The organism is Nonomuraea sp. NPDC049655, assembly GCF_044465465.1.
Classification (GTDB): Bacteria; Actinomycetota; Actinomycetes; order Streptosporangiales; family Streptosporangiaceae; genus Nonomuraea.
The window spans coordinates 107,776-165,446 of record NZ_JBITLS010000012.1 but is presented as its reverse complement, the minus strand read 5'-3'; the positions used below and the strand labels follow the sequence as shown (position 1 = coordinate 165,446).

Annotated in this window: 48 protein-coding genes and 1 CRISPR repeat array (2 of these 49 only partly in view); of the genes, 28 read left to right on the top strand and 20 right to left on the bottom strand. The window is 62.7% G+C overall.

Annotated elements, in window-relative coordinates; genetic code table 11:
• The 6 genes in view from cas5c to cas2 are tightly spaced (at most 25 nt apart) and all read left to right on the top strand, a layout consistent with a single transcriptional unit that may run on beyond the window.
• Positions 1–456, top strand: the 3' portion of a protein-coding gene (gene cas5c / locus ACIBQ6_RS34640; RefSeq protein ID WP_397217073.1) for a type I-C CRISPR-associated protein Cas5c. Its footprint begins 240 nt before the window's first position; only the last 456 of its 696 coding nucleotides appear in the window; its start codon lies beyond the left edge, outside the window; it ends in the stop codon at positions 454–456.
• 4 nt (positions 457–460) lie between these two features.
• Positions 461–2,194, top strand: coding sequence for a type I-C CRISPR-associated protein Cas8c/Csd1 (cas8c, locus tag ACIBQ6_RS34635; protein WP_397217071.1), 1,734 nt, complete (start codon positions 461–463; stop codon positions 2,192–2,194).
• A 25-nt stretch (positions 2,195–2,219) separates the two neighbouring features.
• On the top strand, positions 2,220–3,086 hold the full coding sequence (gene cas7c / locus ACIBQ6_RS34630) for a type I-C CRISPR-associated protein Cas7/Csd2 (RefSeq protein ID WP_397217069.1): 867 nt from the start codon (positions 2,220–2,222) through the stop codon (positions 3,084–3,086).
• Entirely contained in the window at positions 3,083–3,754 is a 672-nt protein-coding gene (gene cas4 / locus ACIBQ6_RS34625; RefSeq protein ID WP_397217067.1) for a CRISPR-associated protein Cas4, read from the top strand. The genes cas7c and cas4 overlap by 4 nt, the downstream gene beginning before the upstream one ends.
• The gene (cas1c, locus tag ACIBQ6_RS34620) at positions 3,747–4,775 is read left to right on the top strand and encodes a type I-C CRISPR-associated endonuclease Cas1c (protein ID WP_397217065.1); all 1,029 of its coding nucleotides are present in this window, start codon (positions 3,747–3,749) and stop codon (positions 4,773–4,775) included. Before cas4 ends, cas1c begins: the two co-directional genes overlap by 8 nt.
• Positions 4,775–5,065 carry a CRISPR-associated endonuclease Cas2 gene (gene cas2, locus ACIBQ6_RS34615; RefSeq protein WP_397217063.1) on the top strand — a complete coding sequence of 97 codons (291 nt, stop codon included), beginning with the start codon at positions 4,775–4,777 and terminating at the stop codon, positions 5,063–5,065. The genes cas1c and cas2 overlap by 1 nt, the downstream gene beginning before the upstream one ends.
• A 140-nt stretch (positions 5,066–5,205) precedes the next feature.
• Positions 5,206–6,186: direct repeats of the CRISPR family, unit length 37 nt; unit sequence GTGGCGGTCGCCCCCACGGGTGGCCGAGCATCGAAAC.
• A 733-nt stretch (positions 6,187–6,919) separates the two neighbouring features.
• Here the strand turns inward: cas2 and ACIBQ6_RS34610 are convergent.
• Both ACIBQ6_RS34610 and ACIBQ6_RS34605 read right to left on the bottom strand, forming a co-directional pair.
• The gene (locus tag ACIBQ6_RS34610; RefSeq protein ID WP_397217061.1) at positions 6,920–7,666 is read right to left on the bottom strand and encodes an NgoMIV family type II restriction endonuclease; all 747 of its coding nucleotides are present in this window, start codon (positions 7,664–7,666) and stop codon (positions 6,920–6,922) included.
• A gap of 93 nt (positions 7,667–7,759) precedes the next feature.
• A complete protein-coding gene (locus ACIBQ6_RS34605) occupies positions 7,760–9,202 on the bottom strand; it encodes a DNA cytosine methyltransferase (protein WP_397217342.1) in 1,443 nt (480 codons plus the stop codon).
• Positions 9,203–9,306: 104 nt separating this feature from the next.
• On the opposite strand from ACIBQ6_RS34605, the gene ACIBQ6_RS34600 reads away from it, so the two are divergent.
• Positions 9,307–9,825, top strand: a complete 519-nt coding sequence (locus ACIBQ6_RS34600) for a very short patch repair endonuclease (RefSeq protein ID WP_397217059.1) — start codon at positions 9,307–9,309, stop codon at positions 9,823–9,825.
• A 568-nt stretch (positions 9,826–10,393) separates the two neighbouring features.
• Here ACIBQ6_RS34600 and ACIBQ6_RS34595 read toward each other — a convergent pair.
• Positions 10,394–11,125, bottom strand: coding sequence for a helix-turn-helix domain-containing protein (locus tag ACIBQ6_RS34595; RefSeq protein ID WP_397217057.1), 732 nt, complete (start codon positions 11,123–11,125; stop codon positions 10,394–10,396).
• Between the two features lie 243 nt (positions 11,126–11,368).
• On the opposite strand from ACIBQ6_RS34595, the gene ACIBQ6_RS34590 reads away from it, so the two are divergent.
• The 3 genes from ACIBQ6_RS34590 to ACIBQ6_RS34580 all read left to right on the top strand — a co-directional run bounded on the left by ACIBQ6_RS34590 (position 11,369) and on the right by ACIBQ6_RS34580 (position 15,385).
• Complete coding sequence (locus ACIBQ6_RS34590) at positions 11,369–12,052, top strand: hypothetical protein (protein ID WP_397217055.1); 684 nt, start codon at positions 11,369–11,371, stop codon at positions 12,050–12,052.
• 76 nt (positions 12,053–12,128) lie between these two features.
• Positions 12,129–13,550 carry a transcriptional regulator gene (locus tag ACIBQ6_RS34585; RefSeq protein WP_397217053.1) on the top strand — a complete coding sequence of 474 codons (1,422 nt, stop codon included), beginning with the start codon at positions 12,129–12,131 and terminating at the stop codon, positions 13,548–13,550.
• Positions 13,547–15,385: a DEAD/DEAH box helicase gene (locus tag ACIBQ6_RS34580; protein WP_397217051.1), complete on the top strand. Its 1,839-nt coding sequence runs from the start codon at positions 13,547–13,549 to the stop codon at positions 15,383–15,385. The genes ACIBQ6_RS34585 and ACIBQ6_RS34580 overlap by 4 nt, the downstream gene beginning before the upstream one ends.
• A 300-nt stretch (positions 15,386–15,685) precedes the next feature.
• Here the strand turns inward: ACIBQ6_RS34580 and ACIBQ6_RS34575 are convergent, their stop codons facing one another.
• The 4 genes from ACIBQ6_RS34575 to ACIBQ6_RS34560 are packed head-to-tail and all read right to left on the bottom strand — an operon-like array spanning position 15,686 to position 23,441.
• Positions 15,686–16,795 carry an AAA family ATPase gene (locus tag ACIBQ6_RS34575; protein WP_397217049.1) on the bottom strand — a complete coding sequence of 370 codons (1,110 nt, stop codon included), beginning with the start codon at positions 16,793–16,795 and terminating at the stop codon, positions 15,686–15,688.
• Positions 16,792–18,675: a DrmB family protein gene (gene drmB, locus ACIBQ6_RS34570; protein ID WP_397217047.1), complete on the bottom strand. Its 1,884-nt coding sequence runs from the start codon at positions 18,673–18,675 to the stop codon at positions 16,792–16,794. The genes ACIBQ6_RS34575 and drmB overlap by 4 nt, the downstream gene beginning before the upstream one ends.
• Positions 18,675–21,812 (bottom strand): helicase-related protein, encoded by a 3,138-nt coding sequence (locus tag ACIBQ6_RS34565; protein WP_397217045.1) that lies wholly within the window; start codon positions 21,810–21,812, stop codon positions 18,675–18,677. The genes drmB and ACIBQ6_RS34565 overlap by 1 nt, the downstream gene beginning before the upstream one ends.
• Positions 21,813–21,842: 30 nt before the next feature.
• Positions 21,843–23,441, bottom strand: a complete 1,599-nt coding sequence (locus ACIBQ6_RS34560) for an NERD domain-containing protein (RefSeq protein WP_397217043.1) — start codon at positions 23,439–23,441, stop codon at positions 21,843–21,845.
• A gap of 291 nt (positions 23,442–23,732) precedes the next feature.
• On the opposite strand from ACIBQ6_RS34560, the gene ACIBQ6_RS34555 reads away from it, so the two are divergent.
• The 3 genes from ACIBQ6_RS34555 to ACIBQ6_RS34545 all read left to right on the top strand — a co-directional run bounded on the left by ACIBQ6_RS34555 (position 23,733) and on the right by ACIBQ6_RS34545 (position 30,070).
• Positions 23,733–26,123, top strand: coding sequence for a sigma-70 family RNA polymerase sigma factor (locus ACIBQ6_RS34555; RefSeq protein WP_397217041.1), 2,391 nt, complete (start codon positions 23,733–23,735; stop codon positions 26,121–26,123).
• Between the two features lie 96 nt (positions 26,124–26,219).
• Entirely contained in the window at positions 26,220–27,953 is a 1,734-nt protein-coding gene (locus ACIBQ6_RS34550; protein WP_397217039.1) for an AIPR family protein, read from the top strand.
• Between the two features lie 236 nt (positions 27,954–28,189).
• Positions 28,190–30,070, top strand: coding sequence for a DNA cytosine methyltransferase (locus ACIBQ6_RS34545; protein WP_397217037.1), 1,881 nt, complete (start codon positions 28,190–28,192; stop codon positions 30,068–30,070).
• Here ACIBQ6_RS34545 and ACIBQ6_RS34540 read toward each other — a convergent pair.
• From ACIBQ6_RS34540 to ACIBQ6_RS34530, 3 genes are all read right to left on the bottom strand, one after another.
• Positions 30,055–30,534: a very short patch repair endonuclease gene (locus ACIBQ6_RS34540; protein ID WP_397217340.1), complete on the bottom strand. Its 480-nt coding sequence runs from the start codon at positions 30,532–30,534 to the stop codon at positions 30,055–30,057. The genes ACIBQ6_RS34545 and ACIBQ6_RS34540 overlap by 16 nt on opposite strands.
• Positions 30,535–30,841: 307 nt before the next feature.
• The gene (locus tag ACIBQ6_RS34535; RefSeq protein ID WP_397217036.1) at positions 30,842–31,399 is read right to left on the bottom strand and encodes an IS5 family transposase; all 558 of its coding nucleotides are present in this window, start codon (positions 31,397–31,399) and stop codon (positions 30,842–30,844) included.
• A 148-nt stretch (positions 31,400–31,547) separates the two neighbouring features.
• Positions 31,548–31,709, bottom strand: coding sequence for a transposase (locus tag ACIBQ6_RS34530; protein ID WP_397217034.1), 162 nt, complete (start codon positions 31,707–31,709; stop codon positions 31,548–31,550).
• Positions 31,710–31,880: 171 nt separating this feature from the next.
• On the opposite strand from ACIBQ6_RS34530, the gene ACIBQ6_RS34525 reads away from it, so the two are divergent.
• The 4 genes from ACIBQ6_RS34525 (at position 31,881) to ACIBQ6_RS34510 (ending at position 35,112) form a co-directional block, all read left to right on the top strand.
• Positions 31,881–32,783: an IS5 family transposase gene (locus ACIBQ6_RS34525; protein WP_397217032.1), complete on the top strand. Its 903-nt coding sequence runs from the start codon at positions 31,881–31,883 to the stop codon at positions 32,781–32,783.
• Between the two features lie 342 nt (positions 32,784–33,125).
• Positions 33,126–33,305, top strand: a complete 180-nt coding sequence (locus ACIBQ6_RS34520; RefSeq protein ID WP_397217030.1) for a hypothetical protein — start codon at positions 33,126–33,128, stop codon at positions 33,303–33,305.
• 108 nt (positions 33,306–33,413) lie between these two features.
• Positions 33,414–34,013, top strand: coding sequence for a hypothetical protein (locus ACIBQ6_RS34515; protein ID WP_397217028.1), 600 nt, complete (start codon positions 33,414–33,416; stop codon positions 34,011–34,013).
• Positions 34,006–35,112 carry a DUF262 domain-containing protein gene (locus tag ACIBQ6_RS34510; RefSeq protein ID WP_397217026.1) on the top strand — a complete coding sequence of 369 codons (1,107 nt, stop codon included), beginning with the start codon at positions 34,006–34,008 and terminating at the stop codon, positions 35,110–35,112. Before ACIBQ6_RS34515 ends, ACIBQ6_RS34510 begins: the two co-directional genes overlap by 8 nt.
• Before the next feature lie 986 nt (positions 35,113–36,098).
• Here the strand turns inward: ACIBQ6_RS34510 and ACIBQ6_RS34505 are convergent.
• The 3 genes from ACIBQ6_RS34505 to ACIBQ6_RS34495 form a co-directional block, all read right to left on the bottom strand.
• A complete protein-coding gene (locus ACIBQ6_RS34505; protein WP_397217024.1) occupies positions 36,099–36,977 on the bottom strand; it encodes a hypothetical protein in 879 nt (292 codons plus the stop codon).
• Between the two features lie 974 nt (positions 36,978–37,951).
• Positions 37,952–38,491: a hypothetical protein gene (locus ACIBQ6_RS34500; RefSeq protein ID WP_397217022.1), complete on the bottom strand. Its 540-nt coding sequence runs from the start codon at positions 38,489–38,491 to the stop codon at positions 37,952–37,954.
• 495 nt (positions 38,492–38,986) lie between these two features.
• Positions 38,987–40,015, bottom strand: a complete 1,029-nt coding sequence (locus ACIBQ6_RS34495; protein WP_397217020.1) for an AAA family ATPase — start codon at positions 40,013–40,015, stop codon at positions 38,987–38,989.
• 887 nt (positions 40,016–40,902) lie between these two features.
• Here ACIBQ6_RS34495 and ACIBQ6_RS34490 point away from each other — a divergent pair.
• Positions 40,903–41,259, top strand: a complete 357-nt coding sequence (locus tag ACIBQ6_RS34490; protein ID WP_397217018.1) for a helix-turn-helix domain-containing protein — start codon at positions 40,903–40,905, stop codon at positions 41,257–41,259.
• 270 nt (positions 41,260–41,529) lie between these two features.
• Here the strand turns inward: ACIBQ6_RS34490 and ACIBQ6_RS34485 are convergent, their stop codons facing one another.
• The 3 genes from ACIBQ6_RS34485 to ACIBQ6_RS34475 are packed head-to-tail and all read right to left on the bottom strand — an operon-like array spanning position 41,530 to position 43,167.
• Entirely contained in the window at positions 41,530–42,357 is an 828-nt protein-coding gene (locus ACIBQ6_RS34485) for an AAA family ATPase (RefSeq protein WP_397217016.1), read from the bottom strand.
• 14 nt (positions 42,358–42,371) lie between these two features.
• A complete protein-coding gene (locus ACIBQ6_RS34480) occupies positions 42,372–42,845 on the bottom strand; it encodes an NUDIX hydrolase (RefSeq protein ID WP_397217014.1) in 474 nt (157 codons plus the stop codon).
• 55 nt (positions 42,846–42,900) lie between these two features.
• Positions 42,901–43,167, bottom strand: coding sequence for a winged helix-turn-helix domain-containing protein (locus tag ACIBQ6_RS34475; protein WP_397217012.1), 267 nt, complete (start codon positions 43,165–43,167; stop codon positions 42,901–42,903).
• A 707-nt stretch (positions 43,168–43,874) separates the two neighbouring features.
• Here ACIBQ6_RS34475 and ACIBQ6_RS34470 point away from each other — a divergent pair.
• On the top strand, positions 43,875–45,149 hold the full coding sequence (locus ACIBQ6_RS34470) for a helix-turn-helix domain-containing protein (RefSeq protein WP_397217010.1): 1,275 nt from the start codon (positions 43,875–43,877) through the stop codon (positions 45,147–45,149).
• Positions 45,150–45,335: 186 nt separating this feature from the next.
• Here ACIBQ6_RS34470 and ACIBQ6_RS34465 read toward each other — a convergent pair whose 3' ends face one another.
• The gene (locus ACIBQ6_RS34465) at positions 45,336–45,716 is read right to left on the bottom strand and encodes a GntR family transcriptional regulator (protein WP_397217008.1); all 381 of its coding nucleotides are present in this window, start codon (positions 45,714–45,716) and stop codon (positions 45,336–45,338) included.
• A gap of 146 nt (positions 45,717–45,862) precedes the next feature.
• On the opposite strand from ACIBQ6_RS34465, the gene ACIBQ6_RS34460 reads away from it, so the two are divergent.
• From ACIBQ6_RS34460 to ACIBQ6_RS34420, 9 genes are all read left to right on the top strand, one after another.
• Positions 45,863–46,195, top strand: coding sequence for a hypothetical protein (locus tag ACIBQ6_RS34460; protein WP_397217006.1), 333 nt, complete (start codon positions 45,863–45,865; stop codon positions 46,193–46,195).
• A gap of 13 nt (positions 46,196–46,208) precedes the next feature.
• Positions 46,209–47,558 carry an FtsK/SpoIIIE domain-containing protein gene (locus ACIBQ6_RS34455; protein ID WP_397217004.1) on the top strand — a complete coding sequence of 450 codons (1,350 nt, stop codon included), beginning with the start codon at positions 46,209–46,211 and terminating at the stop codon, positions 47,556–47,558.
• A gap of 4 nt (positions 47,559–47,562) precedes the next feature.
• Positions 47,563–48,255, top strand: coding sequence for a DUF2637 domain-containing protein (locus ACIBQ6_RS34450; RefSeq protein ID WP_364420064.1), 693 nt, complete (start codon positions 47,563–47,565; stop codon positions 48,253–48,255).
• 13 nt (positions 48,256–48,268) lie between these two features.
• Complete coding sequence (locus tag ACIBQ6_RS34445) at positions 48,269–48,601, top strand: hypothetical protein (protein WP_397217002.1); 333 nt, start codon at positions 48,269–48,271, stop codon at positions 48,599–48,601.
• A 9-nt stretch (positions 48,602–48,610) separates the two neighbouring features.
• A complete protein-coding gene (locus ACIBQ6_RS34440) occupies positions 48,611–48,772 on the top strand; it encodes a hypothetical protein (RefSeq protein WP_364420068.1) in 162 nt (53 codons plus the stop codon).
• 2 nt (positions 48,773–48,774) lie between these two features.
• The gene (locus ACIBQ6_RS34435) at positions 48,775–48,933 is read left to right on the top strand and encodes a hypothetical protein (RefSeq protein ID WP_364420070.1); all 159 of its coding nucleotides are present in this window, start codon (positions 48,775–48,777) and stop codon (positions 48,931–48,933) included.
• A gap of 121 nt (positions 48,934–49,054) precedes the next feature.
• Positions 49,055–50,386, top strand: a complete 1,332-nt coding sequence (locus ACIBQ6_RS34430; RefSeq protein WP_397216999.1) for a replication initiator — start codon at positions 49,055–49,057, stop codon at positions 50,384–50,386.
• A complete protein-coding gene (locus ACIBQ6_RS34425) occupies positions 50,383–50,574 on the top strand; it encodes a helix-turn-helix domain-containing protein (protein WP_364420074.1) in 192 nt (63 codons plus the stop codon). Before ACIBQ6_RS34430 ends, ACIBQ6_RS34425 begins: the two co-directional genes overlap by 4 nt.
• A complete protein-coding gene (locus ACIBQ6_RS34420) occupies positions 50,571–51,935 on the top strand; it encodes a tyrosine-type recombinase/integrase (protein ID WP_397216997.1) in 1,365 nt (454 codons plus the stop codon). The genes ACIBQ6_RS34425 and ACIBQ6_RS34420 overlap by 4 nt, the downstream gene beginning before the upstream one ends.
• A 129-nt stretch (positions 51,936–52,064) precedes the next feature.
• Here ACIBQ6_RS34420 and ACIBQ6_RS34415 read toward each other — a convergent pair whose 3' ends face one another.
• The 3 genes in view from ACIBQ6_RS34415 to ACIBQ6_RS34405 are tightly spaced (at most 51 nt apart) and all read right to left on the bottom strand, a layout consistent with a single transcriptional unit that may run on beyond the window.
• Complete coding sequence (locus ACIBQ6_RS34415) at positions 52,065–52,880, bottom strand: carbohydrate kinase family protein (RefSeq protein ID WP_397216995.1); 816 nt, start codon at positions 52,878–52,880, stop codon at positions 52,065–52,067.
• On the bottom strand, positions 52,873–56,508 hold the full coding sequence (locus ACIBQ6_RS34410; protein ID WP_397216993.1) for an ADP-ribosylglycohydrolase family protein: 3,636 nt from the start codon (positions 56,506–56,508) through the stop codon (positions 52,873–52,875). Before ACIBQ6_RS34410 ends, ACIBQ6_RS34415 begins: the two co-directional genes overlap by 8 nt.
• A gap of 51 nt (positions 56,509–56,559) precedes the next feature.
• Positions 56,560–57,671 carry the 3' portion of a DUF2075 domain-containing protein gene (locus tag ACIBQ6_RS34405; protein ID WP_397216991.1) on the bottom strand. The gene runs 49 nt beyond the window's last position, so only the last 1,112 of its 1,161 coding nucleotides appear in the window; its start codon lies beyond the right edge, outside the window; it ends in the stop codon at positions 56,560–56,562.

Below are 57,671 nucleotides of genomic sequence, written 5' to 3'. Positions count from 1 at the left end.
TCTTCGATGTTGTCGATGAGCTGGATTCGCGAAGCCCTGAGTGACACGTCAGTCCGGTTCGACGCCGAGGCCGATCGTGACCAGCGCAACATGGTGTGCCTACGAGATGTCGCCTACCGCATTCACGCGCAGGTACAGCTACGCAAGCATGCCGATGCGCCGGCGGCGAAGTACCGCGAGCAGCTCCGGCGCCGTGTGGACCGGGGCGCTTGCTTCTCACAGCCGTTTCTCGGAGTGCGTGAATTCTCTGCGTCGTTCCGGCCCCCTACAGATCGACGGCCGATCGACCACGAGGAAGAGCTGGGAGTGATGCTGCACACCATCGTCTATCACGAGGACGGGGAGAGCTATCGCTGGTTCGCCGCGGAGCTGAACGACGGGGTGATGGACGTGCCGGAGACGGGTGTGGAGCTGCCGAGCGGCAAGAGCGCTGGTCGTAGTGGGGGAAGGCGGTGACGTCATGCTGATCAAGCAACTTGCCGCACATGCTGACGCCCGTGACGACTTGCCTCCCCCGTACTACCGGGTCCGCAGCGTCCGCTGGGTCATCGACCTTGAGGGCGCGTCCGTGCGCCTGATCGACCTGAGCACACCGGAGGCCAAAGCAGGACAACTGCTGGCCACGCCGTACGTGCAGCGGTCGGGGACCGGCTCGCTGCCGTTCCTGCTCACCGACACCCTGCAATACGCGCTCGGCATCCCGAAGGATGACAGTTACAAGCAGGTAACCGAGGCGGAGCGGCGCAACGGCGACTTCGTCCGGCTCATCAATGAGTGGGCTCAGGACGAGCCATTGGCGGCGCCCTTGGTGCGGTTCTTCACCGAAGTGAAGCACCGGCAGATCTCGGCCCCGGAGCAGGCTTCGCCCTCCGACGTCGTGGCCTTCCGCACCAGCGGGGGATGGCTGCACGACTTGCCCTCTGCGATCACCGCCTGGGGCCGTGTCGTACGTGGCCGCAAGAGTTCTTCCAGCGGAACAGGCGTCTGCCTGTCCTGCGGGCTGGAGGGAACACTGCTGGACACCATCCCCGAGCCGGTCAAACCCGGGGCCATTCCGGTCGCCGACGGTCGGGGCAGGGACGCGCAGTTGGTGTCCATCAACAAGAGCGCCCAGGGACGCGGCGGCCGCATCCAGCTCGCCAACACGCCGATTTGCGACACCTGTGGGAGCCGTTCCATGGCGGCGCTCAATGCCCTGCTGGCCGACCCGCATCACCGCCATCGTGATCCCGACAGCGTCACCACCTGGTGGCTGCGCAAGGCGGCGCCCATCGAGCCGTTCGCCTCGGTACGTGATGCCAGGCCCGAGCAGGTGAAGGAGATCATCAACCAAGTACAGCTGCCGCCCGCTCGCCGCGCCTCCTGGCTGGAGGGCAATCAGTTCCACGCCATCACCCTGTCGGCGAACCAGAGCCGGGTGGTGATCCGGGACTGGATCGACATTCCGCTCCTGAAGGTGTGCCAGAACATCAACGCCTGGTTCGACGAACATGCCATGTCCGATCTTTGGAGCGACGGGCCACAGCACGTGCCCGCCTGGCGCATGGCTGCCAGCCTCGGCCGTCACAACGGTCAGAGCTACGTGAAAGACAGCGGTCCTAAGGGAGCTGACCGCGATCTCATGACGGCGGCGCTACGCCGTACCCGGCTCCCCGAGCATCTACTGCCACGCATCATTCAGCGTGTCCGCGCCGACGGCCGCGTCGACCTGCCTCGTGCCGCACTGCTGCGGATCATCCTCCGCCGCGCCCATCCCGCTCTGAAGGAGGTCCTTGTGGACGACCTCAACCTCGAAAACCGGCATCCCGGCTACCTCAGCGGACGGCTGTTCGCCATCTTGGAAGACGTTCAGCGCGCCGCCCTCATCGAGATCAACACCACCATCGCCGACAAGTTCTTCGGCGCCGCCATGGGCAGGCCGCTCTCGGTGCTGACGATGCTGCGCAAGAACGCTACCGGCCACCTGCGGCGGCTTCGCCGAACCAACCGTCCCGCCGGCGTCGCGCTCGATCAGCGCATGGACGAGGTGCTGACCCTGTTCCCGGCCGGGGGTATCCCCGCTCTGCTCGACCTGCCCGGACAGGGGATGTTCGTGCTCGGTTACCACCAGCAACGGGCTGCCGATCGAGCGGCTGCACGCAAAGCCGCTGCCAGCAAGGCCGCCGCCAAGGCCACTGCGGCCGAATCCGCCTGATAGCCCCCTGGAAAGGACTCTTCGAATGTCGGCACACCTCGACCCCGCACGCAAGCACGACTTCGCGTACCTCTTCGACGTCCGCGACGGCAACCCCAACGGCGACCCCGACGCGGGAGGCATGCCACGCACGGACCCAGAAACCGGGCAGGGCCTTGTCACCGACGTGGCCATCAAGCGCAAGATCCGCAACATGGTGGGTCTCATGCAGCAGGGCACCGCCGGCTATGACATCTACGTCGAGTCCGGTGTGGCGCTCAACGCCCAGCACGAACGCGCCTACGCCGCCCTCAACCTCGATCCCAAGCAACGGCGCAAGTCCGAGGCTGAGGCTCAGCAGTGGATGTGTCAGACCTTTTTCGACGTGCGTATGTTCGGCGCCGTCATGAGCACCGGCACCAAGCCGTGCGGCCGCGTTCAGGGCCCACTGCAGCTGACCTTCTCGCGTTCTGTGGACCCAGTGCTGCCACAGGAACACGGCATCACCCGCATCACCCAGACGCGCGTGGACGACATCGACAAGGGCGAGTCCACCGAGATGGGTAACAAGCACGCCATCCCCTACGGCCTCTATCTCGGCTACGGCCACTTCAGCGCCCCGCTTGCCCGCCAGACCGGCGTTCAGGGCCAGGACCTGGAGATCTTCTGGCGGGCCATGATGCTGATGTTCGACCACGACCGCGCAGCCAGTCGCGGTGAGATGTCCCTACGGGGCCTGTACGTCTTCACGCACGACGACGCCTTCGGCCGGGCGCCGGCCTACCAACTCCTGGAACGCATCCAGCCCGCAACCAAGGACGGTGTGGTCGCCCCCCGCTCCTTCAACGACTACACCGTCTCCATCGAAGAGGATCTGCCAGATGGAGTCGCCCTCACCCGCTTGGTCGGATGAGCGCCGCCCCGTTACCGGCCGCCGCCCCTGGCGGCCCCCTCATCCAAGTCACTCTGTCGACGCTCGAACACCATGCGTACTGTCCTCGCCAGGCGGGCCTCATCCTGCTCGAAGATGGCTATGCCGACGACGCTGCGACCACCCGTGGCACTCTCATGCACCAACGCGTTCATGAACCGGGCCACGAGACGCGTGGTGCTGTTCGTACTCTTCGCGCCCTGCCCGTCTGGCATGACCAACTAGCTCTGACGGGCGTGTGCGATGTGGTCGAGTTGCACCATGACGGCCGCATCATTCCGGTCGAGCACAAGTCCGGCAGCTACGTTCCTGAAGGGCCAGCTGACATCCAAGTAGGCGGTCAAGCGATGTGCCTGGAGGCGATGTTCGGCAGACCCGTACCGATCGCAGCTGTCTATTCAGGTGCCGACCGCCGACGGCATACCGTGGCGGTCGATGACGCTCTGCGCCGGCGCATCGCTGATCTGGCTACCGCCGTCAGACGCACCCTCTCAGAGATGGCGTTACCGGCTGCGCCGGCTGACCAGCGATGTCGACGCTGCTCCATGCGGGACATGTGCATGCCCCGCCTGCTCGCTCGGGCCCAAGCCTTCAGCCAGGCGACCTCGACGCTGTTCCGCCCCTCACCAGAAGCGGCCTGGGATGACTGAACTCCTCAACACCCTCTACGTCCAGACCCAAGGAGCCAGCCTCCATCTGGATCACGACAGCCTCAAAATCGTCATCCCGGAAGCGGCCAAACGCACTCTGCCTCTGCGCCGCCTGGATGGCATCGTGATCTACGGCCACGTGACAGTGTCTGCGGAACTTCTCACCCGCTGCGCTGACGACGGCCGCGCCGTGGTCTGGATGAGCCTGTCAGGACGCTTCCTCGGCCGCGTCGACGGGCCTGTGCGCGGCAACGTCCTGCTCCGTCACGCACAGCACCTCGCACACGCTGATCTCGCGAAACGCCTCCCGGTCGCTCGCAATTGCGTCGCCGGCAAGTTGCACAACTCCCGCCAGGTCCTGCTACGAGCCGCGCGTGACGCCACCACCAGCACCCAGGCGTCTCTCAGAACGCTGGCCGAAGAGCTCGATGATCTGCTCGGCCGTCTTCCCGACACCACCGATATCGATGAGCTCCTGGGCTATGAAGGGCATGCAGCCAGGCTGTATTTCCAAGGCTTGGCCGCCATACTTCGCACAACTCCTGACTTCGCCTCCTTCACTTCCAGGACGCGTCGCCCACCAACGGATCCCGTCAACGCCCTGCTGTCTTTCCTTTACGGGCTGACTCGGACGCTGGTCCATGGCGCTACTGAGCAGGTTGGCCTCGACCCATATCTGGGTTTCCTGCACGGGCTGCGACCCGGAAAGCCTGCCCTGGCCCTGGACCTCATGGAGGAATTTCGCCCCATTCACGCTGACAGGCTCGCCCTCAACCTGCTCAACCGGAAGCAGCTACGCGCCGAGCACTTCGAAAGCCTGCCCGGCGGAGCTGTCCAGCTCACGGATGACGGCCGACGTACAGTGCTCACCGAATGGCAGGCGTGGAAGACCCGGGAATGGCCTCACAAGCTCCTCGGCAGAAAGGTATCCGCCTCTCTGCTGCCAGTAATTCAGGCCCGCGTGCTGGCCCGCCATCTCCGCGGCGAACTACCTTCCTACCTGCCCTGGACGCTCACCTGATGCAACTTCTGCTCGCCTACGACGTCAGCACGATCACTCCTGCCGGCCAGCGCCGTCTCCGTCAGATGGCCAAGCTCTGTGAAGGGTACGGACATCGGGTCCAGAAATCGGTCTTCGAAATCACCTGCAGCGATGCCGAACTCCTGACCCTTCTGGACGGCGCCAACCGCCTCATCGACCCTGCCGAAGACTCAGTTCGGATCTATCGCCTTCCTGCGAACGGCTTCACTGCTGTCCACCGCTTAGGCATCGCCGAACCAGTGCCCCACCACGACCCGCTCATCTTGTAGCCCAGCCGGTTCGGAATCTGCAGTGCTCACGCGACACGCCATAGGTTCCTAGGGAGATATAGCCCCATCTGATACTTGATAAGTAAATTCACCGAACACCTGCATCGAGCCCCAACGGTCATATTCCCTGGTCACATAGCGTGGCGGTCGCCCCCACGGGTGGCCGAGCATCGAAACAGATCCGCTACTACCGCCGTGACGGGGATCCCAAGTGGCGGTCGCCCCCACGGGTGGCCGAGCATCGAAACTGCATCGTCGAGGTCGAGCTGGACGTCGACATGGGTGGCGGTCGCCCCCACGGGTGGCCGAGCATCGAAACGGACCTTGTGTCGCGGGAGACCCCCGTCCCACAGCCGTGGCGGTCGCCCCCACGGGTGGCCGAGCATCGAAACCAGGTGAGGTAGAACGCCACACCGGCCAGCACGAGGACGGTGGCGGTCGCCCCCACGGGTGGCCGAGCATCGAAACGACAAGCGGATCCTCCAAGCCGGAAGCTTCAGCGTGGCGGTCGCCCCCACGGGTGGCCGAGCATCGAAACTCCGGCACGATGGCCCATTCGTAGAGGGCGTCGAAGTGGCGGTCGCCCCCACGGGTGGCCGAGCATCGAAACACTCCTGGCCTCGGCCTGGGCTCTCGACGTCAACAGTGGCGGTCGCCCCCACGGGTGGCCGAGCATCGAAACGGGACGAGGCAGCTCGCCCGCATGTCCGGGTACGAGTGGCGGTCGCCCCCACGGGTGGCCGAGCATCGAAACCACCTGCCGGGCCGGAAGGGCGGCACCCCGCAGGAAGTGGCGGTCGCCCCCACGGGTGGCCGAGCATCGAAACACGAAGTCGGCCTGCGCGATGGCCAGGATGAGCGTCGTGGCGGTCGCCCCCACGGGTGGCCGAGCATCGAAACACCTTGGCCGTGCCGGTCAGGCTGCCGGTGGGCGACGGGTGGCGGTCGCCCCCACGGGTGGCCGAGCATCGAAACTCATAGACACGCGCGTGCGGTGCCTTGCGTCTATCGAGTGGCGGTCGCCCCCACGGGGGCCGAGCATCGAAACCTCGTCAAGGGTGACGGCTACGCCGTGAAGCCCCGCGTGGCGGTCGCCCCCACGGGCGGCCGAGCATCGAAACTTGCCCAGCCGCTACTGAACCTGTAGCTCCATCGGCGGCCGTAGCCCTACGGGCAAAACCGGTTGGCTAAGCCGCGCAGAACCGCGGTCACGCTCGCAGCAGCAAGTTTTGGTAATCCCACATCGGGCGGCGTGGGAAGGGATTGGGAAAAGTTGGCCGCAGCCGCTCGATCACAGTCGTACAGCGCCGGACGTAAGACAAGGCCCTTGACTGGCGTTGTTGCTGGTCAAGGGCGCTTTGCTGCTGGTAGAGCCTGGTGCCCCCGGCAGGATTCGAACCTGCGGCACCCGCTTTAGGAGAGCGGGGACTGTACGGCTGCCTCGCGTGTTCTGACCTGCGCATATGCTGCGCGCCGCTAGTGACATCTGAAAGATCATCCCGTATTTGTCTCCGCACTCGTCGAGAAGCACGGGATCTTGTGCGGGTGGGTCGTGTCCCGCGGAGTGGTGTACGAGTTGGCCGGGGAGCAGATGCAGGGGCGCGAACTGTACATGCTGCAGGCAGGTATAGGCAGATCCGTTTCCCCGGGTGGCATGAGCTGGGAAATGCTTGCATGGCATGTGAGCGATGGAAGATCAACTCTCCTGTATCGCTGGATCCTGACCGCGAGTGCAACCCGTAGATACCGGCAGCGGTGTCCATCCGAAGACCCTACATCACCTCTGCTGTTTGATCATGTGAGCCGAAGCCCGCTTGAAAGCGAGAAATAGCTCGAGCAATCTGCATGCCGCGCCTACCAGGTGATGAGTGTGGGGACGAGTGCCGCATAGTTGAGCACGCGACCTTGCTGGATACATTCGTCCCATGCCGCTTGCTGGGTCTGGTTGCCGACGTTCTGGACTGCGGCGGCAAGTGCGTCATAAGCGATGTGGTACACAGCGTCGACCTCGCCCGTACCGCGGGCAATGGCCTGAAGGCGACTTGGGAGCGGCTCGGCCGTCACAGTGACGAGATGCGGCTGGCGTCCACGTCTGTGGCGGATCATTTGATTGAACTCGTGACGGATGTTCTGGACGCGGTCAGATCGAATCGTCCACTTGCAGGAGATTGCGGCGTGTAGGAATGGTGACCCTCCGTCCGGATCGGCAATGCCCACGGTGACGTCAGGTTTGATCAAATAATCACGGCCAATGGTGACTGCAATCGCCGGATCGCGCTTCACAAGGCTGTCGACCGCACGAAGGTGCTGGTACTGGGCAAAGTCCGCGACGATCCGACCACGGGTAACGATCCAAGGCCTGCCTGACCGATGCTGGGCGAGCCGGGCTGTAATGTCGGCTTCAACCAAGGACTCCAAAACAGGGCCAGGATTGCCTGGAACGGCCGTGGGGACCCCCGCTGGGACTCCAAGCTGGTTGAGGACCTCTCCGGCCAGAGCGACGGATTGATCGCTGTCTGTGTCGGCGGAGTTAGGCACGAGAATCTGCTTTTTGTTGTTCAGCAGCCAACCCAGGAGGTGCTTCGCGAAAGGTGCGGTCACTTGAAGTACCATACAGGACAACTAGCGCGATTTTCCCGTCAACGCAGCCTTCTCGAGAAGATATGGGATGAGCTGCAGCATCGGACCGCTATCTCAGCTGATCTTGGCCCTGTACTTGCCGAACAGGTCATGTCGCTGATGATCCTCCTGCCCAAGGAATGCCTTGAAGTCGCCCAGCTTGTATGCGACGTCGCCGTTGGACCGCTCGGTCGGTATCAGATCGAAATCATGGCCGAGGTGGTTCAGGTGTCGCTCGACCTCTGGCTGCTCCATCGGCTCGTTCGTGTCAGCTAGTCGCTCGACGATCTGCTCTACTGTCAGTGGTCGACTGCTGCTAAGCAGAACCTTGTAGACGGGGTCCAGCACAACGTTGGTGTTCTCCACCAGAACCCGCCGGTTTCCTTCTTTCCGTAGCGCCTTTCTAATCGCTACGCCGAGCGCCATCGCGACTGGAGGTGGGAAGGCATTGCCGATTTGTCGGTACTTAGAAGTCTTACCGCCACGGAACTCCCACTTCTCAAACTCCTTGCCGTACCAACCCTGGATCCGCGCGACCATCTCCACGGTGAGCATTGGATGCATGGCGCCCTTCACCCTCGGATTGTTGGGTCCAGGCGGACCGTCCGCTACCCCCTTGGCGTCGACTCCCATCGCCTCCCATGCGGCCTTGGCTCGGGTAGGACCGAGGTCAGCACCGCCGTGTCTCTTGGAGCCCCCGACAATGGTCGGGGCTATTTTGTTCGCCTGCTGGACCCACTCCTCCAGCCTGTCCTCGGGCCACTCGCCCATGGCCATCAGGTCCCTGAGCAGCTCACCAACTGAGGGGGGCTTTTCCGCGTTCCGCTTGGGCCACTCGAAATATTCGGCGTACTCAGGCTGCAGTGCGACCAGCACAAACCGGGGCCTTAGCTGAGAAACCCCGTAGTGATCCGCTTGCAGCAGCCGCCACTCAGCTATGTAGCCGAACTCTCTCAGCCGGTCGAGTACTCGCTGCCGATACGCTGTGAACCGACTGCCGCTCAGGCCCTTGACGTTCTCAAGCAGGAGCGCCTTCGGCCTGATCTCGCCACACAGCTCCACGGCCCATGCGAACAAGTCCCGCTCGTCGGTGGCACCCAGTTGCTTACCCGCAATGCTGAAGGGCGGGCATGGCACACCTCCAGCGAGTAGATCGACGCCAACGTGTTCTTTCGGGTTCAAGATCCCGGAGTCGGCAACGTCACCGATCTTGACGGTCTCAAAAGCCTCCTTCTCCTCGTATCCGAGCACCTTGACCAGGTTGTAGCGGAGCGTCGCGGCAGCTTGTTCGTCGAGCTCGACAGCAAGCACATGCCGGAAGCCTGCGCGTTCTAGTCCGAGCACCTGCCCTCCGGCGCCGGCGCAGATCTCGACGACCTTGAGCACGCCCTCGCCCTCTGATACTGGCATTCTTGAGCCAGCAGCCTCAGCGGCAGGCTCATGCTTCGCCCCTGTATCCTGCAGTCCCAGGGGCTGCTCGCCGACCCCGGCATGGATCTCGATGACGCGAGGCTGCATTTCGGTCACTGGGACCCCTTTCGTAGCCCGGATGAGGCAATGGACCAGTGGGCAGCTGTATCTTCGCGGAGAAGACCGTCAGCCGTACGCCCAATGGGACGAGCGTGGCAGAGAACAAGAGAGTCCAAGCCAGGAAGCAGGCACATGAGCGAGGGGTCTATCCCGCGCCGCTCAACGATGGCCGCTCGCGCAACATGCAGGCCAACCGGCGCTCCAACACCAAGCCCGAGGTTGCTCTGCGCACTGCCTTGCACCGCATGGGTCTCCGCTACCGGAAAGATCTTCGGCTGGACTTGGGGGAGGTGAAGGTCCGCCCAGACATTGTCTTCACGGCCAAGAAGGTCGCGATCTTCGTCGACGGCTGCTTCTGGCACGTCTGCCCGGAACATGGTCGGCAACCCGCCACGAACGAGTGGTACTGGGCGCCCAAGCTCCGCCGGAACATGGAACGTGACCAGCGCGTCAACTCCGCGCTCGAGGCAGCTGGTTGGCATGTGGTCCGACTTTGGGAGCACGAAGCCCTGACCACGGCCGTAGCGGCGGTGGTTGCAGCGGTGAAACCCGATGCCGAACATGCGAGCGAGACTAGCGCGACCAGCCGACAATCTCGCAATCAGGAGTGAGCAGCCACTCTCGCGCCGCAGGTGGAGTATTTGTGTTCCCTTGCTCAGCCGCTCATGTTCCTTCCGCGTCGCCCGTGCCGAGAGTGCGAATCGGAGACGGTCGACACCGTCGACGTCGTTCACGCATTGGTCCCTGCCGACGTCCTCTCTGTAACCTGACGTAGGTAACTGGTCAGCAGCCTCACCCTGTGCCACGAACACGCGCGTGAACCCGTCTGGGGTTGATGGAGAGCTTGATGTCCGTGGTTGGTGGGGCTGACTTGGGTGGTTGGCATGCCAGCTGGATCTCTGAGTAAAGCTCTCGGCCCCGATCGGGCCGAGCATCCCTAACAAGCTATGCCGTCGCTATCGGCTCGTGGACTCGAAGATCGCTCGCCAGGTCCAGGTGGGTGAGTTACCCCGACTTCGGTTTCGCGACTCCATGAAGCCCAAGACAAATCAGCGCCCCCGATCGGGGCGCTCTCGCCGCACCGTTACCCGCAGCAAGTCTCCACCCACAACGGATCAGCACGTAACAGCCTCGCCCAGACGGTGAAGATGCGCACTCCACTACTTTCTGCAACCCTCTTTAGTCGACGACGACTGCGGACATCAACAGCAAATTCAGATCATCTGGTCTCAGCTGCGAATTGAGAAGGAGCGCCAGCTCATAGACCTCTTTCTTCTTGCGGCGGCCGGCATGGTGGAGGACTGCCGCAGCAGCTTCGTCCTGCTCCTGCGCCCAGAGTGCATCGACGATCACGGGGATGTCTATCACCGGGAGCTTCCGGCCCGCCTCCTCCAACACCAAGCGCACATCCGCGTGCCGGCCGCTTCTGAGCTGCGAAATAAGGTCGTCCTCAGTGCCGAGACCGTCAGGAAGCTGTGTTCCGCGTTGCCGGTCCCCCGCGGAAAGGGGGACCGGCAACGCAGTCTTGAAGGTTTGCGCCAGAGTCTCGGAGCCCGGGATGAGTGCGGAAGCCGGCTCGTCGAGCTGGTGTTGCGGATGGTAGGCGATACAGCACAGGCAGTGATGTTCGTTGGCGTGGCTCCGGAGGGCCAGCAGGTCGTCCCAGGTGATCTGCGGATCTGCATCAATCGCCTGTACAGCAGCCCACAGCTCTTCCAGATTGGCAGGGTGTGGGACCTTGCGGCCGCTCAGCCAGTGAGACAGCAAAGTCGGCGAGACGCTCAATCGCCTTGCTAAGGCATCGCACGTCGCGCCTAGCAGTCGTACGAGCTCACGCAGGGCCACAGCCAGGGCGATTTTGGAAGGGTGAAGTGCTTTGTCGAGCGGAGCATAGTGGTGGAGGGGAGGCACGCAGGCTCCTTGCGTTGTTGAAGGCACGGGCTGCATGTCAGTGTGACGCTCGAATAGCTGTGAGCGAACCTCTAGATGTTGAAATCTAGAGGTAAAGATGGTTCTTCGGTGGAATCTGCGGTGTTCAGGCGGTTCACTTGGTGATGCCAGGAGCTCTCGAACGTCGAGCAGCCTGGTGAGCCAGACGACGTCCCCCGCTGAGTGCGATCTGGCGCCCTTGGCGATCACGAAAGGTGGAGCGCTATGTCTGCAACGGAGCTGCCGGACTGGCAGGACAGCAAGCTGGGCACCATGAAGCGTGCGGCGCTGTGGCTCGTGGCTGAGGTCGGCGTAGGGAATGTGTTCACCAAGACCCAACTGCGTGACGCTTTTCCGGACGTCGCCCAGATCGACAGGCGAATGCGCGACCTCCGCGATCACGGATGGCTCATCTACACGAACCGAGAGGACGTAAGCCTGGACGCCTCGCAACAGAGGTTCGCAGAGCAGGGCGTGCCGGTGTGGGAGCCCGGGAGGGCGACTAAGTCGTCGTCCTCGATTACTGCCGCGCAGCGGCGTGAGCTGCTGGTGAAGGACGGCTACCTTTGCCGTTCATGTGGGATCGGCGCGGCGGAAAACTACGCCGGCAGCCAGGAGACTGCCCAGCTCGAGGTCGCGCGGAGAAAGACCCTGCAGCCGGACGGGTCGATCACCATCGAGCTAGTCACCGAATGCAGCCGGTGCAGGGTTGGCGGGAGGGAACTGGTCGCGGACGTCAGGCAGATCGTGGAACGGATCAGGCAGCTGCCGTCGTTCGATCGGAAGATACTGGCCGGCTGGATGGCCGACGGGCAGCGCGAGTATAGCGAGATCGAGAAGCTCTGGGCGGCTTACAGGGCGTTGCCGGCGACTGCGCGGGCAGAGATCAGTGGTGCCTTCGCCAGCTAAAGGTAGCAAGACCTGCTGCGGAGCTACCTGGCTCCGCGGCAGGTGACGACAACCGCGCCAACATGGGAGAAGACTCGTGAAATTCGGATATCCGCCTCTTATGCAGACCAATCGGGCGCTCGTTGAGGAACGTCACAAGGAGGTCGCTGCCAGCGGAGGCCTCCAGGAAACGCTCACCGTGGAATGGCGAGGCCAGACGATTCCAGTACCCGTCATAAGCATGCCGGTCAAGAACCTCTACTACAACCCTGCGACACGGAGGGTGAAAGCGCAGCGCGCACATGACCCGCTCCGAGAAAAAGGCCTCGAAGGCTCCAACGCGTGGAGCCCCGAAAGTCAGGACTACTTGCAGTACCTCCTACAGGCACTGCCGGCAGACCCGTCCAAGAGAGATCCTGACTTCGATGAGCTGAAGGAGAGCCTCCGGGACTTCAAACAGACCGAGCCAGGACTGATCACGAAGGAAGGGGTGCTCGTAAACGGAAATACCCGCTGTGCCGCACTCAGGGAACTCGGCGTCCCAGATATCCGTGTCGGAGTTCTCCCCGATTCGTGCACGTGGGACGACATTGACGCAGTGGAACTTTCTCTTCAGCTGCGTCCTGATCACCGGCGTGACTACTCATACATCAATAAGCTCCTGGCGATGGATGGTCAGCGCGCATTGGGGAAGTCTATCGAGGATATCGCGAGGGATTTCCGTATCAGGAAAGCAACTTGCGAACAGGATCTCTGGATTCTGGCGTGCCTCCGCGATCTGGTGGACCGTAGTAAGAATGGGAAATTCCAACTCCGTCTTCTCGACTTTGAGAAGCAGCAAGAAAAGCTTCGCGAGCTCCATCGGAAGTATATGAGCGAGTCGGCTGGAAACAGGGATAATGCAGATCTAATGAAGGAGAACCGACTGCTCGCTATCGCGATGGACTTCTCCAAGACGGACATCCGGTATATTGATCACGACTTCCGTGAGCGCTATCTCGATAAGCTTCTTCCCGAAAAGCTTGGGGAGAAGCTGGAGCCGCAGGCAGTGGCTGAAATCTCAATTCCAGGTTTGAATAGGACTGTCCGACCCGCCAATCATAAGGTCTCCGAAGCAAAGGCGCTTACTGACGAAATCTTGCAAATGAAGGCCGTCGAGACTGCCGGCGAGGCCGCGGGTACGCATGAGCTGACTACTGCCACAAGCAACCTCGTGGCTGTCAAGGCGGCGATCGAGGAGGCGCTTGAGCCGGCTGGCAAGAGTGCACGCATTCGCAAGAAGAAGCTCGCCGCCCCCCAACGAATTCTGGACGCGGTCCAGGATATCGAGCAGTGCACTACCGATGTGGTGCTCGCGAGAGCTTCCCGTAGTCTCGATCAGGAGGTCCTCGACGAAGCATTGCTCAAGCTCCGCGAGGGTATGAGCAAGCTGGCTGTGGAGATCTCTAAGAGTATCGCTACCCCGGGCGACGGAATCTCCTGGCTTTTCGATGCGACGCAGCTAGGTCAGGAATCATGAGTCCAAACGAAGAGTACTCTCTGCATATCGGATTCGATCTGACGCGCACGAGGGTCTTGTTGCAGGTGCGCCCAGGCTATGAGGACGAGCTAAGTCGGCTAGTGAGCAGATTCGCTCTCAGCACTCATCGAAGCTCGCTCTCGGCAGAGCTGGATCTAGACGATTTCCTAGCCGGCATTAGCGAGCTCGCTACCTGGCCGACACCGGATACGGTGTCCTGGGCCGAAGACTTGGCGCTGCTCGTGGGGGAAGTCCTCGACGACGCCGAAGCTGCTGAGCAGCGGATCTCTGGTCCTGCCGAATCGTTCGCTGTCGAAAATATTCTTGCTTCCCTGGGCTCCAGGTGGAAAGCGGACCTGACTGACTTCCAGCTTCGCGATATCGCGAAGCTTCTCTCCCTTAATCATGGGGCAAACTTCAGCGTGCCCGGAGCAGGAAAGACCAGAGTTGCGCTTGCCACGTTCTCTGCGCTGAGAGAAGCAGGGAAGGTTCGCCGTCTGCTCGTCGTCTGCCCTAAATCCGCCTACGAGTCCTGGGAGTTTGAGAGCAAAGAGTGTTTCTCGACGCCGCTCAGACTCCAGATCATGGAGAAGCATCCAGATGCGGGTGCAGAGATGCTTATAGTTAATTACGAGCGCCTCGGTAGGTCTCTGGCGTCTCTGGCGTCTTGGCTGAGGGCTGTCCCGGCCATGATTGTCTTGGATGAAGCTCATAGGATGAAGCTGGGTGCTAAAGGTACCTATGGCTCTGCCTGCCTAGCCCTAGGTCCAATCGCGCGGAAGAGGCTGATCCTTACAGGCACACCAGCGCCGAATGGTGCTCGGGACTTGGAGAGTCTCCTGTCCTTCGTATGGCCCGGACATGGAAAGCGCGTCGTCGCAGGCGCCGTAGCTGGTGGGGACCTTGCATATGCTAGTTCGGTTCTCAGACCCCTTTTCACTCGGACAACCAAGAAAGAGCTGGGCCTTCCGCCAGTCGACCCGAAAATTAGATACGTGGATATGCCGCCGCTTCATGGTGAGATCTATGATGCATTAGCAGGTAGGTTTTCGGCAAGAGCGGAGGGTTCAAGAGAGAGTTTCGACGCCCTTGGCCGGGCTCTCATGCGGATGCTCATGGCAGCTACCAGTCCGGCTCTGCTCGCAGATACCGCCCAGCGCTATGAACCTCTTATATATCAGGAGCCGCAACTTGAGATCCCGCACAGCGACTCACTCTATGAACTGCTTCAGAAGCTTCCTTCTTACGAACTGTCGCCTAAGTATGAGGAGGCGCGGAATATCGTTGCGGCAAATGCTGCCAAGAACAAGAAGACGCTTGTTTGGTCGGGTTTTGTGAGGAGTGGCAAGACGCTCGAGAGGCTACTGGAGGAATACTTGCCCGCCGTCGTCTATGGTGACACGATGGACCGCGAAGACCAGTTGGCTCGCTTTCGAACGGATCCCAAATGCATGGTTCTCGTTTCCAACCCTGCAACCCTGGGCGAAGGAATCAGTTTGCATCAGGTCTGCAATGATGCGGTCTATGTCGATCGGGACTTCATGGCAGGTCGTTTCCTTCAGAGCCTTGACCGGATTCACCGTCTGGGCCTGGATCCCGAAGCGGAAACCAACGTTACGGTTCTCGCGACTAGAGCAACCGTTGATGAAGTCGTGGCCCGACGCCTCGAGGTGAAACTCGAATTCATGGGGCGTATTCTGGACGACGCGTCCGTCCGTCAGCTTGGAGATCTGACGGAAGAGCCAGCCACCGTTGGCGGGATGGACATGCAAGACGTGCAAGCGATGCTCCATCACGTCGAGGAGAGGCGGGCCGCCGCTGCGAGCACTGCATAGGAACTTCCACCCGCGCCTGGGGACACCGATACGGGATGCTTCCTGGTGAACTGTCGATGGGTGTACCCCGGGAGCGGGTTGAAATAGCCGAGAGATAAGTACTGCGAATGGATTTTGGGAGGCCTCACCGCAAGCGCAATGAATGGGCTCTCGGTGGGGGGCGGAGATAAGCGGACGGGTGGAGTATTGGCAGCTGCTCTGTGGTTCGAGCTCGCAGAGGCGTGGCACGTGAAGAGGGCAGGTCTTTTGTCCTTCGGTATGACGCCAGACCGAGGGAAGCATAGGTGGAGATCGATCGATCTACCTGTGTAGACGTTTGAGGACGAGCGGAGGAATGCAGCTGACCAACTCAGGTTCACGCTCGCCCCTGTAGGACAGGTGCAGTTCCCGCCGTGCCCGCGTAGCCAGAACATAGAAGCGCATGCGCTGCACGGCGCTGGTAACGTCTCCGGCGTACTGTTCCAACTCGGGAACGTACAGCGTGTCGAATTCCTGCCCCTTCATGCTGACCGGGGTGAATAGTTTTACCCCAGGCTTGTGAAAATATAGGTCACGGAAATACGGACTGTCGCTCACGTAGGCTTGTACGTGACGGATTCCGCGGCGGTGGAGTGCGTCCGTCAAAGCGACGAGTTGCTGCCGGTGAGGGAGAGCGACCCCGATCTCCAACTGGCGATTGACTCGCGCGTAATCAGCAACGGCGTCGGCAAACGCGTTTTCTGATTCATAGCGCTCGAGCGTGGGAACCGCACCCTCACGAAGTGGAGCTGGGGGTGCCTGGCTGCTGGTCCCGCAGTAGAAAAGGTTCGCCAGCTCTGCTATCTGTCTGGAGTTACGGTAATTGCCGATGACGTGATGCCTCTCCGCCTCGCTACCAAGCAGGGCCTCGATTTCAGAGAGTGTGCTCTGATCCTTTCCGATACGCTGGTTATCATCTGCGAAGACTGTCACGTCAACGGCCAGCTGTGTGCACAGCGCGTAGAACTCATTGGGCAGATCCTGACCCTCATCGACCACGAGAGATTCGATCTCGCCGTCGAAGCCTATTGCCGAAGTGGACAGTTGAACGAGTATTTCCGTCCAGTCAATTTCGATACCGTCTCCCTTGGTCGGCGGCGCTTCGTTGTAACGCCTCCTCCAGAAGCGGTGGAACCATTTGTGACACGTTGAGATGGTTCCACCGAACCCCAATGGCTCTACGAGCCAGCGGGTGTACTGCCGAAGGACGTTGGAATAGGTGAGCAGCACGACCTCCCTGCCGGCGATGTCGAGCATGGTTGCCCGGTGGGCCGCGAGAAGAGTCTTGCCGGAACCGGGCGGGCCGCTGACCAGGTATCTGCCATCGAATGGAAGGTCCAGAAGCAGGTCCTGCTGCTCCGGGGCTAGGTCGAGAAACGTTGGGTTGCTCACCACGTGTGGACCTCGTGCGCGGATTGTTCGATGGCGGCGTCGATGATCGGGCGAAAGAAGCCGGGAACATCCGCAGCTCCGACGACAAGAGCTCGATCCAGCAGGGTGTTACCCGTCTCGCAGCTGGTCTCCGGCAGAAAGGCGCAGGCGTGGCAGGCGGCCCTGTTCAGGCTGGCGAATCCGGTGCGCTCGGCGCAGAGAGGATCGTTCGAGCACCAGGATCCGGTTTCCAGGAGACGGATGACCGCCTCTGCAAGATTGGGAGGCTCACCCTGTCTGACCAGCCCGCCCAGCGTTCCCTCCGAGTCTCCGGCAGCGGTGTAGATGAGGAGGCCGGCTTGAGGACGCCGTTCGACCTCCTCCGGGAATCCACGGGCGTAGACGCGCTCGCGAAGTGCGGCGGCGCTGTACCCGCAGTCGAAGGCGAGCTGCCTGATCAGCATGTGGGCGAAGGTGTGGAGCAGAACGTAGCGGGGCAACAGGCGTGGTCCAGTCACCTCGCGAAGCTGCTCCTTTCGCAAGGCGCTTTCCAGATCTCGTTCCAGACCACCGACGGTCCTGTGCCACACCACGGAGTCCTTCTCCCACGCTTGGAGCCGTTGTTCGTCCAAGGTCAGGAAAACACCCTCCCCGTAGGCCTCGGCGGCGGGAAGCCAGGACGGCCGTCCGTCAGGGTGGACGGAGACGAAGTCCTCGTCACCGTGGCCTAGCAGACGCCAGAACCCCGCGAGAGCGCGCACCTCGCGCAGCCGGTCAACTGCTACGACCTTGTTGATACGCTCCTGGAGCAGTTGAAGATGGAGAGGATCTTCCACGTGAACGCCGAGACCAACTTCTCTGATGACCAGGTCACCCTTCACGGAAGCTGCCAGAGGCTGCGGCAGGGCGGCGGTGAAGACTGCCCATTCATCTTGACTCAGGTCCGTGGCCTGCGGAGAGAGAATGACGGCGCCTGAGGACTCATGGTTGTGGCGTTGGACGAGTTCGTCCACGAACTTCTCGGGCACCTTGCACTGAACAGAGATGAGGCGGCGGATCGCACCTGCAACTGGACCTGTTGGCGCACTGGTGAGGCTGGGCCACATAACGTGATCGTGCACGGCCTGTGCGGCGTCATCGTTGTGAGGCTGCACATCAGCGATGTTGGGAACGTCAATCGCCGAGTGAACTGCCGGAAAGTAGACGTTGCTGGCGCCCCGTTGTACGACCCTGGGCGCCTGGTCACACTCCTCCGCATCTTCTGGACGTTGCCATGGCTGCCGCCCACCGCATTTCACGCCCAACTTCTCGAGCGTGTCCCTGCCGGTCACCCCGGTCAGCGTTCGATACGCGTTGCAGGCGGCGCAAGCGACGATGAGGGCGTTCAGCCCGCCGGAGTAATCCCGAACCCGGAATTTGAGGCGGAACCATGCATCACACTGCCGTTGGTCGGGCTCCTGACCTCTTGAGTGTGCCCACTCGAACCAGTCGACGTCGGACATGTGTCCTCGGGAGCAGACCTGGATGAAACGCATGGGAATGAGTTTCTGAGTGGGCTCGCACCGTCCGCAGGCCGGTGCACGATTGGCGTCCTCGTCCTGAACCCTCCATCGAATCATGGATCGGCAGCGGGGGCAGAAGAGCCATTTGGGGAACCTCGAGTAGACGGGACCTGGAATGTTCGGCATGTACTGACGTTTACCGTCCGGAGCTTCCGGTGCGGCTCTGAACTGACGCACGCCGAGTTTAGCCGCGAGCCGGCGAGAGATAATCGGTTTCCCGTGACTCCCCCACGTCGTGATGTCCGTGGCCACGAAGGATTCGCCACGGATGTCGATGATCCCGCCGACTCCGAAAGGGACGATGGTCTGACTCTGGCGGATCTTGCGTTTGATCGCCATCAGCGTGCTCCCCTGACCTTGATCAGGCATTCGCGGTCGACATTACGCATGGACTGTGGGGTCTCCCATTCACCCTGTTTGTGGCCGAACGCCTTCAACAGGTTGTGCCGTCCCTGTCCCTGCTCTGTGTAGTAGAGACGCTGTCCGTCGCCCCGAGCGATCTCGGCGAACTGCTTCCAATCCTCGACCAGCTCCCTGAGCTGCGAACGAACTGCTTCGGACTCACGTTTGTCCGCCGCCGTGGCGAACCGGACGATACGTTCTGTGAGGCTTGGCAGGTCGTCGTCGTACCGTGTGATCTCTCCGGCTTGGGCGTCGGCGGACAGCCCAAGGCCATGCCGGACGAGAATTACGAGGACAGCGTGCAGCGCCCTCCGACGTGCGGGCATGGACCACGGAGTAACACTGGTGGGTTCGATGTGCCGGTACAGCGATCGGTGGTAGACGCCAAACGTCTCGTAATGCGACCGGTCACGCGGTTTGGTGGAACGAAGGAGGGTAACAACCAAGCCGGGAACTGCTGATCTACCGACACGGCTGGTGGCCTGGATGTATTCGGCGGTGGTCTTCGGCTGCCCGTTCATGAGCATGAGGGATAGCCGGGGGATGTCCACGCCCACTGAGAGCATGTTCGTGGTGGCCAGAAACGAGATGCTGTCTCGGTCGGCGAACGTTCGTGACAGCCGGTCCAGAAGCCGAGGTTGGGCTGAGCGCGGAACGTTGCTGGTGAGCTCCTCGATCTTTCCCTCGTCCAGCCTTCGACGCCGCGTCGAGTTTGCGCTCAGGTGTCCCAGACGCGCGGGCACGTCGTCATGTGCGAGCGTGACCATGCGTCCGAGCTCGCGGAGGCTGTTGTGGTAGGCAACGAGGGTCCAGTAGGCGTCACACTCAGGGGCCTCGGTGGCGATGACCATTGGGGCCTGTAGCATCGCGGCCGCAGTGTGGACGGCCGAGGTTGTGCCGGTGTGCCCCTGCGCCATGACTCCCACATAGAGCCGACCGGGATGGTCTGGGTCTGGTTCAGCGAAGTATGATCTGCGTGCGTCGAGCCCTGCGGGAGGAAATAGCTGTACTTTGCGACCGTATAGGCCCTTGACCTGCTCGACTGAGCGCCGGATCGTGGCTGTCGATGCAATTATCTTGGGCGTGCTCCCTTCCCAGGAGCAGAGTTCAAGTACTGCTGCCTCGTAGATCCCAACGGTTGAGCCCAGAGGCCCCGACAGGAGATGCAGCTCGTCCTGGATGACCAGGGATGGACGCATCTTTCCGCCGCCGCCGAACAATCTGCCCGCGTCGCCAACCCATGCCAGCCTGGCGAACTTGTCAACGGTTCCCAGTAGGACGGTGGGCGGCCGGTCGTACAGGTCTTGGTCCACGACCGACACTGGGATCACCCCGCTGAACTCGCACTTCGGCCTGGTGCAGAAGAACTCAAAGGAGCCGCCGTCTGCGCGGATTCCGTAGGCGGCCGTCTCAGAGTGTCTGCGTGGCACGATCTCGGTGCCGCACCAGGGACAACGCTCCAGCAGGAAGCGGTCGTCGGGCTCGTTCGCAGCCAGGACCTCGTCACGGCCCTTCTGTGCTTCCACATACGAGTTGGGCGTGGTCTCCAGCCCGACCCACAGGCCAATCGTGATCGGTCCCCCGAGATCGGGTGTACTGACATCCCTGCCCCGGCGAAGGTACTCGAGCGCACAGACGGTGGTCGCCGTGCGCTGGAACTGTTGGGTGGTCAGCAGACTGAGTGTGTAGCGGCTCAGCACGGCCGTACCGCTCCCCGTGACTGGGTTGCGGATGCGGCGAAGCAGAATGACGAAACAGGCAACCAGCAGATATGCCTCGGTCTTGCCTCCACCGGTTGGGAACCACAGCAAATCGACGAGAGCACGATCCGAGTGCCCCTCGTCCACCAGGCCGTCGACGAGCAGGAGGAAATAGGCGAGCTGGAAAGGGCGCCAGGTGAACGCATCGCCTGGTTCGGCCACCTCGGGGATGGCGTCGTCCCTCCGTCTTCGCGACCCGGCGAGATCGCTCTCGTAGTGGCGCATCTGCAGCGCCATGGCCCGGTTGGCAAGCCGGAAGGCCACGAGGATGGAGGGGTCGGTGCTCCTTGTCAGCGTGTTCACGCCGGACCTCATGCGGTCCACGGTGCCCTGAACTCGCTCGATGATCCGTTGAGCTGGCCTGCGCGCCCATTCTGGCAGGCTGTCGCACTCCTCTTGCTGCGTCTGCAGCCATGACTGGTAGCCGTCGACGAACTCGTGTAACTCCGCATTCAGTCGCTCGGATTCGAGGCCGGAATCCGTGAGGCGCGCCAGACGCAATACGGGGCTGTTGGCCGGACCGGCGAAGCGTACATGCTCCACCACCTGACGCGGCATGACCTCGGTGCAGATCTCGACCACATGTTCATCCTCGACGGCTTCGTCAACGGCGCAGCCGTGTCCCACGGCGAAAGCCTTGGCGTGCCTGTATTGGACACGCAGTTCCCGCTCTTCAGGGTCTTGACTGGTCAGTCGGATGCTCGGATACTCCCGCACCACGCCGTCCAGCGTCCGCACCTTCATGCCGGCCTGGAACAGCATGAGGTCCCAATCCTTACCCGCCTGGGATTCGACGTGGGCGTTGACCAGCGCACAGGTGACCAGCCAACCGTCGGCGAACTGGCGGCGGCGCACGTGGAGCCGAGCGTGGTCATCAAGAACGCTCAGGAGACAATCGGAGGTACTTGAATCGGTGAGCACTTCCACCGAGGGCGGAAGGGGCGCGCGCCTCCAGACCTTCCTACCCTCGTGGCGATCGGATTCATATCTTGCGGCGGTACAGGTGACCTGCAGTGTCGTGGCGTTCGTGAAGAAGGAGACCCCCATGGATGACGGTAGCCAGGCGTTCGCCTCCGCGACCGGGTCGTCTGCGAAGCGGTCTTCCTCAGAAGAGCCTGTCGCCGACTCGTTAGTCTCCTCCTCTCCCTCCAACAGCCGGGCACGAAGGTCTTCTCCGCGGGGGTAGAGCGTGCCCATGAGATACCGGCGGTCAGGTGGATCACGGAGCACCTCCTCCTCCCCGCCGGCGGGACCGACGAGTTGGGAGCGTAGGTACCCGACGAAGTCATCGCGGACATTGGCGAGGCTCATCATCCGAATCCTCTTGTCGTGCGGTCAGGATGGTCAGAGCGTTGACCGGACGAGTCGTTCCAGAGCTGCCGAAGTCTCCCGACGGCAGGCGATCCACAAATGGATACGCGGCCGCGTCATCGCCACGTACAACCTGTCGAGCCGGTCAGCCAGGGCGTCCTCGTCGAGATCGAGGACGCATACGAACCGGTTTTCCAATCCTTTGATCTCATCGACGGTGGCCCATGTGATGCGGTCGCGCGGGCTGGGAGCGCTGAGCTGCTCAGGTAGACGGACCATCTTCCTGAAGCGGGTGCTCCCGCGGGCCGACGTCGTTTCCCAGTCACTTCCGATGGAAACGACCGTGATGTCTCCTGGACGTACGTCGTTGGCGAAGAGCTTGTCGAGGTGCTTGTCCAGGGCTGTTCCTTCGTCGGCCTCACCCTGTACTCCGCAGAATGTGACCGGATCGCCGGCCCCAGCCTTGGCCACACCAAGGTCAGCCCTGGTGTAGAGCTGGGTCTGCTGGACGATCTGCGTGGTGTTGCGGCAGTTACTGTTCAGCGGAACACGCGCCGGGTGAATGGACAACAGGTGGGCAAGCGCGTCGGCGTCGAATCCGGCGATGTCCAGGACCTGGTTGTTCGGGTCGGCCATGACGACCCAGTGTCCCTCGTCCAATCCGCCACGGAGTACCTGGTCGAAACGTTCCAGACAGTCGAAGGTCATGAGATCCTGCGCCTCATCGACGATCAACATGTCGAAACTGTCGGAGGCAACGGTTCCAAGCTCGTTGAACGACTTCACGATGATGTTCTCGTGTCCGAGCAGGCTTCCCAGGAAGGCGGCCAGACACGGACTCGCACACGTGACCAGAACACGGCCAGACACTGCCCATCGTCGTGCCGCCTCCGCCGCCAGGAAGGTCTTTCCGGAGCCCGCACCACCTTCGCAGAAAGTGCGGTTGTTGGCGCTGAACACGTCAATGAAGGCGTACTGGTCGGCGGTGAGACGTCGGAAACTCTCGTCCAGGGTCCGGGACCTCGCCGCCAGGGTGGGAAGAAGCTCGAAGTCATCGCGGATCGCTCTCTCCAATTCCCTCCGCAGCCTGGACGGGATGACGGAGCCGGCTCCGCGGTTCTTGGGGGGCCAGTACCTGCGGGCACGCTCCAGGGCACGTTGCAGACCGCGGCCCTCGTCGAAGGCGGTCGAACCGAGGTACATCTCGGGCGCCCACTCCGTGCTCGGCGGCAGATCCACATCTGTTGTGATCACCAGGTATCCGGATGCCACCTGGTGCATCTGCGAGCTGCCTATGGCCGACTTCAGCCGAGCCTCCTGGGCGTACATGGCGGATCGGGCCTGGTCGAACGGACTTTCACTTCTGGGCGTCCGGTGCGACCCGTGCCCGAACACCCATCGACCGTCCTGCCGACTGATGGGGCCGCCCTTGACCTCGATCGTCAGCAACACCTCTGGCGTTATCAGCAGAAAGTCGATTTCTCCGAGCCGCTTGTAGGCATGCTCAGGAAGATTCACTGAGTGGAACGCCACGGAATCGGTGTCAGGAAGCGCTCTGAGAGCCGCATGCACCCGTCGCTCAGCAGAACTCCTGACCGTAGAAACGGAAATTTCGCCCGGAATGACCCTCACTCATCCTCCTTGGAGCCGGGTCAACCGTAATGCGGTCGAGAGCCCTGTGCCCGTGGATCGCGCGGAATCTGTGGGTGCACGTGTAGCAACCCCGTATGGCATGGTAAGCGGGTGCGGACTGTAATCAACAGTCTTCGACTTGAAGGCGTCACCTTTACAGGAGGGGCCAACGCGGTAAGTCTCTCGGTTGGGAGAAGGCGAGGCGGTCCAAGGATTTTCGGGACATCAAAGCCGGGGGTCGCCAACCGAGGGAGAGGAACTGGCAAGCCGGGTCGTGGTTGGGACGAGGTCATGACAACCGAAGAAGTCGACAGGATGACGGACCCTCCTGGTCCAGCGGCGGACATCCCTGCGCAACTCGTAAGGCTGGTGAACAGGTACGTCGTGGAGGGGGCCATCACTCTTCATCGGATCGAACGGCTTGCGTTGATGTCGGGGGTGACAGGAGGCTCTGCCGTCCTGCGAAGAGCCCTGCCTGTCGCTGGCGTCATCATCCACATGGATGCTCCCAACCCCCCGTACGGGCAGGCCATGCAGTCGGAACTCCAACCAGATGCCGAGCTTGTGCACGAGGAGACCGTTGCGGACGTTTCGGTCGGTCAGGGGGCCTACGTCGAGTCAGGTCAGGAGGGGGCGGTGGCTGCCGCGCGGAAGGTGATCGCCGAAGACCGCGTGCGTGCTCGTCCCGAGGCGCGGACTCTCACTGCCCTGGAGGAGTGGGGACTGTGCGCCCTCCTCCGTCCCAACAGACCAGTCAACGCGGAACTGCCGGAAGGGTTCGCTCGGGGTCTCTCGCGTGACAGCGAGGCTTACCAGGCCTGGACGGCGTTGCTCTCCCACAACACACGACTAGTCTGGAAGATCGCTAAGGGGTATGGCGACCGCAGCTCGGACGGCCTCGAATGGAACGACATCTTCCAGCACGGTGTGCTCGGCCTCATGACCGCCATCCGCAAGTTCGACGTCACGAGACGCAACAAGCTGTCCACCTACGCGACGGCCTGGATACGTCAGAGCATCGAGCGAGGGATCATGAACGAGTACTCGCTCATCCGCTTCCCTGTGCACTTCCAAGAGGCGGTTCGTAAGATCCGAACCACGCAGGAGAAGCTGTCTAGGCAGGGTATACGCGCCTCGCGCGAGAACCTGCGGCTTGAGACAGGCCTTCCTGCCAAGACTATCGACGAGTACTTCTCCCTGCGCCGCAACATCGACTATCTCGACAGACCCGTCGGGGACGCAACCCTCGGTGAACTGGTTCTCGACGTACGAACCAGTGTGCCTGGACCCCATGAGGCTCTGAGTGGCGTCTTCGGACGCCAACGTGTTGACAGCCTCCTGTCTCTGCTGCCTGAACGGAAAGCCAAGATCCTCCGGCTCCGCCATGGAGCGGTGGACGGCGAGCTGTGGACTCTGGAAGAGATCAGCTCAATCTTCGGGGTCACCAGGGAACGAATCCGTCAGTTGGAGGTCAGCGCGATCAAGTTCATCAGAGTCTTCGTTACAGGCGGCGAGTACACGGGTGAGGGACCGGACGTGCCTCTCCCTCGCGAGCACTCACCTGACAGCGCTCTGGACGAAGCCCTCAGGAGGGTTCAGGCCAGATGCCGACCAGCCCTGCCTGTAAATTCAGGACATCAGGTGCGGGAGACCAGACCACAACGCCCCGCAGGCCTACTCCGGTTCGTCCGTGCCTCCGGCTATGACCTGGCAGAAGCTTTGGTAGATCTTGTCGACAACAGTCTTGTCGCTGGTGCCTCCACGATACGAGTCAGCTACTCCGCTGACCCTGGTCGGCCGTGGCTGGCCGTGATGGACGATGGCCGTGGACTGACCGATGACGAGCTGGGACAGGTGATGATGTTTCCAGCTGCTCCGGAACGCTCCGAACCGGGGGCTCCAGGGACGCTGTTCACCGGATTCAAGGCGGCCTCGCTCTCCCAAGCTAGGATACTGACCGTCCTGTCCCGCGGATCGGCGGGGCTCCTAGCCGCCCGTACGTGGAATTTCGGTGGTCGGACCGGCAGTCCCAGATATGCGATGCGGGCGGACCCGGAAGCTCTGCGCATCACGGAGGGGCTCGGGTTCGATGGGCAGGGGACCGTGGTCCTGTGGAGGGAGCTGGACCGGCTAGGTCGACCAGAACAACTCCGGCGGCAGATCGAATCGACCGCTCGGCACCTAGGTCTCGTCTTTCACCGTCCTCTCGAACGAGGGATGCTGAAGTTGGCCTTTGACAGACTGCCGGTGGTGCCGGTGGACCCCTACCTGCGTCTCCATCCCGCCACTCAGGATCGGGGTGTCGAGGTGCTCGAACATGTTGGACATCGGGTCCGGGTCAATCCTGTCGTCCTACCCCATCCATCCAGGCTAAGTTCGAGCGACCACCGCTCGGCACCCACCGACCGTCAGGGGTTCTACGTCTACCGGGGTGACCGTCTCGTCATTCCTGGCGGCTGGTTGGATCTGCACACTTTGGACGAGGCCGAGGACACGTCCCTTGCCCGTGTCTCCGTGGTGATCCCACCGGAAGCTGCCTCCCGCTGGGAACTGGATCTCCGCAACCGGTCGGTTCGTCTGCCCACTCCTCTCTTGGAACGGCTCGTCAGACTTGCCGACGACGTGCGGGATCGCTCGGGCAGGGTGTTTGCTCGTCGACGTCTGGAGGGGGCGGAGGCGTGACCGAGAAGGCGTCTGTTCGCCCGCCGCGACCATCTTGCTGGAGGAGGCAACAGTGCGGGAGGGTACGGGCCGTACGATGATCGGGCGGAGGCATATGTGAACGAGGTCGAGGAGTTCGCTGTCAGCCTCGAACGCGCTGTGAACGAGCGTGTCGACCGTGAGCCGGGATGGATGAAACGCGACGCGTTTATCGACATCGTCGGAGAGTACCTGGTTGAGGACGGAGCCCTTGAGGACCTCCAGGTCTGCTACCACCTGTCCCAACAGGGCAGAACCCGGATGGAGGTGGGTGGCTACTCCGTCAGCGACGATGGCAGGATACTCGACCTGGTCGCTGTCGATCACCCTAACTACTGTCAGACGGTTCCTCGAGACCAGATCCGCCAGCGCTACCGTTGGGCTCGTAACTTCGCCGAAGCCTGTCAGCGCGGACACCACCGGCAGATGGAGGAGTCGAGCCCCGAGTTCGACATGGCACAGACGATCAACCATCGCTGGAACGACTTCGGCAAGATTCGGATCTTTCTGTTCACTGACGGCCGCTCCACACTCACCAGCCTGGAACCGGAGGACCTCAACGGCATTCCGGTCGTCTACGAGTTGTGGGACATCGAGCGGATCCGCCGGCTCGCCACCTCTGGTAGGCAGGAGGAGCCGATCACTCTGGATCTGAGGGAGTTCGGCACTCCGATCCCGTGTCTGCCTGCCCTGGGCAACAACAGTGACTACCAATGTCTGCTCGCGGTGATCCCAGGGCATCTGCTCGCCGAAATCTACGAGCGCTACGGCGCCAAGCTGCTCCAGCGCAACGTTCGTGCCTTCCTCCAGGCCCGAGGCAAAGTCAACAAGGGCATCAGCGAGACGATCCGTCGGACTCCCGAGCGTTTCCTCGCCTACAACAACGGCATCTCAGCGACGGCAACCGGTGTCGAGCTTAGCGACGGACTACATGGACGGGAGATCGTGAGCCTGCATGATTTCCAGATCGTGAACGGCGGGCAGACGACCGCCTCACTGCACCACGCCGTTCGGCGGGACAAAGCCGACCTGAGCGATATCCAGGTCGCCGCCAAGATCACGGTTGTGGAGCCCGGGCAGCTCGACGACCTCGTCCCTCGCATCTCCCGGTATGCGAACTCGCAGAACACCATCAACGAGGCCGACTTCGAGTCCAACAGCCCGTTCCACATCCAACTCGAGAGGCTTTCCCGCAGCATCTGGGCCCCAGCGCCAGTCGGCTCGACGCGACAGTCCCACTGGTACTACGAGCGGGTACGTGGTCAGTACGACGTGGCAAAGTCCAGATTCACCACCGCATCGCAGCGCAAGGTCTTCGAACGGGAGAATCCCAACAGTCAGAGGTTCGCCAAGACCGATGCCGCCAGGTACGAGATGACCTTCCGGCTGCAGCCCCACGTGGTTAGCCTTGGCGCCCAGAAATGCTTTCAGATGTGGACGATGCAGGTGCTCTCGACCACGGAACCGCCCGGCGAACATGAGTTCCGAACGCTGGTCGCTAAGAAGATCTTCTTCGACCGTGCCCGCAAGGAGATCCAGACTCTCTTTCCCCGGGCCGGCTATCTGGCGAACGTCACCACCTACACCATCGCGCGTCTTATTAATGATCTTGATGTGAACGACGTGCTGGCGCACATTTGGCGAGACCAAGCCCCTTCGGAAGATCTACTACAGGCGGTCCGCGTGCTGTGCAGCCCGGTGCGGGAGTCGCTGCTCAAGGCTCCCGGCTCCGGCAACGTGACCGAGTGGTGCAAGAAAGAGGACTGCTGGAAGCGCGTAATCGACATCCCCTGGAACCGCGGCGGTGGGTGACTGCCTCCCAGCCGATCTCATGCGCTGGTTGACAGGTCTGCGATCATGGAACGTAGATCCAATGGCAGTACGGCGCTAGGCGGTGACCGCCCGCCTGGCGCCGATAGAGTTTCGGTTTTGCAGCGGCTAGAACGTGGGCGGACCGTGAACGGGTGCTCCTACCTGTGGATCCGGTGGCGGCCGACAGCCTCCCGTGTTGTCCTGGTGGCTGTCGGAGAGAGTTCAGGGAGGTCAGGGTGTCGTTCTACGGAGTGAAACTGCACCGCAGTGATGTACTCCAGCTACCGGAACACCCCGGTACCTGCAGCGCGGAGACGTTCGCAGAATGGTGTCGCCAGCGCGTCGAGTCCGGCGAGCGGCTTGCAGTTGATCTCTTCTCGGGCGCCGGCGGACTGAGTCTGGGGATTGAGCATGCTGGCTGGACGGTTGCAGCGGCGGTCGACTCTGACCAGCGTGCCCTGGAAACCCATCGAGCGAACTTCGCTGGTCTCTCGTTGCGGATCGACCTCGGCAACCAGGACGAGCGAGTGCACCTCATCGGGTTCCTCAAGCAGGTCGAGATCGACTTGATCGCTGGAGGGCCTCCATGCCAGCCCTTCAGCCGCGCCGGGCGCAGCAAGATCAGAAGTCTGGTTCGCGACGGCAGCCGCGATGCAGTCGATCTTCGCAAGGAATTGTGGCGTTCCTACCTAGAGGTAGTCCTCCAGGTGCGACCTCGCGCCGTCCTCATGGAGAACGTTCCCGACATGGCGCTGGGGGACGATTTCCGAGTTGTCCGATACATCGTGGATCAGCTTGAGCAGGTGGGATACCACACGAGTGTCAATCTGGTCGACGCGTGGAAGTTCGGTGTGCCGCAGCACCGCAAGCGCCTGATCGTGCTTGCTCGGTTGGACTCCGACGAGTTCGTCTGGCCTGCTCTGTCGGACCCGGTGTACCTCCGCGACGCGATCAGCGATCTCCCTATCCTCCGGGAGGACAATCCGATGGGGGACCGCCACATGCCCTACCAGCCTCAGGACGAGATCTCCGACTTCGCGAAGGAGATGCGCAAGGAGGTGCCCGACCCTGGCTCGGTCCACGATCACATGACCCGGGCTGTGCGTGATGACGATCTTGAAGCCTTCAAACTCATGGACCACAGGACGCTGTACTCAGACCTCCCCGCGGAGCTGCGTCGCTATCGGGACGACCACTTCGACGACAAGTATAAGCGTCTGGACTGGAACGACTTCAGCAGGTCCATCACTGCACACATCGCCAAGGACGGCTACTGGTACATCCATCCGGAGCAGCACCGGACGCTGACAGTCCGCGAGGCGGCGCGGACTCAGACCTTCCCCGACCACTTCCGGTTCGCCGGCACCCGAAGCGATGCGTTCCGGCAGATCGGAAACGCCGTTCCGCCCCGACTGGGCGAGGCCGCGGCCAGGGCGCTGCTGCCAGCCGGTGACAACAGCACCGCCGAGAACAGGTGGCTCGAACTCCACAGGAGTCTGAAGGAATGGGCGGTCCGCCAGCAGCAGGGACGATCCTGGTACCTCTACCCCGGCGAGAACGTGGACCAAGCCGTGGCCTTGGTCGTCGCCATGGTCGGTCCTTCGCGGGTCGAGTCGCACCAGTTGGGACAGGCTCTCGGTTTGCTGCGTGGTCTGACGAAGCTCAGAGCCAAGGAACTTGCCAGAATCCACGCGGCTTCTGGCCACAACCCGTGGATCGCGAAGCGATTGGCTGGGATCGAGGATCTGACCGGCCTTCAGAGACTCTGGGATGACAGTCATAGGCTTGTCGAGCGACTGGCGCTGATGCCCTCAGAGAGATCGCTGTTCCTGCTGCTCATGGGCGACGATGTGATCCTCACCTCTCAGGGACCCCTACGGGTGGCCGCCCGGGTGGGTGGCAAGGCCACTCACGAGAAGAACCGGCTCACCGACGGGCGTGTGGAGATCGCTCGGCTGATCGGTGGAGGTGACGACGCGCCGCTGCGGATGGCAGCTCTCAGGCATCTGTCCACGACTCAATGTCTAGCCAGCGCCGACCCCTTCTGCGGGGAATGCCCACTCCAGCGTTGGTGTCGGTTCGCCGCGGAGCGCGAGGATGATCAGAAGCTCTTTTGACGATCCTGGGTCGCTGCGACGACCCGATTGGCAACGCCCTCGACATCCTTCCTCACCTCACACTCCCACACTCGGAGAACCCGCCAGCCTGCCTCCGCCAAGAGGTTGTTGTTGCGCGTGTCCCGAGCTCGGTTGGTGGCGAGCTTGTGCTCCCATCTATCTGCGTTCGGGCCCTTGAACCGTTCTGGAGAGTGAACCGGACAACCGTGCCAGAAGCACCCATCGACGAATACCGCCAACCGCCAGCGGGGCAGGACGAAGTCGGGAGTACACCTGCCGACCAACCTCTGATGGAGGCGGAACCGCAACCCCAACGCGTGGACAGCCCGGCGGAGTTCGACCTCCGGCCGAGTGTTCCGGGTACGACGTCTACGCAGGTGGGCACCCTTCTCGGTCGAGATCCAACCGCGTCTGCCAGTGCCGCCCTCGCTGCTTTCGGGTTCGTTCGCATCTGGACGGTGCATGCAGCCAGTCTCTCCGATCAGCAGGTCGCCATCCAACACACCAGAGTCTCCACCGATCTCGGAGCGGCTCGGTGTTGACAGTAATCCCTAGTCTGACAACCGACATTAAGGGATAGGCCCGCCAGACAGAGGCTAGAAGTTCTGGACTCCTGACTTCCTGGTTGCAAAAGGGAGCCGGTCGCAAGTTGTAGAGGCACCCGCCCTGCCCAGGCGCATGATGGCGGGCGTCAACATTAGGCGCTGTGCGACCTCGTTGTTGTCCTCATCTGCTGTACAGCAACCCCTATCAGCAGTCTTTCTCTCCCCCCTAGGCCGTGGCCGGTAGATCAGCGTTGATCCATAACAACGCGCTGACCAAGGTGATCGCAGCTCGGTAGTTGCGGGAGAGTTTGTCGTAGCGGGTGGCGATGCCGCGCCATTGCTTGAGCTTGTTGAAGCAGCGTTCGACGACGTTGCGGCGACGGTAGGCGGCCGGGTCGAAGGCGGGAGGGCGGCCGCGGTGTCTGCCTCGCCTCCGTCGCCTGGCCTGCTGGTCGGCGCGTTCGGGAATGGTGGCTTTGATCCTTCGGGATCGCAGGTGGGTGCGGATGGCGCGGAAGCGGTAGGCCTTGTCGGCGATGACGCGATCGGGCCGGGTCCGGGGCCGCTCGCCTGCGGGCCGGGCAACGGTGATCTGCTCCAGTACTTGGGTGAAGACCGTGCAGTCGTTGACGTTGCCGGGAGTGACGAGGACGGCCAGCGGCAGGCCGCGGCCGTCGGTGGCCAGTGCAGCTTGCTGGTCAGTCCTCCGCGGGATCTGCCGAGTGCCTGATTCGTCCTGTCCGGTTCCCCCTTTTGCGGGCGTCGGCCGCGTGCTGGTGGGCACGCACGATGGTGGTGTCCATGCTGACCGTCCAGTCCAGGCGGCCGACGGCGTCGTCGTGCACCTGCACGTGTTCGAGCAGGGCGTCGAAGGTGCCATCGGCCGCCCAGCGCCGGTAGCGCTCGTAGACGCTCTTCCGGTTGCCGTACCGCTAGGGCAGGTCCCGCCAGGGCGCCCTGGTGGTTAGCTTCCACAAGATTCCGTTCAAGACGGTCCGGTGGTTCAGCCGCCGGCGGCCTTGCCGTGGCTGGGAGGGGAGCAACGGCTCGACCCGCGTCCAAGCGGCATCGGTCAGCTCATGACGACGGGCCATGTGACCCTTGCAGCCCAGGCTGGTGATCGATCTCAGGCGATCGACAAGATCTAACGGACACGGCCCAGAGCCTGTCTCAAAGTGTTGATCAACGGCGTGTCGTAGCCAGACACGCAGAGAGGTCTCCGGTAAGGGTTCAACGACCAAGAAGAACCTGCAACCGGAGACCTCGTGGACACCTTAGCGGTGACGCGGCGGTTCGACCTCACCGATGCGCAGTGGGCGCGGCTGGAACCGCTGCTGCCCGCGGGCAGGAAGCCAAGTCGGCCATCGCGGTGGAGCAAGCGCCAATTGATCGACGGCATCCGCTGGCGGGTACGAGTGGGCGCGCCATGGCGGGACGTGCCGGATTACTACGGCTCCTGGCAGGCGGTCTACAGTCTGTTCCGCCGGTGGCAACGTGCCAGCGTCTGGCAGCAGATCCTCACCCACCTGCAGGCTCTGGCCGATGCTGCGGGTTTGATCGGATGGCAGGTCGGGGTGGACTCCACCATCTGCCGGGCCCATCAGCACGCGGCCGGCGCCTCCCGGAACGGCCAGAGGCAGGTCGAGCCGCCCGGCGGACTGCAGTCTGAGCCCGCCGATCACGCCCTCGGACGCTCCCGGGGCGGCCTGTCGACCAAACTGCACCTGGCCTGCGGCCGGGGCCAGCGCCTGCTCGCCCTGGTGGTGACGGCTGGGCAGCGGGGCGACGCGCCACAGTTCCCCACGGTCATGGCAGCCATCAAGGTGCCCCGGCTCGGGCCCGGCCGCCCACGCGCCCGGCCCGAGATCGTCCGGGCCGACAAGGCGTATTCCTCCCGTGCGATCCGGCAGCACCTGCGTGCTCGCAAGATCCGGTGCACCATCCCCGAGCCTGCCGACCGCATCGCCGCCCGACAGCGGCGCGGCAGCCGCGGTGGCCGCCCGCCGTCCTTCGACGCGGCCGACTACCGCGCCCGCTCAGCCGTCGAGTGCGGTATCAACCGGCTCAAACGCCATCGCGGCATCGCCACCCGGTACGACAAACTCGCCGTCCGATACGAAGCCACCGTCCACATCGCAGCCATCAACGACTGGCTCAGGATCCTTTGAGACAGGCTCTAGGGTGCCGGCGATCCTCTTCATACGACAAGTTGTCAAGGACGGAACACGACGGGCGCGTCTCTTTGCGTAGGAACCACTCCCCACTGCTTGATCCGGGGCTCACTCGGTAGCAAGGTCAGAGGTTTCCTACAGAGGAACCTGATAGGCCGAGAATGTTGGCGATCGTCAGGGTGGCACCGGCTACGACATTCCGACTACCAGTTTGGGCGCCTGAGGCGCGCTCACAATCTGCTGCGATTCAGGTAAAGCCGTACGCGGTGCTTCTCAGTGGGGGTTCGCGAATCCCCATGATCCACCGCCCTGATGGGCACGTACTTGCACTGGGTGTGCATGTCGGCGCTGGTGACGGCGGTTCCTGCCAGGTCAGCGACGCTGTCCAGCAGCGACTGGAAGCAGGTCGGACAGGTTTCCACCTCGCGGGGCGAGGGGGACAGCCTGAACCGATCAGACTTGCGGGGTGATGAAACGCGCTATAATTATCAAACGTTTGCCTGGAAGATCGCGTGGTGACGCGCGGCCGAGGTGGTAATGCCGGCTTCATCACTTTCACCCAGTGCGGCGCAGGTGTAACGGCTGCGGCACGTGCGTGCTCAGCTCAACGCTCGCTGAGGGGACACGATGGCCGCTGTTTCGGGGCTACCTGAATTCTGGAAGGAATTCAGTTCTCTGGGGCAGGAAGTTGACTACTTTGTGACTGCCCGACTGTTCGACGGAACACCCGCGGTGTGGCCTCAAGAACTCAAGTACATCAAATGGCGACATCTGGTCGCAGCCGAGCTAGGCGTGGACCCGATGGCCGTCCAGCTTGTCGGAAGCGCTCGTCTGGGCTACTCCATGAACCCGACGAAGAACTTCAGGAAATTCCACGAAGGCTCGGACTTAGACATCGCGGTGATCTCACCGGAGCTCTTCGAAAAGGCATGGGGTGAGCTCCGAGAGATGATTGATGACGAGTTCTTCTCCGGAAATAAGAACTACCTGCGTAAGCTGGTTTTCGAGGAGTGCATCGCCCTCGACATTGTGCTGCCGCGACTGTCCTTTGGCGAGCAGTGGTCACGGTCCAGAGATCTCTTCATCCAGGATCTCGGTGGCGCCTTCAGAAACTGCGAGGTCAATTACCGGCTGTACCGCAACCATGCGTCGCTCAGAAGCTATCAGGTGAAATGTGTGAACATCGCGCGCGACCGCGCGATCGAGGAGGGCGTACACCATGGTTGATCACGGACTCAAGTTCGAGATCGAGTCGAAAACGGTGGCGGAGTTCCGGTCGCTGAACAAGTCCGGCGAGCTGATCCTCCAGCCTGAGTACCAGCGCAAGGCCGTCTGGCCCGAGCGCGCCAAGGTGTCCTTGATGGAGACCATCCTCCTCGGGTATCCGATCCCGGAAATCTACCTCGCATATGAGACATCGCCGGAAGGGGAGCAGACCGCGTCCGTTGTCGACGGTCAGCAGCGCCTCACCTCTTTGCTTGAGTTTCTCAACAACAAGTTTCCGCTGGACGGGCTGGAAGATGAGAAGCTCCGTGAGAAGTTCGAGGGGAAATTCTTCAAGGAGCTGCCCGACGATGTACGTCAAGAGTTCTTCCAATATCGTTTCCCGATTCGGCGCCTGTCTAACCTTGCCGACGAGTTCGTGCGCGCAGTTTTCGCGCGCGTCAACAGGGTCAACATGGTGCTGACGGAACAAGAACTCAGAAATGCTTTGCTGCCTGGCCCGTTCAACGACTTCCTTAAAGACTGTGTGGCTCACCCGATAAGCGACCTATCCGGCGTCTTCAGCGGTGAACGACGTAAACGAGGCGGTGATCTGGAGTTTTATGCCGAGGTTTTCGGCACCTGTATATTCGGGCTGTCCAACAAGAAAGCCGAACTCAACGAACGCTACGACAAGATCTCCGCAGATTTTGAGGACTACCAGGACCGTTCGGCAGAATTTCTCAAACTACTGACGGTCCTCAGTGATACCCTAAAGTGGGTTGGCCGAACCAGGTGGTCGAATATCGTCGACATGTTCACGCTGCTACATGTCTCCTGGGGACTGCGCGAGGAGCTAAGCAACGCCAGCCCCGCTCAGAAAACGCAGGTTCGGGAACTTCTGGACCTGTTCCAGCGTGCAGTCTCGGCCAGGAAGCGCAATGGCGAACCCGGAGAAACAACCGGCTTTTTGGTATCCCTCGCAGCTATGGTCAACATGACGGCCGAGGTAGTCGAGGAGATCGTCGATGCGTATACGTCGGGCATCCGGAACTCGTCCGACCTGGGCTCACGGCGAATTCGCTCTCAGCAGCTGGCATTGCTCCTTTCGAAGAAGCTCTAGAGCTAACCGAATTGTGTTTGTCCTTGAGGTCAGACCAAGCCGTGCTGTCACCTCAGCCATGGTCACCCGGTGCCGGGCCCCACGAAGGAGGGTCTCGGCACCGATCGCCCCAGCCACGTCTGGCGAGTGGCGAAGTGGGCGATCGTCACGGTCCTGACCACTTCGATGCGAACTGTAGGCGGGCCCACGACGACAGCCCTGCCGACCAGATCGAACGTGCGCCGCCGCGCGACGGAGGTCGGTGCTGTATGACGCTGCCGCTGGACAAACTGCTGTACAGCACGTGGCTCAGAAAGCACTGGAAGCGGTGTGGCAGCGACCTTCCGCTTCCAGTGGGATCAACCTCGCTGCCAACACAGTCATCTGCCGATGGCTGGAGGATCGCGGAGGTGCGCCGGTGACTGCCGAAGATTGCCGTTGTTGCTGTCAGCTTTTGGGCATCTTGATGAGGGCGACGCGCTGCGCGGTCAAGTTGGGGCGAGCCTAGTAACCAGCGTCGAACCACACGGCCTGTGTGTTTGGGGTCGGTGTCCCACTATCCAGGGTAGTTGAAGGCGCTGCGCGGCAGGGACGCCCCGATCACCGGTGCGACGTCGGCAAACGTCATCTCGATACGTTCGCGGTCATCCGTCCGTAGACGCCGCTCAAGCCGCTCATACTGCCCACGTCGCACCACGTGCTCATTGTTGGCTGTCTCAGATTTGCTGTCAGCTGTGCTGGGACGATGGGGATTACATACGCCGTGCCACCTGACATTGAGATCCGTAGGCGGATCAAGGATGTCCACGAGCGTCCATACAGGCATCGCGCCGCTCAGAGTCGCTAGAGACCACCTGGGATTCCACCACCGTCCGTGGTCATCCAGAGCCGCTGTTAGCAAGATCGGCGCTCAGACCGAGTAGTTGGTGGAGAGGAGATCCGGAGCGTAGGGCCTCCATGGCCCGAGCACCGGGAGTCGTACGGCGGTGGAGCCCAAGCTTGCCTGATTAGTCGAACGCTGGCAAAGCGCGAATCAGATGGCCAACCCTCATCTGATCGGGCATTGGCCAGTTTGCGAAACGAGGCGCGAGCATACAGTGAAATGCACCGGAGGTGATCAGCTCTTCCAGCAGATCAAGCGGAGATGCCAGGAGTAGTCCAAATGCTTTGAGTGCTGCACGCTGCTTCAGAATTCCCTTGTCCATGGTCATGAAGGCATGTATTCCCATGCGAGCCGCAGATCTAGCCAGCGTGCGGTCGAAACCTTGAGGCAAATTTGCTACAGCATCTTCAAGCGGTGAATCCGGAAGAATAAGTAGTCCTTCTCTAGAAGGAGGGGCAATCCCAGACGGCCCGCCGCTTACCAAGCTCAGTGCTGAAGCAAACTCTTCAAATGCCCTGATTCTATTGGTGCGATGTTCGATAGAGAGACGTTTTTTTGCATCGTTAATCGATGCGGGCAGGATGACGAATCTGATATCTCGTAATACCCACAAGGCAATCAGCATTTGAAGTCCTTCCAGCTCGCCTGCATAGTCACCATCGGCGAAGTCTGGAAGACTATCACCCTCCCATAGCGCTCGCCCGTACTTAAAGTAGTCTATCAATATATTCGTATCCCATACTATGAACAGTGGGCCGCGACCTCTGCGTGTATGGAACAGGCGAGGGGCAGCTTCATATACGAAATGAGGACCCTCGGGAATCGCTGTGCTGGATCGCAGGGGACGAGGATCATCTTTTTCCAGATCGAACAGTGCCGCCCTGAACCGGGCAGCCATCGAATTAAAGAGATGGAGACCCCAGTCCTCAAGGCTGCTGTAGTCGGCCGTAAGATCGACATAGAGAACTCGGGGGTCAAGCGGATGCCCGCCATGCGCTTCCACGTTCCATAGTATTGCACTCGTGTCAACAGGATATGGTGTGACGAACTGCCACACTGCTAGGCCGCAATCTCGAAGAGCCACGGCGGGGCTTGCGAATAGCCCTAACTTTCGAGATGTGCAGGCACAGCCGCAGCCGACCTCGTCTGGAGTCGAGCGCATCACTCCAGGTGACCTGCCGAGCCTGTCCGTAACGCTGGCCGACTGTTAGCGGTCATCAGGAAACCGCGGCCGGCGATCACTGACGATCCTGGTAGATGGCTATGAGCTCCAGGCGGACGGTCACGAAAATCCCGGCGGCGGACTCATCGCCCGAGGGGCCAACGAAGGAGTCCTGCGGCGTCGATGGCCCCCAGCCACGTTCCGGCGCCAGCCAACCGCATGGCGGTCGTAGGGCGTGCTGGACGGTCAATCGTGATCGAAACCGTGACCCCGATATGGCCCCCAGACCAGTTCCTGGTGACTGTGTGTCGGGAAACCCCCATCCGTCTGCCAAGATCGCCATGTCTGGCTTCCAGGAGAAACTCGTACCCTTCCACACCGATCAGCCCCGAAATCGCAGGAAGGCTAACGACCGAGTTCCTCAACATGATCAAAGATCTCGACCTAGCTAGAACCCCTTCATTACGAGTGAGAACGCAATCGACTAGAATCGTCCACTGTCGTCTTCCGGGCCTGGTCGGGTGAGCTCTACGAGGTCTCGCGATCCACGGACATCCGAGGCCGTCCAGACCTGTTGTTAGCAACAGCGTTAGCAAGGCCCCGCGGCCGGTGTCAGGGCATGCGTGAGTATGAGCACTCTTAACCGGGTTGCGCACCACCGCAGCGCCCAGCCAGCGGTCATGAGGAAGCATTACAGATATCGCTTCCTGCGTATCACTGCGGCGCCGACCTCAAGACAGGGATGTTGAGTTCAAATAGCCAATAACCCGACATGTCACATCGCCTATCCTGAGACAGCCGCCATTGCAGCAATTTTATGCGTGATCCGGCTTCACAACTACATCTAGTCTAGGAAGCATCGAGCCTGTGGGTTCTCCTATGGGCTGCGGCTCAGATTGAACTTGCAACTCAACACCAAAGAAATCTATCGTGCCTGCAAACTGCTCATTGAGTCGCTGTAGAGCACCACGGCGGTGCTCCGGTCTAAGTGGATACGGGACAGCCCAGCTTGCGCCGGCCGATACCCAAACGATCGCGTCAGCCTGATATTCGCAGGCATACAGCACGATCTGCCCAAAGTGTCCGTGGTCGCTTGGGCCAAACTGATTCTCGATGATCACGGTTTTCCCGGCATCGTCTCTCGCGACAATGTCAGCCCGAAACCGGCCTATAAGGACCTCACTAGCAACGAACTCCAGGCTCCTTCCAAGCTTCTGCCCTAGTAGAGGCAGATTGTCGATCACCCAGGGCGTGAGATCTCGGTCCTCGTCAGGCCACGTGTTACGAACGTCAAGTTCGTACGACACAACCTCGACCGACGCCCAGTCGAACTCCTCATGATCAGGTTTCCGCATATGCCTAGGGTCGCATTCCATTTCCACTTGTGTGGGACAGTCCGCTATTCAGGCGGACCAACCGCTCTGGTGGAGACCGCTCCCCTCAGGAAGTGCGGTATGCGTTGGCCGCTGCGTGCTGGTGGTGCAGCATGCTGTCGCCAGCATTGTCGTCAGTAGCGCTGCCCGGTGGCAAGGCCCGACGAAGGAGGGCCGCGGCAGCCGATCGCCCAACCCCCTGTGGTGAGAACCGAAGTGGGCGATCGTCACGGCCTTGACTGGCGACCCTCATGCCCCAGGCCGGTCCCACGTGAGCGCCTACTTGCAAGCGGGAGCTAGTCACCACGCGGGGAGCTCCTCGGCCTGCTCGGGCGTGTGGTGGTGTCGACTTGACGTGTTGTGCGGCCCTGTTGCTGTATTTCGCTGCTGTACAGCGCGGACAACTTACTTGCACGCCGTCTTTAGTTCCGCATCGCGGGAAGAGGGCCTACCTACAAGCGTGGGTTGTAGTCGGCACTACGTAGGGATAAGCGTATTGTATTCATCATCGATGAAGCTAGTGATGGACCAGTTCTGCTGAATTTCGGCGGGCAGGGGAGAGTGGGTCACCACGACCGTCTGAAAGCCTAGGGTGGCGTCAGTCAAGAGTTTGAACATCCTGTCCACACGCAATGGATGCAAGAAATCTCCAAAGTCGTCAATAAGCAGCAGCGTGGGCCCCGTTTGGCTGAGCACTTGTGCAAGCGCAATCGCGGTCTCGAACAAAACCGTCCACACGACGGCGGAGCTTAGATGTCCTTCCAGTCGTACAGGCTCTGGCCAAGAGCGTAAATGGACGAGTGGGGTGCCGTCGGTGATCTCGACGCTTGACACTTCGCCGCAGACTCTATCTGGTACTTCAAAGAGGAGGTTGCGAAAGGAATTGGCGTCAAGGTCGAGCAGCTCCGCCAACTCACGCAACTCTGTGAGATGGTTCCTGGGAGTCCTCACGATGATCGGACGATAGGGTGCCGGTACGAATGGCACGGGTTTGTGGTCGAGCTTGAACCTGATACGGCTGTCACGCGCTTGCAACCGCAGCATGTGCGGCTGTGGGTCGAACCAATGGATGTCGGCAGCCAAGTCCCCCACCCATCGGCGGTCTCCGAAGGGAGCCGACTGAGCAACGCTTGCCAGGAGATCAAGCAAGATGCTCTTGCCCGTGCCGTTGTATCCGACGACTACGTTAAGAGCGGATAATGTCACCGATCGGGAGGCCAGAGCCGCTGGCCCCTGGTGGATCGTGATACCGGTGACGAGACCGCCAGGTGCTACTAGCCCGCGCATCTCCTGCACCAGGTAATTCTCGTGGAGCTGGCGCCAGCCAAGCAGCAGCTGCGCCGGATAGCCCTGCCCTTGATTAGTGTCGATGAGCCGTGCGTGGTCCGCGCAGAGCCAGATACCGTTGGATGCGGATTGAAGCTGGTCGAACGGCAGTCCGCCGGTGCCGCGCGGTCCACCAGGCGCAGCGGCGTAAATGTGGCAGGCAGTACCGATACAGGCCACGTCATCCGGTCTGGGGCCGGGTCCGAGAGTCGGTCGACGGCAATCAGGCTTCGAGCACCTGTAACCTGCGCGTTCTGCTATCCGCTTGCGGACTTTCCATGGGAAGTCTGCGCGCCCGATCGTCACCATCGCATTCTGACACAGGCTCAGGACACATTTGGGCCGGCATCGGGGTGCCGGGTCCGTCCGAGTGGGGGCAAGTGATAGCTGCCAGGGCTAGAGTTGCTCTGCGCTCCCTTGTAGATCTGACTGCTTGGAGATCCACGCATAACTCGAATGCTTGGAGTACGTCTGAGACGACATGATCGGCTCCGTGCTCCTCATCGGGCTATGTTTCACGATATATCCAGATCGTGCGCATACCCGCCCCGTGCCCCGCCGGTCACATGGGCAACGAGGTTGTCCCCGATCGCCCAGCCACCATCATCGAGGGTAACGCCACAGCATTTTGGTCGCCGTCCAGAAAAGCCCCACGTCGGGCTCCACCACATCCGCAAGCTCGCAGACCTTAGCCAGCCTGGGCGGCGGGCCCAGCCTTCTGGAAACATCTCATGACCTGCGACGGGGCAAGGCCCTCATCGTTTGCCGCCGCTGCCACGAGAATATTCATGCCGGACGTCTCGCCAAGCCCTACCGGAAATGCTCACTGGAGAGCAGGGTGCGGGGAAATCTTGCATGCCCGGTTTGGGGAGAGGCCGACGGAAAAGGACCCGGCCAAGGGAACCTCGTTGGCGGTCGACTTCACTTGGACGGCGGGCCGGAGAAACGTATCAGCCGCAAAGCCGACAACGCGCTTCGGTCCGACACCGCAGCAATCGCCCCGGCCCCGTATGGTCTTAGCCGAAGTCACCGATCGTCACGGGCCAGCCGATACAAAATCTGCATGAATGCTTGCAATCAAGGTATGCGTGCGCCACACTGTGCGTCGGATACGCCCGCGGGGTATTATTGTCTATCTTGGAGGGATAATGGATCGCCGTGAAATTCGACGTCGTCGAAAAATATTGGGTATGCGTCAAGAAGACTTAGCAAAAGACGCCGGAGTGAGCACGTCGATGATCAGCCACCTTGAGAACGGGAGGGCCTGGTCATCTGGGCGCGTCAGTCAGCAGATCGAGTTGGCTCTCTTAACTCGGGAGGGACGGGTATCCGCGGATCTCGCCCGTGCGCTGCACGAGGCGCAGCGTGCTCTGGACGCGTTGAAAGCCGCGATGATCCGCGAGGCTCGGGACCGATCTAGGTAACCAATCTATGGTCTGCGATAGCACAGAACCTGAGCGCGTGGGCGGTGCTGGCCCGGACCGGCCGAAGAGCCGCAGCCGGGCCAGCGACCGCCCGACGCGCGGCGGGCCGCCGCAGGCGGTTCGCCCTTGAAGACGTAGAGAAAGTTCTCATCCAGGGGCGAGGACGGGCGAGGACGGGTGTGTCCTGTGCGGGGACATGCTTGGCAGTGAGCCTCAGACGATGGTGTCGCTTGGCGAACGCGGGGTCGGAGTCGGCCGTTCAACAGGGTTCTAACCGTGGATTTCCTTCAGCGCCTGGCGGGCTTGGGTGGCGAGATTGATTGCAGTGCCGAACCGGTTGTCCACGGTGATGTGGGCGGTGGAGGGGCTGGTATCGGTGTTGAGGGTGCTGACGTAGGCATCCCAGTTCTGAAGCTTCCAGGCGTCGCGGGGGTCGTCGCGGAGTTCGATGTGCCGGCGCATGGACTCGGCATCGCAGCGCACCCACACCGCCGCTACTTCGATGCCCCTGGTCGCACAGCGATTGGTCAGGCGGACTACCCAGCCACGATCGGCCAACTCGGCGATGAATGGAGCCGACAGGATCACTGAGGTCCCTGAGCCGAGGACGTCGAAGGCGGTGTCCATCAGGCAGCGGTACTCCAGCGGGCGGACCTCGCGTAGGTACAGCTCGGTGTGCCGGTCGTGAGGGTCGCCGCCGAGAGCGACAAGTAGGCGCTCAACCAGAGGGCAAGTCAAGGTGTCCTTATCGATGAGGGCCCAACCGGTGACCTCGGAGAGGAACCGAGAGAACTCGGTCTTGCCCGATCCCGCGTAGCCGGCGATGAGTGTGAGGCTGGGATTCGAGCTGCCTTGGCTTTGGTGACGTCGCCACGCACCCATGACGCCGTTGAGGAGAGTGGTCGCCTCGGCATTGGCTGGGGGGTCCGTGGTTTCGAGCAGCACGTGTTTGATCACTTCGTCGGCTGGATCGTCGTTCGAAGGAGCGATGGGCTCAGGTAGATCCGGAACCCGTCCTTCGGGTACGGCCACTTCGTCTGAGGGCGGCAGACGGAGCCTAAGGCTGGGTTCGTCGTCGTGATCGATACTGTGGTCCATTGGTGGCGGTTGCTTCAGCCGATGTGCGGACTGTTGCCTTGCAGGTAGTGGCTGATTCTCAGCCGCATGGAGCGGTGCATGCCGTAACTGTCGAGTTCGTTCCGCGGCACCCAGCGCACCTCTCGGGATTCTGAACTTGGAGTCGGCTGGCCGCTCACGGGCCGGGCCGTGAGGGCGAGAGAGAACTCCTGGCGGACCTCGTCGTTGCTGGTGTAGTGGATGACGTGGCGGGGGTCGCTGTAGGTGCCGACGAGGCCGGTGACCTCGCAGGTGATTCCGGTCTCTTCCAGCGTCTCTCTGATGGCCGCCTGCGGGATGGACTCGCCGAGGTCGATGGCCCCGCCGGGTAGGGCCCAGCTGTCGTTGTCCGAGCGGCGTATGAGCAGCAGCTCGCCGGCCTCGTTGGTTACCACGACGTTCACGGACGGGACGAGGCTGTTGGCAGCAGGCGCGCTCGGGTCGTTGTAGTAGTCGATCCGCTGGCTCACGTCCCCGGAGCCTACTCCGCCGGGGGCTGTCCTTGAGGCGCTTGACGTTCTTGCTCTATTCGGACTCGCTGTCGGTCTTTACGAAGCTGCCCAGGTTGGGGACGGTGTAGACCTTGCCGGCGCTTCTGAGGCGTTCCATGGCCTTGCGTATGGTGGGGCGGGCGACTCCGAACTCTTCCATGAGCTTGACTTCGGAGATCTTGAACTTGGATCCCCACTCTCCTGAGTCGATGCGCGCGATCAGAACTTCGAGGATCTGCTCCCAGCGGGAGCGGTCCTCGTCGAACTCCCAGGTGCGCGCGTGCTCGACATATCTGGCCACATTATGAGAGTAGGAGGGCGTTTCACGGCCCTTCACGTCGGATCGTGGAGCTCCATGGAGCTTCATGGAGTAGACAGGGGCTTACAGGCTTGCTAACTTGCAGGTATGGCGTTGGTGAGCGAGCGTCCAGAGCCCCTCCGGGTGGGGCCTTGCATGTGCGCTCCATCGACCGCCCGATGGGCGCGCACGGTGCGGCTGGAATCGCTGCTCGCTCACCAACGCCTGTTCGTCGGTCGCGGGCGCTGTTGGCGTCGGATGGGCGATCGCCCGCTACGAAGGACGGTGATCTTGTGGTGGAAATAGGCGACCTTCACGGCATGCACCCCGCCTCGCCTCGCACGGATGGGGTGTGGGTGGACTGGTCTCCGGTCCAACGGCGTCCGGATCGGGTGCGTGTCCATGCATACACCTGTCCATGCCTAAATCTGGTGTATGAGCAGTGCCGGGCCGGCGGGCAGGGATTCATACGACGGTACGACCGCTCCGTCATTCCAGGGGATGTCGCCGAGAGTCCGCGGATGAGGATCAGCGAGATCGAGATGTTGTGGCAGCAGCTCCTGACTGGGGAGGCAAGGTAGGGCGCGCCGGACTGGCCAATTGACGTACACGCATCGTCACAATCTGCGACTGCCGTGTAACTACCGTTTCCGCAGGTCGAAGGCTGGCCTGCGGTTTCGCATGCCCTCCGACTGGCAGTTTTTCTGCCAGTGACGCTGGTCACCCGGCTTATCGTCGAATCAAGCGACGGCGAGAGGGAGGGCTCGAACGTGGCAACAGAGTGTGTGACGCAGGGCCAGCGGATCGCGCGGGCTCGTCATCGTAAGGGATGGGACCAAGCCACCGTGGCCGAGAAGCTCGGCCGGTCCGTCTCCTGGTTGTCGAAGGTGGAGAACGGACGACTGCCGCTGGACCGCATGAGCGTGATCGGGCAACTAGCCGAGGTGCTCGGGGTAGAGGTCGCCGAACTCACGGGCCAGCCATACCGGCACGAGACGACGGAACTCGACTCCGGGCACGAAGCGGTTCCGGAGCTACGGCTCGCGCTCCAGCAAGCCTCGCTGCCCAGCGGGGTTCTGCCGCGGTCAGCCAGAGAACTGCGGCCGCTGCAGGAGCTTGAGGCGAACGTCCGCCTTGCCGAGCAGCTTCGCCAGGACGCAAAGTTCACGGCGCTGGGCGAGATCTTGCCTGGTCTCCTGACCGATCTCATCGCCATCACCAACGACTCGTCGAGCGATCGCGATCAGGCCGAAGCGTTGATGCTCCGTGCCTGTCACATGGCGCGGGTTTCGTCCAACCTGCTGGGACACCACGACCTGGGTTGGACCGCGGTGCAGCGTGAGCTCGTCGCCGCACAACGAGTTGGGGCGCCTGTTCTGGTCGCCGCCGCGAGTTGGGATCTGTGCGGCGTGTGGCTGCACGAGGCGCAGCTCGTCCCCGCCAAGGACGCGGCACTGTCGGCGCTCGATCAGATCGAGACGCATGTGGGCGGGGACGACAGGATCAAGGCTATGTGGGGCGCGCTGCATCTGCGGGCCGCCGTGGCGTACTCCCGACTGTGGGATCAGCGAGAGGCCGAGAGCCATCTTGAGGAGGCTCGCCGTGTCGCCCAGGTCCTGCCGCGGAACGGCAACGTCTTCCAGACGCAGTTCAACCAGGTGAACACGACTATTCACGCGGTTGAGGTCAGCATGGAGCTGGGCCGGCCGCGGGACGTCATCAGCCGGGCCGAGCATGTCGAGATCTCTCAGATCGCTTCGTCGGAACGCCAGGCTCATTACTGGACCTGCACCGCGGCGGGCTACCACATGAACAGAAAGGACAACGAAGCGGCAGACGCTCTGCTCCGTGCCGACCGGATCGCGCCTCAGCACGTCCGGAACCGTCCACTGGTCCGCAACATCGTGCGCGACCTGAGGGACAGCGGCAAGGTGCATCGTCAGCGCGAGATCCACAATCTCGCCAAGGTGATGCGGTTGCTCTGAGCAGGCAACGGAGGGCTATCCGCGCAATGGCTCCCCATCCGTCGGGTAACCCGGGGACGTCTCGGCGTCCTGCCTACACAATGGGGTGGTACGTGGGTCTCAGCGACATGGAACGACAGATCCTGCTCCGCGAGCTGGCGGAGATCACGGTCGGCCTGGCCGAACTTCAGCGGCGTACGAGCAGGATCACTTCTCGGTTGGATCAGGACGAGTCCGAGCGTCTAGCTCATCCAGCCTGACCGTCAGCTTCTGCATGTGCTGACGGATCTCGCTCAGCTGCTCGGAGATGATGCGGAACTCTTCGCTCCGCTCGCCAGGCGTGGGGTCGGCGGTCTCGTTGTCGGGTGTCCGGCTGACGAAGCTGCCGGCCCCCTGGCGCGTCTCGATGAGTCCTTCATCGCGGAGGACTGCCAGGGCGTTTCCGATCGTCATCATGGCAACGCCGTACCGGTCTGCCAGCTCGCGGGCCACGGGGAGGCGCTCGCCGACCGCGTACCTGCCTGATGCGATGTCCCGCCGGATGTCCTCGGCAATCCTCAGGTACGGCCGGCGCCGATCGGTTGCCATGACCCCAACTTTAGCGGTTCTAGATGCCTAGGTCTCTGGGCAACATGTAAGCAGTCTCGATCCAAGTTCGCTATCTTGGGTTTACAGAGCTAGATACCTAGGTATCTTTATATCTAGAACAACGCCTCTCAAGGAGATCAGCTCTCGTGCGTACCATCCCGATTCCCGTCGACACGTCCAAGCTCATCATCACCTGTGTGAAGGCGCCCAAGCCGCGCCTGCTCAACAAGGACACCGGCGAGATCAAGACCGACAAGAACGGCAACACCGTCTACGAAGTAACCGTCTCTGTGGAGGACGAGTACGGCCGGATCGAACTCGTCAAGATCGGCACGTCGGGGGAGCCCCCGATCACTGCCGGTCAGCAGATCAACCCCACCGGCATGGTCGGCTACGTATGGGAGATCGCAGGCCGGTGGGGCATCTCCTACCGCGCCGCCGCGCTCCTGCCGGTAGACACGGAGCCCCTTCGTGTCTGACACAACGCTTCTGGTGCTCGGAGTCCTGGCCGCGTCGGCGGCCGGGCTCTGGGCCTGGCGCCGCTGGCACTATCCGTCCTTCTGGCTCGTGGCCGCCTTCCCGCTGACCGCGATCAGCGTACGGGCGAGCTGGCGGAAGATCGCGCTCGGCTGCAACCTGACCAAAAAGCGGCAACGGTTCTGGTTCACCACCGTCCCGGGGCTGGTCGCTTCGACTGGTGTCGTCCGGGTCAGGCGCAAGTGGCAGCGCATCGCCGTGGACACCAAGCCGTTCATGTGGTTGCCCAAGCCCACGCGGTACGGCTGGCGCGTCACCCTGCACACCCTGGAAGGCCAGACTCCCGCCGACTACTCCGACGCCGCCGAACAGCTCGCCCACTCCTGGCGAGTGCATGCGGTCCGCGCCTCGTCCCCTCGTCCGGGACGGGTCGTCCTGTCCGCCACCGTGCGTGATCCACTTGTCCGGGTCGAGACCCTACCCACGTCGCCCGAGCTGCTCAAGGTGATCGTGGGCCGTCTTGAGACCGGTGGCCCGTGGATCATCGATTTCAGGACCGTCCCGCACTACATCAACGCCGGGGCGACTCAGTCCGGCAAGTCCAACCTCGCCAACGCCCTGGTCCAGGGGTTGGCTCCGCAACCGGTCGCCTTGGTGGGCTTCGACCTCAAGGGCGGAGTGGAGTTCACGCCGTACAGTCCGCGCCTGTCGGCTCTGGGCACCACGCGAGCCGAATGCGGCACCCTGCTCGACGACCTCGTCAACCTGATGGTCACCCGCATGGCGCAGTGTCGCGAGGCCGGAGCTCGCAACATCTGGCAGTTGGTGGACGAGCAACGGCCTGTGCCCATCGTTGTCCTGGTCGACGAGTTGGCCGAGCTGTACCTCATGGCCGACAAGAGCGAGAAGGACGAGATCGCGAAGACCTCGACCGCGCTGCTCAGGGTCGCGCAGCTCGGGCGGGCGTTCGGGATCTACCTGTTCTGCTGTGGTCAACGGATCGGCTCCGACCTAGGTCCTGGGGTCACCGCTCTTCGTGCTCAGTGCTCAGGGCGGATCTGCCACCGGGTCAACGATCCCGAGACCGCCACCATGACCCTTGGCGACCTCGACCCCGCTGCCCTCGCCTCGGCGCGGGCCATCCCCGCCGAGACGCTGGGCGTCGCGATCGTCGCTTCCCAGGACGGCCAGTGGTATCGGGCCCGCTCCTTCTACGTCAGTGAACAGGCCGCTGAACATGCCGCCACCAAATACGCCGACCGAACGCCGCCCTGGGAGAACGTCATCTCCGGTCATCCCTCGCCGATGACCGACGCCGACCTCGCCGAGCTCCTCGAGTCCATCCCGGACCCGCGAAAGGCTTGAACCGATGCGCTGCCTCGCCCGCTGGCTGCTCGACACCGGCCCTGTCCTCGTCCTGGCCTTCATCGCCGGAGCCGGGTCCTTCACCCACATCCGCGAGACCGCCATTGATCACGGACAGTCGGGCTGGATGGCCTGGGCGATCGCCGTCTGCGTCGACCTCACCTGTGTCATGGCCGCCCGTGAACGCCAGCGTGACAAGAAGGCCGGCCGTCAGCGACGCGGACTGGTCTCCTGGCCCGTCCTCGTCCTGTCTGGAGGCGTCGTCCTGTCCCTGGCGGCCAACCTCGAACAAGCCGACCCAACCGTCTGGGGGTGGATCACCGCGGCGACTCCGGCGGCGGCATTCCTCGTCGCGGTCTCGATGCTTGAACGCCGCACCTCCTGCCCCCGTCCTGATCCGTCCCCAGAAGCCTTCAAAGTGTGCCCGATCGACGTCCCGCCGCGTCCTCGCCCCGCCGAAACGCCGGCCGTACCAGCTGGTGATCGTCCAGCACTCGTCCCGCCCGAGGACGACCAGGACGACAGACCAGGACCGTCCCCAGCTCTGATCGACTACGCCCGCCGCGTGGCTGATGAACATCACGCGAGGCATGGCAAGCCCATCACCCGCGACGTTCTTCGCGCTCGCCTGGGCGTCTCCGACCAGCTTGCTTCCGATCTACTCCGCAACCTGCGAACCATCTCAGAAGTCACTTGAAAGGCAAATCGTCATGCAGAACGACAGAGACGCCCTTATCGCCGGACTCATCGCCATGGCGGGCTTCCTCAAGGCCAACTCCCAGATACCGATCTCCATGGCACCCGTCATCATCCGCGCCTTTCCCAGCAGCGGCCCTGACGACCAGATGTGCGCTGAGGTGGACCAGGTCGCCGCGCTGCTCGGTACGGAGATCGACCCCGACAACGTGCTCTATGGCCACTACATGACCTGCATCGACTTCGGGCCGGTCCGCTACGAGTTCATCGCCATCCTCGCCGCTGCCCGCATCCGCCACGCCGCCGTGCACAGCTACCGCGACTGCATCCAGACCGACAACACCTAGGAGAAACACATGCGCATCCGCCTCGAAGGCAACCGCGCCGAACTCACCCTCGGCATGATCGGCCTACGTCAGCACTTCACCGTCACGTCCATGTCGCGAGCCTTCCCTGACCGAAACCATCCGCGGCGCTACCGCCTCTATCTCACGATCACGCCGCGCAAGGGCTGCTGACGATGAACCCCGAAGAGCCTTGGGCCGGCTGGCCCGAAATTCTCGCCGCCGTTCCGTTCGCCCATGGCTGTTGCTGCACCTGCAATGGCTCCGGTCTCGATGGAGACCGCGCAACCTGCCGCGACTGCCACGGCATCGGCATCGACAACCACGGCGAATAGCCGAGATCCCCTCACCTGGCCACACAACCGCCAAGTTCCGCGCCAGGTGAGGGGCCATCCCACCCAGAGCACATCCGGATAGGACGGATCCATCTTGCACCACCCACACGCCATAGCCGGGATGATCTCCCGTCTCCATGACCCCGACTACGACCGCTGGGCGTGCCAGATCAAGCGCACCGGCGGCTGTCGTCAACCCATTCACCTGCGGGGCAAGGTCGAACACTACGACCAAGCAACCGGACACCTTCTGCATCGCTACAGCACCAGCACCGAGCCCAACGGCATCCTTCGCGTGCCGTGCAAGACCCGCCGCGCTTCCCGCTGCCCTGCCTGCGCGGAGGTCTACCGTGCCGACACCTACCAACTCGTTCGTGCCGGTCTCGTCGGTGGCAAGGGCGTACCAGAGACGGTCAGCTCGCATCCGTGCCTGTTCGTCACGCTCACCGCACCGTCCTTCGGAGTCGTTCATGCGCGGCGGGAGAAGAACGGCAAGGTCCTGCCCTGCCACCCTCGTCGCGACGCTCAGACCTGCCCGCACGGGCGGGCGATGTCGTGCACCGATCACCACAGCGCGGACGATCCCCAGCTAGGGGAGCCGCTGTGCCCTGAGTGCTACGACTACGATGGTTCGGTCCTGTTCAATGCCATCAGCCCGGAGCTGTGGCGCCGGTTCACCCTCGCCCTGCGTCGCCGCTTCGCCCGGCTCAACGGCCTGACCGTCAAGGCGCTGCGCGAGCACGCCGGCATCGCCTTCGCCAAGGTCGCCGAGTACCAGCGCCGCGGCGTCGTCCACTTTCACGCCGTCATCCGCCTCGACGGACCCGACGGTCCGAACTCGCCCCCACCACCATGGGCCACGACTGAGGCTCTGACCGATGCCGTCGACCACGCAGCCACGGCGGTGACCGCTCAGATCAAGACTCTGGAGCGGACCTTCCGATGGGGCACGCAACTCGACATCCGTCGCATCACCATGGACGGCGACCTCACCGAACAGGCCGTCGCCGGCTACGTCGCCAAGTACGCCACCAAGGCCGCCGAATGCACTGGCACTCTGGATCGGCGCATTCAACCCTTGGACAACCTCGACGCGCTGCCCATCCGTGATCACGCCCGACGTCTGATCGGCGCATGCATGCGCCTGGGCAGCCAGCCCAGCCTGGCCGAGCTCCGGCTCACTCACTGGGCTCACATGCTCGGTTTCCGCGGCCACTTCTCGACCAAGAGCCGCCGCTACTCCACCACCCTCGGCGAGCTCCGCGCCGCCCGCGAAGAGCACATGCGCACTGAAGATTTCTCCACTGGGCGCCTTCCCCTGTTCAAGGAGGACACCGTCCTTGTCGTCGCTCACTGGCAGTACGCCGGACAAGGGCTCTCCATAGGAGAACAGTTCCTCGCCGCGGCCCTCACCGGCGTCCGACTTCCAACGATCGGCGGTGATCCTCGATGAGCAGAAGCGACGAGCTGCTGACCGTTCCTCAGGTTCTCGCCGAACTCGGCGGAGTCTCCCGTCGCACCTTCTACCGCTGGCGTGAGCTCGGCCGCGCGCCGGTCTGCGTCCAGCTGCCCAACCTCGAACTCCGCGTGTGGCGGAGCGACCTCATCGCCTGGCTCAACTCTCGACGGGAGGCTGCGTGAACACCACCTACGACGTCAAGTTCAGCCAGATCCAGCAGCGCTCCAACCGCGGTACGCCGGTGTACGTCGCGCGCTGGAGGGTTGCCGGCAAGGAGAAGTCCAAGAGCTTTCGGACCAAGGGATTGGCCAACGCCTTCATATCCGATCTTCGGCAGGCGGCCAAGACGGGGGAGGAGTTCGACGTCGCCACGGGGCTGCCGGTGTCGATGCTGGCCCCGGAATCCCGCGGACCGACCTTTCTGGAATTCGCCCAGGAGTACGTTCTCCGCCGGTGGAGCACGTCCGCGGCGCGTACCCGAGAGACGGATGCTTACGCGCTCTTGTCGCTGATCCCTGCCTTGGTGGCGGACGTGCCGCGCCGTCCCTCTTATGGGGACCTGCGGGAGGTGCTCAGAGTTCATGCGCTGCTTCCGGAGAAGCGGCGAGTGACACTGACCTCGGCACAAGCCGCAGCGCTGAGCTGGCTGGAAAGGGCTTCTCTTCCGCTGACAGCCCTGGGAGAGGCTCACATCCTCCGTACGGCCCTCGCATCCATCTCGGTCACCTTCGCCGGTACACCCGCAGGCGCCAATACGGTGCGACGTAAGCGCGCCATACTGCACCACCTGCTGGAACACGCGGTGGAGCAGAAAGCCTTCAGCAGTAACCCGCTGGACGGGATCAAGTGGACTGTGCCCAAGGCTGTGACGGCCGTCGATCCTCGTACGGTGGTCAACCCGGTCCAAGCACGGCAGCTTCTCGACGCCGTTCCCAAGGTCGGGCGCAAACGCGGTCAGCGACTCAAGGCATTGTTCGCATGTATCTACTACGCCGCCCTCCGACCGGAAGAGGCAGCCGACCTACGGCTGAAGAACTGCACTCTGCCGGAGTCGGGCTGGGGTCTGATCGTCCTGGAGAAGGCGCGCCCCCAAGGGACGAAGCGCTGGACCAACTCGGGTGAAACCCACGAGCCACGCAGCCTGAAGCACCGTGCGGACAAGGAGACGCGGGAGATCCCCATTCCGCCCGTGCTGGTCGCCATGCTCCGCGAGCACGTCGCCGACTATGGCACTGCCGAGGACGGCAGGATCTTCGCAACAGGCACCGGCGGCACCTACTCCAGCTCCGCGCACTCCTATGTCTGGCAGGAAGCCCGCAAGCTTGCGCTCACTCCGGAACAGATCGCCTCGTCGCTAGCTGCTCGCCCGTATGACCTCCGCCACGCGGCGGTCTCGCTCTGGCTGAATGCCGGGGTCCCGGCCGTCGAAGTCGCCAAGCGCGCCGGACACAGTGTGGACGTCCTGCTCCGGGTCTATGCCAAGTGCATGGACGGCCAGCAAGAGCAAATCAACAACAAGATCAACGATGCCTTGAGCGATTAGTCGACGCCCATCCACTCTCGGCCCCGGATCTCTCCGGGGCCGTTTTTACATCGTGCTTCACGTTGATGTCGCTGGAGACCTCGGGCGCTCAACATCGGCCGGGGGAGCACGGGCGTTGCCAGGTGGGTCCTATGCCTTCGGGTCCCTGCTCCCCGGCCGGCGCGGCTGCGTTCTGGCGGGCATGGAGGATTTTGCTTGGACAGCGGCAGCCGCCCAGGCAAGCCCGAGCTGCACACCGTCGACGAGGGACTGTCCCTTGCCGATCTCCCAGAGCAGGCCGGCGGCGAAGGCATCCCCAGCCCCCGTCGCGTCGACCGCATCTGTCGGAAGGGCAGGGAAGTGATCGCTTCGGCCTTCCGCATGGACAGTGACGCCCTCGGCGCCTTCGGTCACGATGGCGGTCGTTCTTCCGGGAATGGTGGTGAAGTCATTCTTGGACCCGATCAGATACTTCATGGCGGGGATTGTCCCTGGTGGAACGCCGGTAACCAGTGCTCCAGCGGCGGCCATGGCTTGCGCGGCAGGAACGAAGGCGTCGTGCCAGGCGGCGAAGTAGACCACGTCACCTGGTGCCACCGCTGCGACTGGGATTGTGACGGTGTGCAGCAGGTCAGGATGGATGCCAATGATCGTGCGCTCACCATCGGGTTCGATGAGCAGAACCACAGAGGACGTACGGCCGGGTAGGACGTGAACGTAGTCAACGTCTACGCCGGCCGTGGCCAGCGCTTCGGTCATGTTCCGTCCTGCGGCGTCGGCACCCACGTAGCCGACCATGTGGACGCATCCGCCGGCATGGCTTAACGCGGTGGCGACATTCGCGCCGGTTCCACCCGGACGCTCGACGCTCTCTGTGGCTTGGACGAAGTTGCCAGTTGCAGGGATGTGCTCGACGTATAGGGCGAGGTCCCAGGCTATGGGGCCGATGATCCAGAAGTCAGGCATACGTCGCCTGTCGCATTGCCCGCAGTTCGCGCGCAATCGTGTACAAGGATGCGGGGAGAACGACTTGCGGAGCCCAGGGGATGTTCACGGTGTCTTGGCGGCAGCTCAGGATGCCTCCGACGATTGCAGCCACGGTGTCAGTGTCCCCGCCAAGGCTGACCGCATACCGCATGGCGTCGACCGGGTTCTGGTGACGGCTGAGCACGTGCAGGACCGCTCCCAAGGTGTCCATGACGTCCAGAGATACTCCGGTGGTGCTGAGAGCCCATCCTTCGGTGCGGCGAACGCCGAAGTGATCGAGTTCCTCGTTGGCGGTAGCGATCAGTTCTTCGGGGGCACATGTCTCAAGCGCCCATGAGCCCATCGCGGCCACCGCGCAGGCGGTGGCGATGGCCTTCACGTCGGCATGGGTGGTCTTGGTCATGCGGACGACCAGTTCGCGGCGGCGTTCGGTCGCGGTTGCGGGCAGGGCCCAACCGAGGGGAAGTACGCGCATCATGGCGCCATTGGTCGCGCCTCCATCGGCCGCGAGCGATCCGGTCGCCTCGAACCGAGCTACTGCTCGTCGAGTGGTTGGGCCGGCGCCGCGCATGGTGGGCAGTGCCCTGGCGAGGGCGGTCAAGAAGGTCTGTTCTGTGCCGCCGTTGTTGATCAGATCTTCCGCGAGCAGGATGAGTTGTTCGGTGTCGTCCGAGGTACTGCCAGTCGGCCACTGCTCGCGCGCGCTCAGCGTGTCTGTGAGCGCGATGTCCTGAGGAGGCTTTCCCTCCCACGGCACTCCGAGTGCGTCACCACAGCAAAAACCGATGAGCCCATTGTGGATCCGGTCCGCAGAGGGGACGGCCTGCTCAGGGAACAACCGGTTCAGGACACCGAATCCACCTTGGGCAATGGCATGCCGTCCACGGTCGGCAAAGCGAACCCGCTCCCGACCCCCCGCGAGCCGCGCGATCGAGAGGCACGCGGACGCCACGTCGTAGGGAGTGCCGTGGTGCTCGAACTCCGTCAGCGCCTTATGAGTCAGTCGCCATGCACCGGCGTGATCGCCGTTGGCCTGGCGTGCGTCGGCTTCACTGTGGATGACCTTCGCCGCCAGCAAGCCGTCGCCGAGATCCCGAGCGATGCGGCCGGCTTCGGACAAGGTGTGAACAGCCTCCTTCAGCAGACCGAGCCCGCATTGGGCCTTGCCAAGCCCGTGGAGAGACTGGGCGATCCCGCGGACGTCTTCAGACGCCTTGCGGATGGCGAGTGCCTTGTTCTGGCTGGTCAGCGCTATTTCCCATGCGCCGTTGGCCTCGGCAACGAGCGCGGCGTCCTGCAGCAGGCCGGCGTACAACGCCTGGTCCTGCACCTGGATGGAGCGGATAGCGACGTCCTGCAGGGCCTGGTTGATGAGCGCATGCGCACGGTCGATGTTCCCGGAGAAGTACTCGATTTCGCCCAGCAACTTCAGCCAGGGCGCCTGGTCGGTCGCGTTGGTCATGCCTTCGGTGGCGTGCTGACGCCCGTCGGCGAAGCGTCCTTGATACAGCTCGATCTCCGCCAGCCGGAACAGGAATCCTTCCCGGGCATCTCCTTCCGCGAGGTCCAACGCCGCCCGCGCCAGGCGCTCGGCGCGGTCGAAGTCGCCTCTGCAGAACGCCACCTCAGCGCGTACGAGTTCAGCATGTGCTGACTGTTGAGGGAGGCCGTTCAGCAGGTTCTCCGCTTGGCTCCAGCGACCCAGACCGAGGTACGCGCGGGCCACCCGATACAGGCAACGACCTCTGTCTTCGTCGCGGTCGATTCGTAGTTCGCCGAGCAGGCCCGCGAGAGCGCGGCACTGGTCGAAGCGGCCTGTGGCCAAACCGCGGTCCATGAGCGCCACCCAGGCAGCCACGCCTTGCGCTGGGTTCAGATGGTTCAAGTGGTAAGCAGCATCCAACTCGGCGGTGAATTCCTTGCGCCCGCCGTAGTGCTGCGCCAACAACTCGTGAGCTCTGCGCACCTCCGACGGGCGGACGTTCTGGAGCGATCGGCGCAGGATGTTGTGCATCGTGTACGCGCCGGAGCCACTGGCCGTACCGCCGCGCAGCGGAGCGATGAAGGAGAAGGCCGTCAGCCTGCTGAACGCGCTGCGGTCGCAGGGGAAGTCGAGCGCCTGGCCCAGATGACGAAAGGTCTCGGCTGTGAAGGCGCGGCACGCGCTGACCGCCAGGATGCCGTACTCGGCCTCGGCCGGCGTCCACTGCAGCAGCCGGTGCGCCAGATCGCGTTCCTTGTCCACCAAAGTTGTGAAGTCCCCGGGAGTCAGACGCGGTCCTGCGGCCAGTGCGACATCGGCGCACAGGCCCAGGAAGTAGGGGTGCACTTCGTCGGGCGCGGTGGAGGCATACTCCACCAGGGCCGCGCGCATGGACCGGTCGTCGATGCCCGCCAGGGTGAGGTACTGGCTCGCGTCGGCGTTCGTAAGATGCCCGACCAGCCGGAGGTCGATATAGCGCTCAGGGATCGGGAGGACGGGAGCGGCTGACCACGGAGGGCGAGTACGGCCTGCCACGATGGCGACTATCCCGGTTCCCAGATCGAGGTGGCCCAGGAGGCAACGCAGCCACTCGTCGCGCATCAGCTTGTCCGCGTGAATCAAGCTGTCAGCATCGCCGATGGCCTCGCCGAAGAACGCCTCGTGGGTGTCGAAGAGCAGCACGATCCGAGCATGCTCACCGGCAGCGTCGTTCAGATCTTTGGCGAACAGCCGGGGCAGCGCATGCAGGAGGTCCGGTTCGGGCACCAGTGTGAGGATCTGCTCGGCGTCCTCCTGTGGCACTCGGCGCTGCATCCGCCTGCGGGTGAACAATTTGTCCATCCGCGAGTTGACCAGCTGGAAGAGTTGCTGTCCCACCCGCAGAACGGGCAGCGTGAGCACGGCATCGGCGAGATCCATCGCGATGCTGATCTCGCCTCGGGGGAACAGCTCGGGCACCCGATGGGCGATGTCGAACCCGAGCTTGTGGAGATAGGTGATGGCGGCGAAGTCGAAGCGCGGGGTCGCGATCCCGTAGTGAGAGAGCTGGCGCTTGAGCATGAACAGTCCCGAGAACGCCTCTTGTGGGCGGTTCTCTCCCGCAGGTCGCGCTCCGAAGTCGATCCTGGCCATCGGCACCTGCTGGCCCTGTTCAGTCAGCTGCTCCAGCAGCTCGGCGTCAGAGGCGTTGCGGACGGTCTCCCACTGGTTCGTACGCAGGCAGCAACGCGTCTCCAGGTGCCGAAGCAGCAACGACTTGCCGTTGCCGCCCAAACCGTGCAGGTAGAGGATCCGCTCAGCGGGAGGGTCCTCGTTGATGAGCGAGACGACGTGCCGGGTCAGCTCGAAGCGGTTCGCGAACAGATCCAGTGATCGATCAGGCGCCACCACGGACCTGATTGGCCCCTCGTTGAAGATCGGCACTGTCAGCCCTGCATGGGCGTACATCGCATGTGGTTCTCCCAATGACGAGCTCGCGACGACTCGCGATGGTTGCCGGGTGTCGTAGATCGCGTTAAGCGCAGCCGTCGTCATCGGTTCTACACCGAGTTGTTGTTCGCTTCCACCTTGTAGGTCGAGGTGGTAAGGCAACCACAGAATGTTGTGCTGTTTGTCCGGAGCCATAGCGATCGTCAACTGCCATGGCTCGACTCTTGCCAATAAGCTCGAGGCGCCTTAAGTCCTTGCAGTGCGCATCAAGCCGGCGAGGTGATTCCGCAGCTCGGGATCGACCGCGTAGATCACCGTTCCTCGCATACCTCTTGTAAGTAGGACTTTGTACACGTTACGCACAAGCTGGTCGAAATCGCTATCGGGAACGGATTTACGGCTCCTGAATGCAGGGTCCTTGTTCTCCTCGCGCACAGTAGCCAGCTGCCCATCGCGGACTGTGAGGTCCGGTCCCAGGATGACGCCGTTCCAGTCGTACTCGAAGCCCTGGGCGGTATAGACGCAGCCCACCTGCCCGAACCCGTTCGGCTCGCTGGCCCACAGCGCGCTCGGTGGGTAGTCGCCGACAGCCCGGTCGTTCTTGACGTTCCACGGCCGTGCCCAGTCGCCGATGACGACGTCGTTCACGAGCGTGTTATCGGGGCGCGGGTCGCTCCATCGCCAGCAATAGCCCGCGGTCATGCGCGCGGTTCCGGTCTTGGTGCTCAGGTAGGCCTCAAGCTCTTGCGGTGACTCAGCGAGTTGTACCTCGAAGTCCTGATCTCCGTTCCACTCCAGCGGCCCTCCGTCGGCCAGGCCCAGCAGCCGGAGCACCCACTGCTCGTACTTCCGGCTGCCCCCGCATCGAAACTGCTCATCAAGCGATACGAGCCGTACGTCGTGCCCCTTGGCACGGGCATAGCTCTCGATGCTGTGCACTGTGCCGAGTTCGCCGGGCCGTACCACCTGATGCTGGTCAAGGAGGAAGACCGGGACCCGGGCCGCGGACAGCAGCTCGTCGAGCTGACTGCGTCCCGTCCGCTTCGGGGCGGGGGTGAAGCGGTTGGTGGACGTCTCACGGATGCGATGGGCTTCATCGCAGATCAGTACGTCCATACCGTTCTGCTCGGCGTCGGTGAAGCTGTTGAAGTACTTGAACAGGTTCTTGATCCGGGAATTGCCGCGGCCGGGGTAGCGGCGCATGGACTGGGTGAAGGACTGCGAGCCGGTGGCGTGCAGGGCCGAGCGGCCTTGCCTGTACAGCTCGCCGAGCAACGACAGGGCGATGACACTCTTCCCGCTGCCTGGGCCACCTGTGACGATGACGACCTGCTTGGAGTCCGCCCGTCGTGCCTTCT

What these genes read in the sequence shown, in the direction of transcription:
- cas8c (WP_397217071.1), top strand. Translation starts at nt 461, where the DNA reads ATGCTGATCAAGCAACTTGCCGCACATGCTGACGCCCGTGACGACTTG.
- ACIBQ6_RS34510 (WP_397217026.1), top strand. Translation starts at nt 34,006, where the DNA reads ATGGTTGATCACGGACTCAAGTTCGAGATCGAGTCGAAAACGGTGGCG.
- ACIBQ6_RS34440 (WP_364420068.1), top strand. Translation starts at nt 48,611, where the DNA reads ATGCGCATCCGCCTCGAAGGCAACCGCGCCGAACTCACCCTCGGCATG.
- ACIBQ6_RS34485 (WP_397217016.1), bottom strand. Translation starts at nt 42,357, where the DNA reads ATGGACCACAGTATCGATCACGACGACGAACCCAGCCTTAGGCTCCGT.
- ACIBQ6_RS34500 (WP_397217022.1), bottom strand. Translation starts at nt 38,491, where the DNA reads ATGCGGAAACCTGATCATGAGGAGTTCGACTGGGCGTCGGTCGAGGTT.
- ACIBQ6_RS34465 (WP_397217008.1), bottom strand. Translation starts at nt 45,716, where the DNA reads ATGGCAACCGATCGGCGCCGGCCGTACCTGAGGATTGCCGAGGACATC.
- ACIBQ6_RS34430 (WP_397216999.1), top strand. Translation starts at nt 49,055, where the DNA reads ATGATCTCCCGTCTCCATGACCCCGACTACGACCGCTGGGCGTGCCAG.
- ACIBQ6_RS34490 (WP_397217018.1), top strand. Translation starts at nt 40,903, where the DNA reads ATGCTTGCAATCAAGGTATGCGTGCGCCACACTGTGCGTCGGATACGC.
- ACIBQ6_RS34450 (WP_364420064.1), top strand. Translation starts at nt 47,563, where the DNA reads ATGCGCTGCCTCGCCCGCTGGCTGCTCGACACCGGCCCTGTCCTCGTC.
- cas1c (WP_397217065.1), top strand. Translation starts at nt 3,747, where the DNA reads ATGACTGAACTCCTCAACACCCTCTACGTCCAGACCCAAGGAGCCAGC.
- ACIBQ6_RS34605 (WP_397217342.1), bottom strand. Translation starts at nt 9,202, where the DNA reads ATGCAGCCTCGCGTCATCGAGATCCATGCCGGGGTCGGCGAGCAGCCC.
- ACIBQ6_RS34565 (WP_397217045.1), bottom strand. Translation starts at nt 21,812, where the DNA reads ATGATGAGCCTCGCCAATGTCCGCGATGACTTCGTCGGGTACCTACGC.
- ACIBQ6_RS34415 (WP_397216995.1), bottom strand. Translation starts at nt 52,880, where the DNA reads ATGCCTGACTTCTGGATCATCGGCCCCATAGCCTGGGACCTCGCCCTA.
- ACIBQ6_RS34445 (WP_397217002.1), top strand. Translation starts at nt 48,269, where the DNA reads ATGCAGAACGACAGAGACGCCCTTATCGCCGGACTCATCGCCATGGCG.
- ACIBQ6_RS34530 (WP_397217034.1), bottom strand. Translation starts at nt 31,709, where the DNA reads ATGGCCCGTCGTCATGAGCTGACCGATGCCGCTTGGACGCGGGTCGAG.
- cas4 (WP_397217067.1), top strand. Translation starts at nt 3,083, where the DNA reads ATGAGCGCCGCCCCGTTACCGGCCGCCGCCCCTGGCGGCCCCCTCATC.
- ACIBQ6_RS34425 (WP_364420074.1), top strand. Translation starts at nt 50,383, where the DNA reads ATGAGCAGAAGCGACGAGCTGCTGACCGTTCCTCAGGTTCTCGCCGAA.
- cas2 (WP_397217063.1), top strand. Translation starts at nt 4,775, where the DNA reads ATGCAACTTCTGCTCGCCTACGACGTCAGCACGATCACTCCTGCCGGC.
- ACIBQ6_RS34520 (WP_397217030.1), top strand. Translation starts at nt 33,126, where the DNA reads ATGTCGGCGCTGGTGACGGCGGTTCCTGCCAGGTCAGCGACGCTGTCC.
- ACIBQ6_RS34580 (WP_397217051.1), top strand. Translation starts at nt 13,547, where the DNA reads ATGAGTCCAAACGAAGAGTACTCTCTGCATATCGGATTCGATCTGACG.
- ACIBQ6_RS34435 (WP_364420070.1), top strand. Translation starts at nt 48,775, where the DNA reads ATGAACCCCGAAGAGCCTTGGGCCGGCTGGCCCGAAATTCTCGCCGCC.
- ACIBQ6_RS34515 (WP_397217028.1), top strand. Translation starts at nt 33,414, where the DNA reads ATGGCCGCTGTTTCGGGGCTACCTGAATTCTGGAAGGAATTCAGTTCT.
- ACIBQ6_RS34590 (WP_397217055.1), top strand. Translation starts at nt 11,369, where the DNA reads ATGTCTGCAACGGAGCTGCCGGACTGGCAGGACAGCAAGCTGGGCACC.
- ACIBQ6_RS34555 (WP_397217041.1), top strand. Translation starts at nt 23,733, where the DNA reads ATGACAACCGAAGAAGTCGACAGGATGACGGACCCTCCTGGTCCAGCG.
- drmB (WP_397217047.1), bottom strand. Translation starts at nt 18,675, where the DNA reads ATGGCGATCAAACGCAAGATCCGCCAGAGTCAGACCATCGTCCCTTTC.
- ACIBQ6_RS34540 (WP_397217340.1), bottom strand. Translation starts at nt 30,534, where the DNA reads ATGCACCGTCCAGATGCGAACGAACCCGAAAGCAGCGAGGGCGGCACT.
- cas7c (WP_397217069.1), top strand. Translation starts at nt 2,220, where the DNA reads ATGTCGGCACACCTCGACCCCGCACGCAAGCACGACTTCGCGTACCTC.
- ACIBQ6_RS34410 (WP_397216993.1), bottom strand. Translation starts at nt 56,508, where the DNA reads ATGGCTCCGGACAAACAGCACAACATTCTGTGGTTGCCTTACCACCTC.